General features: G+C 64.1%; 58 protein-coding genes (2 of these 58 cut by a window edge). 31 read left to right on the top strand and 27 right to left on the bottom strand.

Translation table 11 applies throughout. The features are described from left to right. Together O7A70_RS23045 and O7A70_RS23040 are read left to right on the top strand one after the other, a co-directional pair. Positions 1–329, top strand: partial view of a succinate dehydrogenase iron-sulfur subunit gene (locus O7A70_RS23045; protein ID WP_027145528.1) — the end only. Its footprint begins 451 nt before the window's first position; the window shows 329 of its 780 coding nt (coding positions 452–780); the start codon falls outside the window, past its left edge; the stop codon is at positions 327–329. Positions 330–391: 62 nt separating this feature from the next. Beyond that, on the top strand, positions 392–1,021 hold the full coding sequence (locus O7A70_RS23040; RefSeq protein ID WP_337142477.1) for a YceH family protein: 630 nt from the start codon (positions 392–394) through the stop codon (positions 1,019–1,021). A gap of 157 nt (positions 1,022–1,178) precedes the next feature. On the opposite strand, the gene O7A70_RS23035 is transcribed toward O7A70_RS23040, so the two are convergent. Then, a complete protein-coding gene (locus tag O7A70_RS23035; RefSeq protein WP_027145525.1) occupies positions 1,179–1,604 on the bottom strand; it encodes an OsmC family protein in 426 nt (141 codons plus the stop codon). Positions 1,605–1,819: 215 nt separating this feature from the next. Between O7A70_RS23035 and O7A70_RS23030 the strand changes: the two genes are divergently transcribed. From O7A70_RS23030 to O7A70_RS23020, 3 genes are all read left to right on the top strand, one after another. Beyond that, complete coding sequence (locus O7A70_RS23030; RefSeq protein ID WP_337142476.1) at positions 1,820–2,029, top strand: hypothetical protein; 210 nt, start codon at positions 1,820–1,822, stop codon at positions 2,027–2,029. Between the two features lie 11 nt (positions 2,030–2,040). After that, entirely contained in the window at positions 2,041–2,397 is a 357-nt protein-coding gene (locus tag O7A70_RS23025; protein WP_027145523.1) for a YciI family protein, read from the top strand. Positions 2,398–2,539: 142 nt separating this feature from the next. Then, positions 2,540–3,067, top strand: a complete 528-nt coding sequence (locus O7A70_RS23020; RefSeq protein WP_337142475.1) for a hypothetical protein — start codon at positions 2,540–2,542, stop codon at positions 3,065–3,067. Positions 3,068–3,081: 14 nt separating this feature from the next. On the opposite strand, the gene O7A70_RS23015 is transcribed toward O7A70_RS23020, so the two are convergent. Then, the gene (locus O7A70_RS23015; protein WP_337142474.1) at positions 3,082–4,341 is read right to left on the bottom strand and encodes a ubiquinone biosynthesis hydroxylase; all 1,260 of its coding nucleotides are present in this window, start codon (positions 4,339–4,341) and stop codon (positions 3,082–3,084) included. Positions 4,342–4,441: 100 nt separating this feature from the next. Between O7A70_RS23015 and tesB the strand changes: the two genes are divergently transcribed. The 7 genes from tesB (at position 4,442) to O7A70_RS22980 (ending at position 12,486) form a co-directional block, all read left to right on the top strand. Then, positions 4,442–5,302, top strand: a complete 861-nt coding sequence (tesB, locus tag O7A70_RS23010; protein ID WP_337142473.1) for an acyl-CoA thioesterase II — start codon at positions 4,442–4,444, stop codon at positions 5,300–5,302. Positions 5,303–5,601: 299 nt separating this feature from the next. Further along, entirely contained in the window at positions 5,602–5,940 is a 339-nt protein-coding gene (locus O7A70_RS23005) for a P-II family nitrogen regulator (RefSeq protein WP_127280023.1), read from the top strand. 31 nt (positions 5,941–5,971) lie between these two features. Further along, positions 5,972–7,327 carry an ammonium transporter gene (locus tag O7A70_RS23000; RefSeq protein ID WP_337142472.1) on the top strand — a complete coding sequence of 452 codons (1,356 nt, stop codon included), beginning with the start codon at positions 5,972–5,974 and terminating at the stop codon, positions 7,325–7,327. 328 nt (positions 7,328–7,655) lie between these two features. Then, complete coding sequence (locus O7A70_RS22995) at positions 7,656–7,934, top strand: hypothetical protein (RefSeq protein WP_337142471.1); 279 nt, start codon at positions 7,656–7,658, stop codon at positions 7,932–7,934. Positions 7,935–8,140: 206 nt separating this feature from the next. Then, on the top strand, positions 8,141–10,798 hold the full coding sequence (locus tag O7A70_RS22990; protein WP_337142470.1) for a DNA translocase FtsK: 2,658 nt from the start codon (positions 8,141–8,143) through the stop codon (positions 10,796–10,798). A 127-nt stretch (positions 10,799–10,925) separates the two neighbouring features. Then, the gene (locus O7A70_RS22985; RefSeq protein ID WP_337142502.1) at positions 10,926–11,606 is read left to right on the top strand and encodes an outer membrane lipoprotein carrier protein LolA; all 681 of its coding nucleotides are present in this window, start codon (positions 10,926–10,928) and stop codon (positions 11,604–11,606) included. Between the two features lie 73 nt (positions 11,607–11,679). Continuing rightward, a complete protein-coding gene (locus O7A70_RS22980) occupies positions 11,680–12,486 on the top strand; it encodes an exodeoxyribonuclease III (RefSeq protein WP_337142469.1) in 807 nt (268 codons plus the stop codon). A 71-nt stretch (positions 12,487–12,557) separates the two neighbouring features. Here the strand turns inward: O7A70_RS22980 and O7A70_RS22975 are convergent, their stop codons facing one another. Together O7A70_RS22975 and O7A70_RS22970 are read right to left on the bottom strand one after the other, a co-directional pair. Continuing rightward, positions 12,558–13,013 (bottom strand): Crp/Fnr family transcriptional regulator, encoded by a 456-nt coding sequence (locus tag O7A70_RS22975; protein WP_337107601.1) that lies wholly within the window; start codon positions 13,011–13,013, stop codon positions 12,558–12,560. A 117-nt stretch (positions 13,014–13,130) separates the two neighbouring features. Then, positions 13,131–13,814, bottom strand: coding sequence for a response regulator transcription factor (locus O7A70_RS22970; RefSeq protein WP_027145512.1), 684 nt, complete (start codon positions 13,812–13,814; stop codon positions 13,131–13,133). A gap of 84 nt (positions 13,815–13,898) precedes the next feature. Here O7A70_RS22970 and O7A70_RS22965 point away from each other — a divergent pair, with 84 nt between their 5' ends. After that, entirely contained in the window at positions 13,899–14,495 is a 597-nt protein-coding gene (locus tag O7A70_RS22965; protein ID WP_140718558.1) for a L,D-transpeptidase family protein, read from the top strand. A 93-nt stretch (positions 14,496–14,588) separates the two neighbouring features. Here the strand turns inward: O7A70_RS22965 and O7A70_RS22960 are convergent, their stop codons facing one another. Continuing rightward, entirely contained in the window at positions 14,589–14,831 is a 243-nt protein-coding gene (locus O7A70_RS22960) for a hypothetical protein (protein WP_140510211.1), read from the bottom strand. A gap of 165 nt (positions 14,832–14,996) precedes the next feature. On the opposite strand from O7A70_RS22960, the gene gcvA reads away from it, so the two are divergent. Beyond that, a complete protein-coding gene (gcvA, locus tag O7A70_RS22955) occupies positions 14,997–15,929 on the top strand; it encodes a transcriptional regulator GcvA (RefSeq protein ID WP_337142468.1) in 933 nt (310 codons plus the stop codon). A gap of 88 nt (positions 15,930–16,017) precedes the next feature. Here the strand turns inward: gcvA and O7A70_RS22950 are convergent, their stop codons facing one another. The 7 genes from O7A70_RS22950 to tsaD are packed head-to-tail and all read right to left on the bottom strand — an operon-like array spanning position 16,018 to position 20,795. Beyond that, positions 16,018–16,767, bottom strand: a complete 750-nt coding sequence (locus O7A70_RS22950; RefSeq protein ID WP_337142467.1) for a glycosyltransferase family 25 protein — start codon at positions 16,765–16,767, stop codon at positions 16,018–16,020. Positions 16,768–16,776: 9 nt separating this feature from the next. Then, complete coding sequence (locus O7A70_RS22945) at positions 16,777–17,193, bottom strand: DUF1761 domain-containing protein (RefSeq protein ID WP_140510216.1); 417 nt, start codon at positions 17,191–17,193, stop codon at positions 16,777–16,779. 22 nt (positions 17,194–17,215) lie between these two features. Beyond that, positions 17,216–17,941, bottom strand: coding sequence for a class I SAM-dependent methyltransferase (locus O7A70_RS22940; RefSeq protein ID WP_337142466.1), 726 nt, complete (start codon positions 17,939–17,941; stop codon positions 17,216–17,218). Then, positions 17,896–18,321, bottom strand: coding sequence for an EVE domain-containing protein (locus O7A70_RS22935; protein WP_337107595.1), 426 nt, complete (start codon positions 18,319–18,321; stop codon positions 17,896–17,898). The genes O7A70_RS22940 and O7A70_RS22935 overlap by 46 nt, the downstream gene beginning before the upstream one ends. A gap of 41 nt (positions 18,322–18,362) precedes the next feature. Further along, on the bottom strand, positions 18,363–18,659 hold the full coding sequence (locus O7A70_RS22930; RefSeq protein ID WP_337142465.1) for a YciI-like protein: 297 nt from the start codon (positions 18,657–18,659) through the stop codon (positions 18,363–18,365). A 31-nt stretch (positions 18,660–18,690) separates the two neighbouring features. After that, entirely contained in the window at positions 18,691–19,713 is a 1,023-nt protein-coding gene (locus O7A70_RS22925) for an NAD(P)H-dependent glycerol-3-phosphate dehydrogenase (protein ID WP_337142464.1), read from the bottom strand. Then, entirely contained in the window at positions 19,710–20,795 is a 1,086-nt protein-coding gene (tsaD, locus tag O7A70_RS22920; protein ID WP_181166722.1) for a tRNA (adenosine(37)-N6)-threonylcarbamoyltransferase complex transferase subunit TsaD, read from the bottom strand. Before tsaD ends, O7A70_RS22925 begins: the two co-directional genes overlap by 4 nt. A gap of 103 nt (positions 20,796–20,898) precedes the next feature. Between tsaD and hemC the strand changes: the two genes are divergently transcribed. The 6 genes from hemC to O7A70_RS22890 all read left to right on the top strand — a co-directional run bounded on the left by hemC (position 20,899) and on the right by O7A70_RS22890 (position 26,997). Next, positions 20,899–21,837 carry a hydroxymethylbilane synthase gene (hemC, locus tag O7A70_RS22915; RefSeq protein WP_337142463.1) on the top strand — a complete coding sequence of 313 codons (939 nt, stop codon included), beginning with the start codon at positions 20,899–20,901 and terminating at the stop codon, positions 21,835–21,837. 2 nt (positions 21,838–21,839) lie between these two features. Then, the gene (locus tag O7A70_RS22910; protein WP_337142462.1) at positions 21,840–22,556 is read left to right on the top strand and encodes a uroporphyrinogen-III synthase; all 717 of its coding nucleotides are present in this window, start codon (positions 21,840–21,842) and stop codon (positions 22,554–22,556) included. Positions 22,557–22,666: 110 nt separating this feature from the next. Next, positions 22,667–24,142: a COG4223 family protein gene (locus tag O7A70_RS22905; RefSeq protein WP_337142461.1), complete on the top strand. Its 1,476-nt coding sequence runs from the start codon at positions 22,667–22,669 to the stop codon at positions 24,140–24,142. Positions 24,143–24,152: 10 nt separating this feature from the next. Continuing rightward, on the top strand, positions 24,153–25,745 hold the full coding sequence (locus O7A70_RS22900; RefSeq protein WP_337142460.1) for a heme biosynthesis protein HemY: 1,593 nt from the start codon (positions 24,153–24,155) through the stop codon (positions 25,743–25,745). A 37-nt stretch (positions 25,746–25,782) separates the two neighbouring features. Next, positions 25,783–26,262, top strand: coding sequence for a tellurite resistance TerB family protein (locus O7A70_RS22895; RefSeq protein WP_140510233.1), 480 nt, complete (start codon positions 25,783–25,785; stop codon positions 26,260–26,262). An 18-nt stretch (positions 26,263–26,280) separates the two neighbouring features. After that, the gene (locus O7A70_RS22890; protein ID WP_337142459.1) at positions 26,281–26,997 is read left to right on the top strand and encodes a glutamine amidotransferase; all 717 of its coding nucleotides are present in this window, start codon (positions 26,281–26,283) and stop codon (positions 26,995–26,997) included. A 170-nt stretch (positions 26,998–27,167) separates the two neighbouring features. Here O7A70_RS22890 and O7A70_RS22885 read toward each other — a convergent pair whose 3' ends face one another. The 8 genes from O7A70_RS22885 to O7A70_RS22850 form a co-directional block, all read right to left on the bottom strand. Further along, on the bottom strand, positions 27,168–27,398 hold the full coding sequence (locus O7A70_RS22885; protein WP_140510236.1) for a hypothetical protein: 231 nt from the start codon (positions 27,396–27,398) through the stop codon (positions 27,168–27,170). A gap of 72 nt (positions 27,399–27,470) precedes the next feature. Further along, positions 27,471–28,709: an MFS transporter gene (locus O7A70_RS22880; protein WP_337142458.1), complete on the bottom strand. Its 1,239-nt coding sequence runs from the start codon at positions 28,707–28,709 to the stop codon at positions 27,471–27,473. 160 nt (positions 28,710–28,869) lie between these two features. Continuing rightward, positions 28,870–29,970, bottom strand: coding sequence for an aminotransferase class I/II-fold pyridoxal phosphate-dependent enzyme (locus O7A70_RS22875; RefSeq protein WP_337142457.1), 1,101 nt, complete (start codon positions 29,968–29,970; stop codon positions 28,870–28,872). A 205-nt stretch (positions 29,971–30,175) separates the two neighbouring features. After that, positions 30,176–30,640 (bottom strand): MucR family transcriptional regulator, encoded by a 465-nt coding sequence (locus tag O7A70_RS22870; RefSeq protein ID WP_027144591.1) that lies wholly within the window; start codon positions 30,638–30,640, stop codon positions 30,176–30,178. Positions 30,641–30,848: 208 nt separating this feature from the next. Next, a complete protein-coding gene (locus O7A70_RS22865) occupies positions 30,849–31,553 on the bottom strand; it encodes an ROK family protein (RefSeq protein ID WP_337142456.1) in 705 nt (234 codons plus the stop codon). A 14-nt stretch (positions 31,554–31,567) separates the two neighbouring features. Continuing rightward, a complete protein-coding gene (gene zwf / locus O7A70_RS22860) occupies positions 31,568–32,944 on the bottom strand; it encodes a glucose-6-phosphate dehydrogenase (protein ID WP_337142455.1) in 1,377 nt (458 codons plus the stop codon). 22 nt (positions 32,945–32,966) lie between these two features. Next, positions 32,967–33,983 (bottom strand): phosphogluconate dehydrogenase (NAD(+)-dependent, decarboxylating), encoded by a 1,017-nt coding sequence (gnd, locus tag O7A70_RS22855; RefSeq protein ID WP_337142454.1) that lies wholly within the window; start codon positions 33,981–33,983, stop codon positions 32,967–32,969. A gap of 48 nt (positions 33,984–34,031) precedes the next feature. Further along, positions 34,032–36,452 carry a glucan 1,4-alpha-glucosidase gene (locus tag O7A70_RS22850; protein ID WP_337142453.1) on the bottom strand — a complete coding sequence of 807 codons (2,421 nt, stop codon included), beginning with the start codon at positions 36,450–36,452 and terminating at the stop codon, positions 34,032–34,034. Between the two features lie 208 nt (positions 36,453–36,660). Between O7A70_RS22850 and O7A70_RS22845 the strand changes: the two genes are divergently transcribed. The 5 genes from O7A70_RS22845 (at position 36,661) to O7A70_RS22825 (ending at position 43,376) form a co-directional block, all read left to right on the top strand. Next, positions 36,661–37,674, top strand: a complete 1,014-nt coding sequence (locus O7A70_RS22845; protein ID WP_027144586.1) for an ABC transporter substrate-binding protein — start codon at positions 36,661–36,663, stop codon at positions 37,672–37,674. A gap of 49 nt (positions 37,675–37,723) precedes the next feature. Then, complete coding sequence (locus tag O7A70_RS22840; RefSeq protein WP_337142452.1) at positions 37,724–39,241, top strand: sugar ABC transporter ATP-binding protein; 1,518 nt, start codon at positions 37,724–37,726, stop codon at positions 39,239–39,241. Positions 39,242–39,257: 16 nt separating this feature from the next. Next, positions 39,258–40,223 carry an ABC transporter permease gene (locus O7A70_RS22835; RefSeq protein ID WP_337142501.1) on the top strand — a complete coding sequence of 322 codons (966 nt, stop codon included), beginning with the start codon at positions 39,258–39,260 and terminating at the stop codon, positions 40,221–40,223. 3 nt (positions 40,224–40,226) lie between these two features. Continuing rightward, entirely contained in the window at positions 40,227–41,174 is a 948-nt protein-coding gene (locus tag O7A70_RS22830; protein ID WP_337142451.1) for an ABC transporter permease, read from the top strand. Between the two features lie 120 nt (positions 41,175–41,294). Continuing rightward, complete coding sequence (locus tag O7A70_RS22825; RefSeq protein ID WP_337142450.1) at positions 41,295–43,376, top strand: 3-hydroxyacyl-CoA dehydrogenase NAD-binding domain-containing protein; 2,082 nt, start codon at positions 41,295–41,297, stop codon at positions 43,374–43,376. Positions 43,377–43,393: 17 nt separating this feature from the next. Here O7A70_RS22825 and O7A70_RS22820 read toward each other — a convergent pair whose 3' ends face one another. Next, positions 43,394–44,206: a response regulator transcription factor gene (locus tag O7A70_RS22820; protein WP_337142449.1), complete on the bottom strand. Its 813-nt coding sequence runs from the start codon at positions 44,204–44,206 to the stop codon at positions 43,394–43,396. Positions 44,207–44,325: 119 nt separating this feature from the next. Between O7A70_RS22820 and O7A70_RS22815 the strand changes: the two genes are divergently transcribed. The 6 genes from O7A70_RS22815 (at position 44,326) to O7A70_RS22790 (ending at position 50,226) form a co-directional block, all read left to right on the top strand. Then, positions 44,326–45,462, top strand: a complete 1,137-nt coding sequence (locus tag O7A70_RS22815; RefSeq protein WP_337142448.1) for an ABC transporter ATP-binding protein — start codon at positions 44,326–44,328, stop codon at positions 45,460–45,462. Then, entirely contained in the window at positions 45,443–46,606 is a 1,164-nt protein-coding gene (locus O7A70_RS22810) for an ABC transporter substrate-binding protein (RefSeq protein WP_337142447.1), read from the top strand. The genes O7A70_RS22815 and O7A70_RS22810 overlap by 20 nt, the downstream gene beginning before the upstream one ends. Before the next feature lie 63 nt (positions 46,607–46,669). Beyond that, a complete protein-coding gene (locus tag O7A70_RS22805; RefSeq protein WP_337142446.1) occupies positions 46,670–47,533 on the top strand; it encodes an ABC transporter permease in 864 nt (287 codons plus the stop codon). Then, positions 47,533–48,345: an ABC transporter permease gene (locus tag O7A70_RS22800; protein ID WP_015315090.1), complete on the top strand. Its 813-nt coding sequence runs from the start codon at positions 47,533–47,535 to the stop codon at positions 48,343–48,345. The genes O7A70_RS22805 and O7A70_RS22800 overlap by 1 nt, the downstream gene beginning before the upstream one ends. A 10-nt stretch (positions 48,346–48,355) precedes the next feature. Continuing rightward, positions 48,356–49,117 carry an SDR family NAD(P)-dependent oxidoreductase gene (locus O7A70_RS22795; protein ID WP_337142445.1) on the top strand — a complete coding sequence of 254 codons (762 nt, stop codon included), beginning with the start codon at positions 48,356–48,358 and terminating at the stop codon, positions 49,115–49,117. 287 nt (positions 49,118–49,404) lie between these two features. Continuing rightward, on the top strand, positions 49,405–50,226 hold the full coding sequence (locus O7A70_RS22790; RefSeq protein WP_337142444.1) for a hypothetical protein: 822 nt from the start codon (positions 49,405–49,407) through the stop codon (positions 50,224–50,226). A 147-nt stretch (positions 50,227–50,373) separates the two neighbouring features. Here O7A70_RS22790 and O7A70_RS22785 read toward each other — a convergent pair whose 3' ends face one another. From O7A70_RS22785 to O7A70_RS22760, 6 genes are all read right to left on the bottom strand, one after another. Next, positions 50,374–51,882, bottom strand: coding sequence for an aldehyde dehydrogenase family protein (locus O7A70_RS22785; RefSeq protein WP_337142443.1), 1,509 nt, complete (start codon positions 51,880–51,882; stop codon positions 50,374–50,376). 93 nt (positions 51,883–51,975) lie between these two features. Beyond that, positions 51,976–52,320, bottom strand: coding sequence for a cupin domain-containing protein (locus O7A70_RS22780; protein WP_095774732.1), 345 nt, complete (start codon positions 52,318–52,320; stop codon positions 51,976–51,978). Positions 52,321–52,342: 22 nt separating this feature from the next. Next, on the bottom strand, positions 52,343–52,684 hold the full coding sequence (locus O7A70_RS22775; RefSeq protein ID WP_337142442.1) for a cupin domain-containing protein: 342 nt from the start codon (positions 52,682–52,684) through the stop codon (positions 52,343–52,345). Between the two features lie 100 nt (positions 52,685–52,784). After that, positions 52,785–53,135: a cupin domain-containing protein gene (locus tag O7A70_RS22770; RefSeq protein WP_337142441.1), complete on the bottom strand. Its 351-nt coding sequence runs from the start codon at positions 53,133–53,135 to the stop codon at positions 52,785–52,787. Positions 53,136–53,370: 235 nt separating this feature from the next. Further along, the gene (locus O7A70_RS22765) at positions 53,371–54,645 is read right to left on the bottom strand and encodes a glycosyltransferase (protein ID WP_337142440.1); all 1,275 of its coding nucleotides are present in this window, start codon (positions 54,643–54,645) and stop codon (positions 53,371–53,373) included. Positions 54,646–54,661: 16 nt separating this feature from the next. Then, positions 54,662–55,575 carry the 3' portion of an ABC transporter ATP-binding protein gene (locus O7A70_RS22760; RefSeq protein ID WP_337142439.1) on the bottom strand. Its footprint extends 160 nt past the window's final position, so the window shows 914 of its 1,074 coding nt (coding positions 161–1,074); the start codon falls outside the window, past its right edge; its stop codon occupies positions 54,662–54,664.

The raw sequence follows: 55,575 nt of genomic DNA, 5'->3' as shown, positions 1-55,575 counted from the left end.
CCAAGGAATGGCTGCAGAGCCATGAGGACCGCGAGAAGCTCGACGGGCTTTACGAGTGCATCCTGTGCGCCTGCTGCTCCACCTCGTGCCCGAGCTACTGGTGGAACGGCGACCGTTATCTCGGCCCGGCGACGCTGCTGCAGGCCTATCGCTGGCTGATCGACAGCCGTGACGAGGCCAAGGGCGAACGGCTCGACAATCTCGAAGACCCGTTCCGGCTCTATCGCTGCCACACCATCATGAATTGCGCGCAGACCTGCCCCAAAGGACTGAATCCCGCGAAGGCGATCGCCGAGATCAAGAAGATGATGGTGGAGAGAAGGGTTTAGTCCGGCGGTAGGCCGCGATCCTTCGCGTTGTCCCTCCGGCTTTCGAAAGGATAGCGATCTCAATGAGCGATGACCTTCCCATTCTCTCTCCCGTCGAAACGCGTGTGCTTGGCTGCCTGATCGAGAAGAAGGAGCTGACGCCGGACGTCTATCCGCTGACGCTCAACGCGGCACTTGCCGCCGCTAACCAGAAGACGGCGCGCGAGCCTGTCATGGCCCTGGAACAGACAGAGGTGCACCGGGCCCTGAAGCTGCTTGAGCAGAAAGGACTCGTGCGGCAGATGTTCGGCTCGCGCGTGGAGCGTTATGAGCATCAGATGGCGCAGCGCTTCTCGCTGACCACGCCGCAAACCGCGCTGCTCGGCCTGCTCCTGCTGCGCGGACCGCAGACGGCGCATGAGCTGCTGGCGCGCGCTGAGCGCATGGCGCGGTTTGCGTCGATCGAAGACCTGCGTGCAGAACTCGATATGCTGATCGGCCGCCGACCGCCGCTGGTCCAGGAAATCCCGCGCGGGCCGGGCCAGCGCGAGGACCGCTACGTGCATCTCCTCGCTGGCCCGGTGGATGTTGCCGCTCTATCGGCGCACCGGAGTGCGCCGACTATCCCCGCCTCCGACCTGGAAGCGCGGTTGGAGGCGCTGGAGCAGGAAGTCGCAGCCCTTGGTGCCCGGCTTGACGCGCTGGGCGGTTGAGGCGCCAATCCGAGACGTCGGCGGGACAGCGCCCCCCTCTGTCCTGCCGGACATCTCCCCCACGAGGGGGGAGATTGGACGGCGCGACCGCTTTCGCCAATCTCCGATGCAGAAACGCCGGCCCTGGGCCGGCGTTTCTCATTTCAGACCAGGCTCATCAGCCAAGCCTGGCGTCGAGCGAAACCTTGATCGCGCCGAGCGCCTGGGAAACCGGGCATTCGGCCTTGGCCTTTTCGGCCAATTCCTTGAATTTCGCGGCATCGATGCCGGGTACCTTGCCGACCAGCGTGATCGCGCTGCCGGTGATGCCTGTGCCTGGAACCAGCGTCACCACGGCCTTGGCGTCGAGTTCGGCCGCCGGCGTGCCGTTCTCGGCCAGGAAATGCGAGAGCTGCATGGCGTAGCAGCCGGCGTGCGCGGCGGCGATCAGTTCTTCCGGATTGGTGCCGGACTTGCCGCTTTCGTCCTCGAAGCGCGCCTTGAACGAATAGGGCGTGCCTTTCAGGGTTCCGCTCTGGGTGTCGAGCGTGCCCTTGCCCTCTTTCAGATTGCCTTTCCAGACGGCGTTTGCGGTGCGGTCCATGGAGTCCTCCTGGGTTGATTTGGGTAAGCCTGTCGATCAGCGTCCGGTCAACTATAGCGCGGGCAGACGCGAAGGCCACTGCGCTCTTTCGACGAGGTGCCGGCTGCGGTGTTTGCATTTTATTTCTGAAAAAATCTGCGTGCAAAAATGTCGAATTGCATCTGCCTCGGCCGTCCTGCGAGCGGCCACGGATTTCGTGGCGGATGGAGGTTCACATGAACAATCTATTTTCTGCTCACTGCACAGGCACCGGCCGCAAGGCAGGTGAACAAGAAATCGACTGGTTGCGGCAGCCGGCGTCCGGCTTTGGCCGGCTGCTTGTGGCGGTCGCCATCATCGGGGTCGGGGTATGCTTTCTCGATCATGCGGCGGACAAAGGCCCGGCTGACAACTTGATCGCCTCATCCTATGGTTCGTCACGATAAGGGAGATGGACATGCAGTACGTTTGCCTGGTCTACGGCGAAGAGAAAGATCTCCATGCCATGACGACAGAGCGGTTGGCCAAGCTCGACGCCGATTCGATGGCCCATGACCGGTCATTGGACCAACGCGGTATGCTGATTATCGCGCAGGCGCTGCAATCGGTGAAAACCTCGAAAACCGTCCGCAGACGCAAGGGCAAGAGACTTGTCACCGACGGCCCGTTCGCGGAAACCAAGGAGCAGTTGCTCGGGTTCGTCATGATCGAAGCGAAGGATCTCGACGAGGCGTTGGACATCGCCGGCGAGATTCCGCTGGGCGAAATCGGTTCCATCGAGGTGCGCGCGATCTACAACGTGCCGGGGTCATAATTCCCTGTCATGCGTTGCGGTCACTTGGAAACCGAGGACGTTCGGTCGAGCGAACGTCCTCGTTTTGCCGGCCTCAACTCTTGCGTGTTGAAGCGAGCCACGAGTTCTCCTATCGTCGCCCAGGACTTTGGGGGATTTGGACATGCCTTTCCTGATTGCTGTCCTTGGCGTGCTCGGAGCGGCGGCGTTGTGGTGGTACCGGATGAAGGCCATGAACGACGCCGCGCGCGAGGTCGCCGACGTCGTCGGGCGCGTGCAAGGCAACATCAGGCGCAAGAAGCTGCGCAAGCAGGCCGCACTCTCGCCGCTGACGGCGATCGACGATCCGGTGGTAGCCGCCGCGACGCTGATTGCATCCATCGTCTCCGAGAATGGCCCTATCCTGCCGCAGCGCGAGGCTGTCATACGGTCGGTGATTTCCGAGATCGCCGACAAGAAGAAGACGGATGAGGCGGTGATCTATGCCAAGTGGGCGGCCTCGCAGATCGACGATGCCACTGTCGTCATCGACAAGCTGGCGCCGTTCCTGCGCGAGCGTCTCGACGTCGCGGAACGAAACGATCTGCTGCAGATGGTGAACCGCGTCGCCCAGGGCGGCGAGCAGCGCCTGCAGATATCCGACCAGAGGATATTGCGCTTGCGCCAGAAGCTCGGCTTCGAGGTCAACTAGCCCGCGACAGGCGATCAGATCGCCTCGCCTTTCAATAGCCGCGGCGTGCCGGCCGAAAGCCCCGACGCCTGGCGGATGAAGAACTCCTTCAGCCGTGGCATGCGTTCGACGAGGCCGAGGCCGATGTCGCGAACGGTGCGCAGCGGGGTGATGTCGTTGGAAAACAGGCGGTTCAGCACATCGGTCGTGATGCCCATCTGCACCGTGTCGAAGCGGCGCCATTGCTGGTAGCGTTCCAGCACGTCGAGCGCGCCGATGTCCTGGCCGAGCCGGTCGGCTTCGACGATCACCTCGGCAAATGCGGCCACATCCTTGAAGCCGAGATTGAGGCCCTGGCCGGCGATCGGATGGATGCCATGGGCGGCATCGCCGGCAAGCGCGATGCGCGGCGCGACGAAGGCGCGCGCGATGGTCAGCCCAAGCGGCCAGGCGCGCGGCTTGTCGGCGACGCGGATTTCTCCAAGCTTGAGGCCGAAGCGCTGTTCGAGTTCATGTTCGAAGACGAGATCGTCGCCTTCCACGAGCGTTTTCGCATCTTCCGACCGTTCGACCCAGACGATCGACGAACGGTTGGTGCCATCCTCGTCGGGTTTCAGCGGCAGCGTGGCGAAGGGGCCGGCGGGAAGGAAATGTTCTTCGGCGCGGCCGTTGTGCGGGCGTTCATGCGCCACGGTGCAGACGATGCCGGACTGGCCGTATTCCCACTTGACCGTCTTGATGCCAGCCATATCGCGCAGTTTCGAATTGACACCGTCGGCGGCAACCAGCAGCCGCGCCGTCAACGTGGCGCCGTCGGCCAGATGCACCGTGATGCCGGCGCCATTGGTCTCAAACCCTTGCACCGCGACGCCTTCGATGATGTCGATACCGAGCCTTTCGGCCTTGGCCCGCAAGGCGCCGTTCAACGCCCTGTTGGCGACCATGTGCGCGAAGGGTTCGCCCGGCGCCACCTCGCCGCCGAAGGTCAGGAAGACCGGGCGCACCGGATCGGCGCTGCGTGAATCGGTGATGATCATCTCGGTGATCGCCTGCGCCCGCGGCGCGATCTCGGCCCAGACGCCGAGCTGGTCGAGCATGCGGCAGGCGGCCGCGGCGATGGCCGAGGCGCGGCCATCCCTTTGCCAGGAACCGGCGGGCGCCGCATCGACCAGCGCCACGGCAAGGCCCGGTCGGGCCTGCTTCAGCGAGACGGCGGCGGCCAGGCCGACATAGCCGGCACCGGCGACGAGGACATCGAGCCCGGATCTGGTCTTGGCGTCCGCCTTGCGTTCCATTGTCCTGGCTCCTTGCGCGCCGACCGGGGCCCTGCGCCCTTGACGGCTCGTTCTTCCTGTCGGAAACCGCCATAGCAATTTTGCGGCGAGGTCACAAAACATGACGGCGGCGATCGACGAGCTTCTGCACATTCTCGATCTCGAAAGGCTGGAACACAATCTGTATCGTGGTCGCAGCCCCCAGGTGGAATGGCAGCGCGTGTTCGGCGGCCAGACCATCGCACAGGCGCTGGTGGCGGCGCAGCGGACGGTCGAGCCGGACCGTTTCGTGCATTCGCTGCATGGCTATTTCATGCGGCCGGGCGACATCAAGGTGCCGATCATCTACGAGGTCGACCGCATCCGCGACGGCGGCTCCTTCACCACGCGGCGCGTGCTGGCGATCCAGCACGGACAGGCGATCTTTTCGCTGGAAGCTTCGTTCCAGGTCGACGAGAAGGGGCTCGAGCACCAGTTCGCGCTGCCCGACGACGTGCCGCCGCCGGAAGGTCTGAAGACGCAGCGCCAGCTGCTCGAAACGGCCGACCGGGTGCCGGAGGCGGTGCGACGCTTCTGGGCGCGCGAGCGGCCGCTGGAACTGCGACCCGTCAATCTCCAGCACTATGAAAGCCGCGACAAGCTGCCGCCCCGGCAGAATGTCTGGATCCGTCTTGCCGGCCCGGTTCCCGACGATCGCACACTGCAGTCGGTGCTGCTCGCCTATCTCTCCGACATGACGCTGCTCGACACCTCGACCTTCGCGCATGGGCGCGGCCTGTTCGATCCCGACATCCAGGCCGCCAGCCTCGACCATTCGATGTGGTTCCACCGGCCGCATTCGCTCGGCGGCTGGCTGCTCTATGCGCAGGACAGTCCCTCCAGCTCTGGATCGCGCGGTTTCAGCCGCGGCACGCTCTATGCCCGTGACGGCACGCTGATCGCCTCGATGGCCCAGGAGGGGTTGATCCGGCTCAAGCGTTGAGCATCGCGAGTCTTGTTTGAGCAAGATTCTTTCCGAAAGCCGGTTCCATAGTTTGTAGTCATGCCCAAAGCCGGCAAAGTAGGCAATTTTGCAAAAATGCCTATTTTTTAATCAGATGGTGCGCCGCACACGCAGGCACCTGCCGGCCCCGGCCGCTCCAATCCCTTTGTTTACAGTGGGTTAACACCCTGCTTCGGCAGTTGGCACGGAGCTTGAATCCTTGGGAGCACTCTCCGGCTCTTTGGGATCGGTGAAGGTGTGCAAACGCGGGGGACCGCAACAGCAAAGGGTGAAACCTTATGAAAATCGTGATGGCAATCATCAAGCCGTTCAAGCTGGACGAGGTACGCGAAGCGCTTACCGCCGTCGGCATCCAGGGCCTGACCGTCACCGAAGTCAAAGGCTACGGGCGTCAGAAGGGACATACCGAAATCTATCGCGGGGCGGAATACGCGGTCTCCTTCCTGCCGAAGATCAAGATCGAAGTCGCGGTCGCGGCAGACATGGTCGACAAGGCCGTCGAAGCCATCACCGCCGCGGCCAAGACCGGCCAGATCGGCGACGGCAAGATCTTCGTCTTCGGCATCGACCAGGCGGTGCGCATCCGTACCGGCGAAACAGACACCGACGCGCTCTGAGCGGCGAACACGTATTCCAATGGAGAGTTCAATGAATATTCCTTCCACCTTGAAGACGACGGGAAGGGCGGCCCTGCTGGGCTCGCTCGCTCTTGCAGCGTTGGGCAGCGTCGCCGCCTTCGCGCAGGAAGCCGCACCCGCTGCCGCGGCTGCCGCGCCGGCGGCCACTCCAGCCCCGGTGCTCGATACCGGCAACACCGCCTGGATGCTGACCTCGACGGCGCTGGTGCTGATGATGACCATCCCGGGCCTGGCGCTGTTTTACGGCGGCATGGTGCGCAAGAAGAACGTGCTCGCCACCATCATGCAGAGCTTCGCCATCACCTGCCTGGTGACGGTGCTGTGGTTCATGTTCGGCTATTCGCTGGCCTTTTCCGACGGCGGCGGCATGAATGCCTATCTCGGCGGCACCTCGAAATTCTTCCACCACGGCATCACCACGGCCAGCCTGTGGCTGCCGGGTGTGGCCAACATCCCTGAATTCGTCTTCTCGATGTTCCAGATGACCTTCGCCATCATCACGCCGGCGCTGATTGCCGGCGCCTTCGCCGAGCGCTTCAAGTTCTCGGCACTGCTGATCTTCATGGCGCTGTGGCTGCTGATCGTCTACGTGCCGATCGCGCATTGGGTCTGGGGCGGCGGCTTCCTCGGTACGGCTGGCGTTCTCGACTTCGCCGGCGGCACCGTCGTCCACATCAATGCCGGTGTCGCGGGCCTCGTCTGCGCGCTGGTGCTCGGCAAGCGCGAAGGCTATGGCACCACCAACATGGCGCCGCATAACCTCGTCTATTCGGTCATCGGCGCATCGCTGCTGTGGGTCGGCTGGTTCGGCTTCAACGCCGGTTCGGAACTGGCGGCCGACGGCCTTGCCGGTGCCGCCATGCTCAACACCCAGGTTGCCACCGCCGCTGCGGCATTGGCCTGGATGTTCGCCGAATGGATCATCGCCAAGAAGCCTTCCGTGCTCGGCATCATCTCGGGCGCCGTCGCCGGCCTCGTCGCGGTGACGCCGGCGTCCGGCTTCGTCAACCCGACCGGCGCCTTCATCGTCGGTATCGTGGCTGGCGTCGTCTGCTACCTCTCGGCGGTCAAGGTGAAGCACATGTTCGGCTATGACGACTCGCTCGATGCCTTCGGCGTGCATGGCGTCGGCGGCGTGGTCGGCGCCCTGCTGACCGGCGTGCTTGCCGACCCGGCGATAAACAGCCTCTCGTCGGGCGCTTCGCTCGGTAAGCAGATCTACGGTGTCGCCGTCACCATTGTTTGGACGGCGGTCGCCACCTTCGTCATCCTCTACGTCGTCAAGGCGCTGGTCGGCCTGCGTCCGTCGACCCAGGAAGAGGTCGAAGGCCTCGACATCTCCCAGCATGGCGAAGTGGTGCCATAAGGCATCCTTGCCAAGGGACCGGCGGAAACCTCCTCCCGCCGGTCCCTTATCTCCACGCAATTGCGGACGGAAAACCGCGAAAGCACTTTTCCTGGAATTGTTTTGAAAGCATCCCGTCGTGACGCTCCCACAAGGAGCTCACGCCTTGAGGCCCGGATCGCTCCGGGCCTCTTTTTTTGGCAATTCCTTCTGGTGAAGATCAACTTCGCGCAATCACGTTCGCGTGAAGCGGATTTTCGAGGAAACATCGACCAGCCTGTCTCCGAACTGTGGAGGCGACCGTCGTTCTGACGCTCGCGTTTTTGAAACACAGGGAAGGAATTTTCTCATGAACCTCAAGAATATCTGCCTCGGGGCACTCGCGCTTTCCATGGTCAGCGGCTTTGCATTTGCCGGCGCACTGGACGAGCCGGACAACCTGGCGCCGTTCTTCACCGATTCCAGCATGAAAACCATGAAGCCGATGGCGGAATTCAAGACAGCTTTCATGGCCATGCCGAAGGAGAAGCAGGACGCCATGATGAAGGAATGCCAGGATGCTGCGATGAGCAAGCCGCACGCCGAGTTCTGCGCCAATGTGAAGATGCTCGGCGGCGCCAACAAGTAACACGCGGCCCGACCCGACGAATGGATGGCAGGCCAGGGCGCCCGCCATTTTCATGTGGTGCGGACACTGGAGGTATCGATGTCAAAAGGACGGTCGCCGCAGCCTTATAGTTAATGCGCCCTTAACCTTCCCACGCCTAGTCTGGCATCCGAATCTGCCGGAGTGCGTCATGCGCTCGGGCCAGGGAATCACTGACGGGGAAGAGCATGCGTTCAGGGGCTTCAGCACCGCTCGCGCTGACCGATACGGGGCACGGCATCCACGCATTCGCGCGGCGCCAGGTCGGCCGTCTGGTCGGCGCTGGCCTGTTCGCGTTCACCGCCTTCGCCGTCGCAAGCCTCGCGACCTGGAACGTCGCCGACCCGAGCTTCTCGCACGCCACCGCCAACATCGTCACCAACGCCATGGGTTATGCCGGCGCCGTCTTCTCCGACCTCGCCATGCAGTTCTTCGGCCTTGCCGCGGTCGCCGCGCTGGTTCCTGCCGTTATCTGGGGCTATCTCCTGTTTTCGGCGCGCGGCGTCGACAGGCTGCCCAAGCGCGGGCTGTTCTGGTTCGGTTTCGCGCTGCTCGCCGCCGCGATCGCGGGCTGTATCGTTCCGCCCAAGACCTGGCCGCTGCCCACCGGCCTCGGCGGCGTCTTCGGCGACATGGTGCTCAAGATTCCCGGCGTCCTCATCGGCGGATATCCGACCGGGCTGATCGCCAGCGTGCTCGCCATATTGCTGGCGGCACCCGCGCTCTGGCTGTTCGCCTATGGCGCGGCGCTGATCGGGCGCAAGAACGGCTTCGCCGTGATGGAAGAACCGGCCACCGCGGACCCGCGCGAGGACGAGCTTCTGTTCGACAATGACGAGGACGAGGGCGACGAAGGCATACTGGCGCTCGGCGCGATCACCCATTGGTGGCTTTCGTTCCGCGCCTGGATGCATCGTCGCGCTGTGCGCCGCAGGCAGGAGCGCGACGAGTTCGAACCGGAGATGGAGCCGCGCGCCAGCGCCTGGCGCCGTGCCGCCGAACGAGTCGAGTCGGCCGAATTCGCCGAATCCCGCATGAGCCAGGACGGCCGCGCCCGTGTCGAGCCGGAATTCTTCGCCGCCATGGTCAACGACCGCGGTGTTTCCGTCGATCCGGCCGACGACGATGTCTTCGGCCGCGACGACGAGGACATGGATTTTGACGACGAGCCCGTCGCCCAGCGGCGTGCCCCGACGGCCAAGGTCCAGCAGTTCCGTTCCGATGCCGCCACCCGGGTCGAGGCGCCCGCGGCGCGACCCGTGCCGGGCGCCCGCGTCCAGCGCGAGGCGCAGACCTCGCTGATCGGCTCGGACACGTTCGAAATGCCGTCGCTGCATTTCCTGTCCGAACCGAAGAATGTCGCGCGCGACCCAAGTCTTTCCAAGGACGCGCTGGAACAGAACGCGCGCCTGCTCGAAGGCGTGCTGGAGGATTTCGGCGTCAAGGGCGAAATCATTGCCGTTCGCCCGGGTCCGGTGGTCACCCTCTACGAGCTTGAACCGGCGCCGGGCATCAAATCGTCGCGGGTCATCGGCCTTTCCGACGACATCGCCCGCTCGATGAGCGCGATTGCCTGCCGCGTCGCCGTCGTACCGGGCCGCAACGCCATCGGCATCGAACTGCCAAACGCCAAGCGCGAGACCGTTTATCTCAGGGAGATCATGGCCAGCCGCGACTTCGAGACCACCAAGGCCAAGCTGGCGCTGGCGCTGGGCAAGACCATCAATGGCGAGGCCGTCATCGTCGACATCGCCAAGATGCCGCACGTGCTGGTCGCCGGCACCACCGGTTCGGGCAAGTCGGTCGCCATCAACACCATGATCCTGTCGCTGCTCTACCGGCTCACCCCGCAGGAATGCCGGCTGATCATGATCGATCCGAAAATGCTCGAACTCTCCGTCTATGACGGCATTCCGCATCTTTTGACGCCAGTCGTGACCGACCCGAAGAAGGCGGTGGTGGCGCTGAAATGGACCGTGCGCGAGATGGAGGACCGCTACCGAAAGATGTCCAAGGTCGGCGTGCGCAACATCGATGGTTTCAACGCGCGGGTGCAGCAGGCCGAGAAGAAGGGCGAAAAGATCTCGCGCACCGTGCAGACCGGCTTCGACCGCCAGACCGGCGAGGCGATCTACGAGACCGAGAATCTCGATCTCGAGCCGATGCCTTACATCGTCGTCATCATCGACGAAATGGCCGACCTGATGATGGTCGCCGGCAAGGACATCGAAGGCGCCGTCCAGCGCCTGGCGCAGATGGCGCGCGCCGCCGGCATCCATGTCATCATGGCGACGCAACGTCCTTCGGTCGACGTCATCACCGGCACGATCAAGGCCAATTTCCCGACCCGCATCTCCTTCCAGGTGACGTCGAAGATCGACAGCCGCACCATTTTGGGAGAGCAGGGCGCCGAGCAGCTGCTCGGCATGGGCGACATGCTCTACATGGCCGGCGGCGGCCGCATCCAGCGCGTGCACGGGCCGTTCGTCTCCGATGACGAGGTCGAGAAGATCGTCGGGCACCTGAAGCTGCAGGGCGTGCCGGAATATCTCGACGCCATCACCGAAGATGACGGCGAGGAGGACGACGAGCCGTCCGGCAAGGGTGGTTCCGGCGGCGGAGGCGGTGGCAATTTCGAGGATTCGGATGACCCCTACGATCAGGCGGTGTCGGTGGTGCTGCGCGACGGCAAGGCCTCGACCAGCTACATCCAGCGGCGTCTGGGCATCGGCTACAATCGTGCCGCGTCGATCATCGAGAAGATGGAAAAGGAAGGCATTGTCGGTCCGGCCAACCATGCCGGAAAACGCGAAATCCTGGTGCCGACCGAGGACGACAAATTCTGACGGTGGAGAGTTCGCGGCAACTTCGAACCTTCTGGCGCGTTCAACCGAGCGATCGCCTCGCCAAACTTCAGCCCAACTGGGGGTTCACGACAGCGACCAAATCAGGAATCAGACGAGAGTGACCGATATGAAAAACGATCTTTCAGCGCTGAGCGATCTTGCCCCGACACGCCGCCAGCTGCTTGGCCTCGGCCTGGTGTTCGCGGGTGCCGCAGCGCTCAACGTGGTGCCCGGATTCGAGCTGCTCGCCTCGGCGCAGGCGGCCGTGCCCGCGGCGGCGCAAAAGATCGCCGACCATTTCTCGGCGGTCAAATCGATGAGCGGCGAATTCGTCCAGTTCGGCCCCAAGGGCGAGCAGACCGGCGGCAAATTCTTCCTGGAACGGCCGGGCAAGATCCGCTTCAACTATGACGGGGCTTCGAATTTCCGGGTGATTTCCGACGGCAGATCGGTTGCCATCCTCAACAAGAGACTGAACACGTCGGATCTTTATCCGCTATCGAAGACGCCGCTGAAGCTGCTGCTCGACGACCGCATCGACCTCTCGGGCAACCGCGTCAAGAGCGTCAAGGAAGAAGACGACCTCACCACCATCCAGCTCTCCGACAAGTCGGTTTTCGGCAATGCGCGAATCACCATGATGTTCGATCCGAAAACCTATGATCTGCGGCAGTGGACGATTACCGACGCGCAGGGCAAGGACACGACGGTGATGATCTTCAACACCAAGGAAGGCGTCAGTTTCGCGCCCGACACCTTCGCCATCGACTATACGGCCAATCGCGAGCTGAACACCAAGACACGGTAGTCTTCGTCGCCTCGCTTGTTTTTCCGGCGTGTGGCTGGCAGTAGTTCGGCGATCTATCGCCGGACCTTGCCGCATGCCCTTTTCGATCGCCACCTGGAACATCAACTCCGTGCGCCTGCGCATGCCGATCATCGAACGCCTGCTCGATGAGTACGCGCCCGATGTGCTCTGCCTGCAGGAAACCAAGGTCCCGGACGAGCTCTTTCCCGAAAAGGCCTTTCGTAAGGTCGGCTATCCCTACATCGCCTTCCATGGCCAGAAGGGCTATCACGGCGTGGCGACGGTGGCGCGGCGGCCGATCGAGGTGGTCGAAAGGCGCCGCTTCTGCGATATCGAGGACAGCCGGCATCTGTCGGTGACCGTGCGGGCCGGCGGCAAGACGATCCTGGTGCACAATTTCTACGTTCCGGCGGGTGGCGACGAACCGGATCCCGAGATCAACAGGAAGTTCAGGCACAAGCTCGATTTCGTCGCCGAGATGAACGCCATCCGGGCCGAACACGGCGAGGTGTCGGCCTCGGTGCTGGTCGGAGACCTCAACATCGCGCCGCTGGAGCATGACGTCTGGTCGCACAAGCAATTGCTCAACGTGGTCAGCCACACGCCGGTCGAGACCGAAAACTTCGAGGCGATGCGGCTGGCCGGCGGCTGGGTCGACCTGATGCGGCTCAACGTGCCATCGGAACAGAAGCTCTACACCTGGTGGAGCTATCGGGCGCAGGATTGGGAGGCGTCCAATCGTGGCCGGCGGCTCGACCATGTCTGGTCGTCGCCAAACCTGGTGCCTGATTTTGCCGGCTACGAAATCCTGAGGGCGGCGCGCGGTTGGGACCGGCCGTCGGACCATGTGCCGGTGATTGCGCGGTTCAATCTGGATTAACGGAGTCGTCGATAAAAGGCGTTCGTCGCGATCCTTCGCGCCAAGCATCGAGTTCTCTCGCGGCAACGGCCTCAACCCGAAAAGCGCGGGGCCAGTTCCTCGATGCGGCGGATCATGTCGTGGAATTCCTCGGAGATGCGCTGGTGGAGTTTGACCGCCAATTCCGGATACTCCTCCAGGATGCGCCGGAACATCTTGCGGCTCAGCCTTATCACTTCCGAATCGATTTCGGCCGAGGCGCTGGTCAGCCGGTTGGTGTCGGCGATCAGCGCCAGTTCGCTGAGCATCGTGCCGGGGCCGACTTTGCCGATCGGGATGCGCTCGCCATTCTGCTCGCGATAGAGCACGATACGCCCGCTGACCACGACATAGGCCGAGTCGGCCACGTCGTCCTCGCGATAAAGCTTGTGGTCCGCCTGCACGAGAGTGGTCTCGGCTCCGAAGGCGAGCAGGCGCAGCTGTTCCTGCGTGAAGCCCTCGAAAAGCCTCACGGCGGACAGGATGCGGATGTCGTCATCCAGCGCCATCTAGCTTTGTCCCCGAACGGTCAGTCCAATCCCTCCTCTGCGGTACGGTCCCTGAATCCCCCTAGGATCGTACCCGAAAGCGGCCCCGTCCAGACCGCCAATTGGATAGTGAAATGTTTAAGGAACCAGCTTGTAGCCGCCGCTTTCTGTCACAAGAATTTCAGCATTGGAAGGATCGCGCTCGATCTTCTGGCGCAGACGGTAGACATGGGTTTCCAGCGTGTGCGTGGTGACGCCGGAATTGTATCCCCATACTTCCTCCAGTAGCACGTCACGCGTCACCACCTTCTGGTCGGCGCGATAGAGATATTTGATGATCGAGGCCTCCTTTTCCGTCAGCCGCACCTTGCCGCCGCGCGGGTCGATGAGCAGTTTCTGGCTGGGCTTGAAGGTATAGGGGCCGACCGAGAAGGTCGCGTCCTCGCTCTGCTCATGCTGGCGCAGCTGCGCCCGGATACGGGCAAGCAGCACCGCGAAGCGGAATGGCTTGGTCACATAGTCGTTGGCGCCGGCCTCGAGACCCAGAATTGTGTCCGAATCGGTGTCGTGGCCGGTCAGCATGATGATGGGCGCCTTGTAGCCGCCCTTGCGCAGGATCTTCACCGCCTCGCGGCCGTCCATGTCGGGCAAGCCGACATCCATGATGAGCAGATCGATCAGCCCGCCGCGCGCAGCGGTGACGCCTTTTGCCGCAGTGGATTCCTGCAGCACGTCGAATTCCTCGTAGAGGGACAATTGCTCGACCAGTGTGCCGCGCAGGTCGTCATCGTCATCGACGATCAGGATGGTACGTGAGGTCATGGATCAATCCGTTGTTTTGAAAAGTGAATTCAGTTGACCGCTGCGTATTTATGCGGAAGCTTGCCGGCACAATAGCCGATCACAGTGATTTGTTCCGTGGCACGATCATACAAGAAAAAACGCGATCGCAATGCAGCCGGCGCAATTTTGGCAAAACGGCTGCGCGTGATGACCGTGCGGGCGCGGCCCGGCCACCCAAGCCAGGGCCTGCTGCAGGCCGGCAAAACGGTGTTTGCGTGCGCGCTGGGGCGTGGCGGCATCTCGTCCGGCAAGCGGGAAGGCGACGGCGCAACGCCGCTCGCTTCGATGCGCATCCTGGCGGGCTATTTTCGGGGGGATCAGTTTGCCGCCGGCCGCAGGACGCGGCTGGCGATGGCGCCGATCGGGCCGGACCTCGGCTGGTGCGAGGTCCCGGACGACCGCAATTACAACAGGCCGGTCAAGATGCCCTATGGCGCCAGCCACGAACGCATGCGGCGCGACGACCGGCTCTATGACGCCTGCCTGGTGCTCGACTGGAACATCGCGCCGCGGCGCCGCGGGCGCGGCAGCGCCATCTTCTTCCACCTGGCGCGTCCCGGCTTCACGCCGACGGAAGGTTGCGTGGCGGTCACCGCGCGCACGATGGCGCGGCTTTTGCCGCTGCTGTCGGACCGGACGGTGGTGAGGGTGGTGAGATAGGGGAATAGGGGAATAGGGGAATGGGGGAATGGGGGAATAGGGAGTCTTCAGGGGCAGCAGACACGCCCAAGCCGCATCATCAATGCTACTCCCCTATCCCTTCCTGTTCCGCTGCCAGCCGATGTCTAGAAGGCCCAGCCGGCCGGTCTCGCGGTCCATGGCGCGGGTGATGTCCTTGCGGGCGGCGCCGATATCGCGCAACTGGCGATCGGATAGATCCTCGACGTTCTGGTGGCCAAGATTGACCGCGACCCTGGCCTGTCGCAGCCAATCGCGGACAGCCGACAGCCAGCCCGGCCGGGCGATGTATGCAGGGTGAAGAACGATGTGAGACATGATGGGATCCGTATTCTCCGGACATCAAATCCGGTTTGATGGTGTTTTGATGTTGCAATCATGCCTGATTGAAAAACAAACGGGAAACGAGTAGTTCTTTTCTCATCATCAAGTTTTATTTGAGGATTGAGGCTCCATGGACCGCTTCGATCGGGCCGCGCGCTGATGGCAGCCCTCTTGCCTGGAACACGGGCGCTCAGGACGCTGGAGGCGGCGGCCCGGCACCTCAATTTCACCCGAGCCGCCGACGAGCTCGGCCTGACGCCCGCCGCCGTCAGCCACCAGATCAAGGAAATCGAGGATCAGCTCGGCATCGTGCTGTTCGCCCGCACCAGCCGCACCATCCGTCTGACGGAAGCGGGCACGGTGCTGTACGAGGCGGCGACCGACACGCTCGACCTGCTTGGCCGGGCCGTGATGCGGGCGCGCAAATTGGCGCGCGGCACAGAATTCCTGAAGGTGACGCTGGACGCGCAGTTCGCGGCGAAATGGCTGATGCGGCGTGTCGAGAATTTCCGCAAGCAGCGGCCGGGCATCGAACTCAGGTTCGACATTGCCTATGGCTTGCGCGATTTCGATCTCGACGACGTCGATGTCGGCATCCGCTTCGGCGCCGGCAAATATCCAGGACTCTGCGCGCATCGCCTGTTCGACAACATCATCATTCCGGTGTGCAGTCCGGGCCTCCTGGCATCTGGGCCGCCCCTGCGCGAGCCGCGCGACCTGTTCAACCACACGCTTGCCCATATCGAATGGGCCCGCCAGGGCGTGACCTGGCCGAACTGGCGCATGTGGATGGCGGCGGCCGGCATCAACGATTTCGACGACAGCCGCACCGTCGTCTTCGGCACGTCCACGGATGCTGTCCAGGCAGCGCTCGACGGCAATGCCGTCGCGCTTGCCGATTTCGCCATGGTGGCGAACGACCTGTCCGAGGGCCGGCTTGTGCGGCCCTTCGAACTCAGCATCAGGGTTGCGCCGGAATTCGCCTATTTTCTGGTCTATCCACAGGCCATGGCAGACGATCCCCGTATCGTCGCGTTCCGCGAATGGATCCTCGAGGAAGTTGCCAGGACGCGGACGGCGGACAAGGTCTAATCTCTTGTCTTATGCATTCCCTAGGGAAAGCGCTACGCGCTTTTCCCGGGAAAACCACGACGCACTTTTTCCTGGAATTGCTCCGCGCTCAGGACCGGGCGTTGTGGCCGAAGATCATCCTTGTGTATTTCTTCCATTTCCATTTCAGCTTCTTGTACAGAAGCGGGTGCTTTTTGCCGGCGACGGAAGTCTGGAAAGCGCCGTTTTCGCTGCCTTGCTCGACAATTGGCCGCTCGAACCACAGCATCTCAATGCCCAGTTTTTCGTCCATCTGCTCGATCTGGTGGTCGATCACGGTGTATATTTTGTGCTGATCGATCCAGGCACAACGGGCTTCGGCGACCGGACGGGTGATGAGATAGGAATCCGCGCACCTGGCATGCAGCGCCGGGTAGAGCCTCTGACCCCTGCGCAATTTCCAGCTTGGCGTGTAGTAATTGCTGCCGTTGCCGAGATAGATGACGGCCTTGCGCGTGGGATTGCCGAGTTCGGCCAGCCCTTGCCGGAATTTGGCGACGAAGTCGCGCGCGAGGAAGACGTCATCCTCGAACACCAGGCAATAGGGCAGGTCGGTTTCGAGGAAGTCGCGCCAGATGCCGACATGCTTCAGCGCCAGAGAGACCTGCGCCGGGTGGACAAAATCGGGAGCGACCAATTCAGCACGAATCTCCGGGGTGATATCTGGCTTGTCCCAGTCCGTGTAAAAGTAGACGGGCACGCCGCGCCGCTCAAACTCGCGGACAATGTGGCGGCGGCGTTCGTCATAGCCATGCTTGACGTGGCAGATCCGGGTGAACACCAGGTCGCGGGGAAATCCGGATTCATCCGTCGTCGTCAAAGCGTTATCTCAACTCGCCGCGGCGCCGAACCAGCCGATCACCGCGCCGATGATCAGCAGCACGCCCAGCCAATGGCCGCCGTCGATGAGGGTCAGGTCCCAGCCGAAATTCTCGTAGCGATGGTTGACCGACAGCGTCGTGGCGACGAAACCCAGCCAAAGCACGAAGCCGAAGATCAGCCCGGCCAGCCAGGTCGGCTCACCACCCGTCATCGCGCCGACGACCAGGGCCATGATGTAGGCCATCAGCAGCTCGGCGATGAAGGAGATGACGAAGGGCAGCGGCGATTTCTTCATCGTCGCCGGATCGAGCTTGACAGCCTTCAGCCAGGGCTTGCTCAACGCCATGTACCACGCGGCGCCGAACAGCCATGCGACGACGGCGGCGGCGACCACCGCGATCCAGTTCACTGCTGAAAAATCCATGAGTTCCCCCTCCTGTGCGGCTTTATGGAAACGCCTGTTCGGCGATGGCGTCAAGCAGTCGCCACACGGTCGTGCGCTTGACTTCGGCATCCTCGAGCGCCCTTGTCACCGGCACCTGGTAGACGCCAAGCGGCTCAAGCCCCGATCGCGGCAGATAGGACCGGCCGGGATCGCCGATCAGGACCTCGGCGCCACGCCGTTTGAGCGCCGAAAACCACGGCATCAGCCGGTCGGCGAAGGGTTTGTCGTAGAAGACGTCGCCAGCCAGGATCACATCCCAATCCGCATCGGTGCCGATACAGTCCGTGCCGAGGAATTTGTTCATGACGCCGTTGGCGTCGCTGTTGAGCCGGATCGCGGTGGCGCAGAACGGGTCGATGTCGGCAGCGGTTATCTCGGCAGCCCCCGCCCTGGCGGCGGCGATGGCGACGAGCCCGGAGCCCGAGGCGAAGTCGAGCACGCGCTTGCCTAGCACCATATCAGGATTGTCGATGACATAGCGGGCGAGGCCCTGGCCGCCGGCCCAGGCGAAAGCCCAGAAGGGTGGCGGCAGGCCGATCTCGACCAGTTCGTCCTCGGTCCGCTGCCAAAGATCATGCGCTTCGTCGGCGAGGTGGAGAAGAATCTCCGGTACATGCGGCGGTGCCATCAGCGCCGTGTTGTCGAGGATGAACTGCCTGGCGCTGTCGGGGGTGAGTGCCGTCACGGCGCGGGCGTCAGGCCGCCCATGCGGCAGACTTCCTTCCATTCGGCCGGGGTCACCGGCTGCACGGAAAGCCGTCCGAGCCGCACCAGCGCCATCTCGGCCAGTTTTGGATTGGCCTTGACTTCTTCCAGCGTCGGCGGGTTCGGCATGTCCCTGACGGCGCGGATGTCGACACACTCCCAGCGCGGATCATCCGATGTGGTGTCGGGATGGGCCAGAGCGCAGACCTCGGCGATGCCGACCACGTTCAGCCCGTCATTGGAATGGTAGAAGAAGCCGAGATCGCCGATCTGCATGGCCTTCATGTTGTTGCGGGCGGCGTAGTTGCGCACGCCGTCCCATTGCGTGCCGGCCTTGCCCTTGGCCTTCAACGCCTCGAAGGAGAAAACCGAGGGTTCGGATTTGAACAGCCAGTAGTTCATTTTTTCTCCTCTCCTTGCGGCCCGGTCGCGGGCGACCGGATTTAACTAGCCGCCGGCTTGTTGAACGTCCAGTTCCACTGGCGGATTTCGACGCTTTCGAACAGGCCGGCCTTGGCATAGGGGTCAGCGGCCGACAAGGCTTGCGCACCAGCCAGATCGGGCGCCTCGACGACCACGAGGCTGCCGTCTGGCTTGCCGTCGGCGTCGAGGAACGGACCGGCAAAGGCCAGCTTCTTGTCGCTGTTCAGCCCTTCGAGGAAGGCGACGTGCTCGGGCCGCGTGTCGAGGCGCACCTGCAGGCTTCCGGGCGTGTCCTTGCAAATCAGAGCAAACAGCATGGTCTTTCTCCTGGGTGGTTGGATCAGGGGATCAATCGTTGGTTTCGGTCTTCAGCGGCCGGGTCATCAGGGCCGTCACGGCCTGGCCGATGGTGATCGTGCCATCCAGTATGGCGGCCACGGCGGCGATGATCGGCGCATCGATATTGCGCTCGGCGGCGATGCGGGCGGCGATCGCCGCGGTCGGCACGCCCTCGGCCAGCGGCAGTCCGGAAAGCGCCTTGCCTTGCCCGAGCGCCAGCCCGTAGGCGAAATTGCGCGATTGCGTCGACGAGCAGGTGAGTAGCAGGTCGCCAAGGCCGGAAAGCCCCATCAAGGTCTCGGGCCTGGCGCCGAAGGCGGCACCGATGCGGCGCAGCTCGACGAAGCCGCGCGTGACCATGGCGGCCTGGGCGCTGGCGCCGAGCCCGGCACCGGTGACGGCGCCGGCGGCGATGGCGAAGACGTTCTTCAAGGCGCCGCCGATTTCGACGCCGATCAGGTCGTCGCTCGAATAGCAGCGCAGGTTTTCAGCCGAGAAACGGGCGGCAAGGTCGGCCGCTAGCGCCTCGTCGCCGGCAGCCACAACCACCGCCGTCGGCAGACCGCGGGCGACGTCGCTGGCGAAGCTTGGCCCCGACAGGGCGGCGACCGCGTTTCGCGGCAGGATTTCCGCGGCGATTGCCGACAGCAAGGCGCCTGTGTCGCGCTCGATGCCCTTGGCGCAAAGCACGAGTGGAATGCCAGCCGGCATATGATCCTTCGCGGCCGCCAGCGTCGCCCGCAACGCTTGCGCAGGCGTCACCGCCAGCACGCAATCGGCCCCAGTGAGCGCTGCCTCGATGTCGCTCGTCGCGTCTACACCGGGCGCGATGGCAATGCCCGGGAGATAGCGCGGGTTCTCGCCACGACCGATCGAGGCCACGGTTTCAGGGTCACGCGCGAACAGCCGTACCGAGTGGCCGGCGCGCAGCATGGCCAGCGCCAGCGCCGTGCCCCAAGCGCCGCCGCCGAGCACGGCGACACGCCAGCCGCTTTTGCCGGGGCCCTCGCTCTTCATGGCTTGATCGGTCATGCCTTGGCTCCGCGCCGGCCGGAGCCGACCATTGGCGTCGAGACGCTATCCAGCGGCCAGCGCGAGCGCGGCACGAAATCGAAGCCGTTCTCCTGCGCCATGCCTTCGCGCAGGCGCTCGATGCCGGCCCAGGCGATCATCGCGGCATTGTCGGTGCACAATTTCAGCGGCGGCGCGACGAAGGTGAAACCATTCTCGGTACATAGCCGCTCCAGCGTCGCCTTGATGGCGCGGTTGGCGGCGACGCCGCCGGCGACGACCAGCGCCGGGTTTTTGGTGCCAGGGAATGTCTTGCGAAAGCGTGCCAGGGCGCGAGAAACGCGGTCGGCGAGCGCATCGGCGACCGCCGCCTGGAACGAGGCGCAGATGTCGGCGACATCCTGGTCGCTCAAGGGCTCGATCGCGGTTGCCGCCTGGCGCACGGCGGTCTTCAAACCGGAAAACGAGAAATCGGGCTGTGCCGAGCCTTTCATCGGCCGCGGAAACGCAAAGCGCGAGGCATTGCCCGACAGCGCCGCCTTCTCGACGTTAGGACCGCCGGGATAGGGCAGGCCGAGCATTTTGGCGGTCTTATCGAAGGCTTCGCCGAGCGCGTCGTCGATGGTGGTGGCCCAGCGCTGGTAGTCGCCGACGCCGCGCACGGCGAGGATCTGCGTGTGGCCGCCGGAGACCAGCAGCAAGAGATAGGGGAATTCCAGGCCGTCGGTCAGCCGCGCCGTCAAGGCGTGGCCTTCGAGGTGATTGACGGCGATCAGCGGCTTGCCGGCCGCCGCCGCGATAGCCTTGGCCGTCATCAGGCCGACGATCAGCCCGCCGACGAGGCCCGGTCCGGCGGTCGCGGCGATCGCATCGATATCGGCAAGCGCCACGCCCGAATCGGCGAGTGCCGCCTCGACGATGCCGTCCAGCGCCTCGACATGGGCGCGCGCGGCGATCTCCGGCACGACACCGCCGAAGGCGGCATGCTCCTCGATCTGGGAGAGCACGATATTGGACAGGATTTTCGGCGCGGCATCGCCCTCCAGCGCCACGACGCTGGCGGCGGTCTCGTCGCAACTCGTCTCAATGCCCAGAACGCGGATCAATTCGTCGCTATCCCAAGAGATTGTTTATGTGGCTATTCCCCATTAGGAAAAGGCCGGCAAGACCTCGATTTCGCTCGGGGGTTATCACGGACCGCGCGCCATGCAAACTTTGAAAATCGGAACACGGAAAATCGGAACACGCGGCAGCCCGCTGGCGCTCGCCCAGGCGCATGAGACACGTGTGCGGCTAATGAAAGCGCATGGCCTTCCCGAGCAGGCGTTTGAAGTGGTGCCCATCTCGACCAGCGGCGACCGTATTCAGGACCGGCCACTGTCGGAGGCCGGCGGCAAGGGCCTGTTCACCAAGGAAATCGAGGAAGCGCTGCTCGACGGTCGTATAGACATCGCCGTGCATTCGTCGAAGGACATGCCGACGATGCTTCCTGACGGACTGGAGCTCTCCACTTTCCTGCCGCGCGAAGACGCGCGCGACGCTTTCATAGGCAAGGCGGTCAAGCGGATCGCCGATCTGCCGCATGGCGCCAAGGTCGGATCGTCGTCGCTCCGTCGCCAGGCGCTGATCCGCCGGATGCGGCCGGATTTCGAGGTGGTGATGTTCCGCGGCAATGTGCAGACGAGGCTGCGCAAGCTGGATGAAGGCATCGCCGAGGGCACCATCCTCGCCTATGCCGGGCTGAAGCGGCTCGGGCTCGAAGGCGTGATCACCGACCTGATGTCGCTGGAGGATTTTCCGCCGGCGCCGGGACAAGGCGCGATCGGCATCGAAACACGCGTCGGCGACCGTGAAATCGAGAACATGCTTGCGGCGATCCATCACGCGCCGACCGGCCAGGCCTTGGCCTGCGAGCGCGCGTTTCTCGCCGCGCTCGACGGCTCGTGCCGCACACCGATCGCCGGCCATGCGACGGTATCAGGCGGGAAACTGTCCTTTGCCGGGCTGATCATCTCGCCCGACGGCACGGAGTGGCATGACGTCCGGCTGGAAGGCGAGGCCGCGGACGCGGCGGAAATTGGGGCTGATGCCGCACGGACAGTTCGCGCCAGGGCCGGCGAAAAGTTCTTCGACGGTTGGCTCTGAAAATGCTTCGCGTCCTGGTCACCAGACCGGAGCCGGGTGCGTCGCGCACGGCGCGAAAGCTGGAGGAGATGGGTTTTGAGCCTCTTCTGCTGCCATTGACGGAGACGATGGCACTGCCGGTCGATGCCAAGGCGGTTCCGAACGATGTGGCCGCCGTTGCCATCACCAGCGCCAATGCGGTGCGCCATGCCCCTGGAGATCTGATGGCGGTGCTGTCCAACCTGCCTTGCCGTGCTGTCGGCAAGAGGACAGCGGAGGCGGCGCGCGAAGCCGGCTTTCTCTCGGTCAGCGAGGGGCCTGGCGATGCCGAGGCGCTGGCCGCGGGCATGGGGATCGCGTTTTCCGGTAGAGCGATCGTCTATCTCTGCGGGCGCGTGCGGTTTCCCGCCTTCGAACAGAAGCTGAAAGCTGCTCACGTCCAGGTCCATGCCGTCGAGACTTATGACACGATTGCGGTGAGCTATTCGGACGAAGCGATTCTTCCGCTGATAGCAGGCCAATCCGTCGATGCGGTGCTGCTCTATTCGGCCAAGGCCGCTGCCGCGATGCAGGTCCTGGCCAGCCGGCCTGCCCTGCAAAAGGTCTTTGAAAAGACGCGGGTTTTTGTCCTTTCCGCGCGCATCGCCGCCGCCTTCGGCGACAGTGCCGGCAAAGCAATCCGCGTCGCCGCACGATCCGACGAGGAGGCGCTGCTGGCACTTTTGCGGGCACGGCCCTGACCCGCGTCATCACACCGCCCCTTTTCACCGCTTGGTGATGTGCTAGACCCTTTCTGAACCATCACGCGCCGCCGGGCGTTGAGACGAAGCGAATTTTGCGGAGCCCATGCATGGTCAAGACGCCGAAGATGCGACACTCGAAAGGCCGCCGCGATCCGGTGACCATCGACCTCGATCCGGGCGCCGTCTCGCGCATCGTCGACGGGGATGCCGCCAAGGATATCGCCCAGACGGACGAGGCGAAGGCCGAGGAAGCAGCGAATGCCTCGCAGCCAGAGCCCCCGGAAGAGCCGGTGCATGCCGATCAGGCGGATCTCGAACCCTGGGAGCATGGCGATGCCGCCGGGCAATCTGGCACGGATTCGCCACCGCATGCCGAGGCCAAGACCGCTGAGCCGGAAATGCCTTATCCCGGTTCGGATACTCCCGCCAACCGCGCCAAGGCTTCCGACTATAATTTTGAGGATGCAACCGCCAAAACCGCCGAGACCAAGGCGGCTTCCGGAAAAGCCGACGCAAGGAGCGAACCGATGAAAGTGCAGCCGAAGCGGGGCGGCCTCAACGGCATCGCCGCCGGCATCATCGGCGGTGTCATCGCGCTGGTCGGTGCCGGCGGGCTGCAATTTGCCGGCCTGCTCGGCGCGCCGGGATCCGCTCCCGGTGCCTCGCTCGCTGGTGTCAATGGCGAGATCGCCTCGCTGAAGAGCGAAATCGCGGACATGAGGGAAGCCGGCAACAACAATGGTGCGTCGGCCAGGGTGGATGGCCTGTCGTCGGGGCTCGACCAGGTCAAGAGCGATGTCGCGGCGCTGAAATCGGCGGTCGAACAGGGCGGCGCCGGCGACAATGCCGGGCTTGCAGCACTTGGCGACAAGGTCAAGCAGATCGAAACCACGGTGGCGGCCCTCGGCAAGGCCGGCAGCACGGCACCGGTCGATCTTGGTCCGCTCAACGAAAAAATGGCGGCTCTCGATGCGCTGGTGAAGTCGACGGGCGAGGCGGCGAAGGCGCAGGAAGGCCGGCTCGCCGCGCTCGAACAGTCGGTGTCGCAGCTTTCCGGCAAGGTCGATGCACAGGCATCGCAGCCGAAGGTCGCGCTCGCCATCGCGGCTTCGGCGCTGAAGGCCGCGCTCGATCGTGGCGCGCCGTTTTCGGCCGAACTCGATACGCTGGCCGCGATTTCGCCTGATGCGCCGCAGCTCGCGACATTGCGCCCCTATGCCGAAAAAGGCGTGCCGACCCGCACCGAGATCGCCTCGCAGATGGATGCGGCCGCCAATGCCATGGTCGCCGCCGCCACGCCGGTCGACCAGGATGCCGGCTTCCTGCAGAACCTGATGTCGAGCGCCGAATCGCTGGTCAAGGTCCGGCCGATCGGTGCCGTCGAAGGCGCCGGCGCACCGGAAACCGTGGCGCGCATGGAGGTTGCGGTCACTCAGGGCGACTATGCCAAGGCACTCAGCGAATATGACACGTTGCCGCAAGCCGTGAAGGCCGCGGGCGCCGACTTTGCCGGCAAACTGAAAGCCCGCATCGAGGTCGAAACCAAGGTCGACGCGCTGATCTCCGGCGCGATGAAGGCATGAGGGCAACACGATGATCCGCCTGCTCGCCTTCCTCGTCGTCGTCTTCGCGCTCGGGCTGGGCTTTGCCTGGCTGGCCGACCGCCCGGGCGACATGGTGGTCACCTTCAACGGCTATCAGTACCAGGTGAGCCTGATGGTGGCGGCGGTGGCCGTCGTTGCCGTCGTCGCGGCGGTGATGATCGTCTGGTGGCTCATCAAGTCGCTGTGGAACAGCCCCTACACGATCTCGCGCTATTTCCGCGTGCGCCGCCGTGACCGTGGCTATCAGGCGCTGTCGACCGGCATGATCGCCGCCGGCGCCGGCGACGGGGCGCTGGCCCGCAAGAAGACCAAGGAAGCAGCCAAGCTGATCCGCTCCGACCAGGAGCCGCTGATCCATCTGCTCGAGGCGCAGGCATCGCTGCTCGAAGGCGATCATGAAGGCGCGCGCCAAAAGTTCGAGAGCATGCTCGACGACCCCGAAATGCGGCTGCTTGGCCTGCGCGGGCTTTACCTGGAGGCTGAGCGGCTGGGCGACCGCAACGCAGCCCGGCACTATGCCGGCCGCGCCGCCGCCGTGGCGCCGCAACTGGCCTGGGCAGCCGAATCGACGTTGGAGGAGCTGACCGCGCGCGGCGACTGGGACGGGGCGCTGAAACTGGTCGATGCGCAGAAGTCGACGCGGCAAATCGAACGCGACGCCGCCAACCGCCGCCGCGCCGTGCTGTTGACCGCCAAGGCGCAGTCGCTCGCCGATAGCGATCCCGCGGCTGCCAGGACAGCGGCGATCGAGGCTAACAGACTGCAGCCGGATTTCGCCCCCGCCGCCGTTGCCGCCGCCGCGGCGCTGTTCAAGCAGAACGACGTACGCAAGGGCTCGAAGATCCTCGAAGCAGCATGGAAGGCCGAGCCGCATCCCGAAATCGCGGAGCTCTATACCCATGCAAGGCCGGGTGACGCCGTGGTTGATCGGCTCAACCGGGCAAAGAAGCTGCAGGAGATGAAGAAGAACCACGCCGAATCGTCGATGACGGTGGCGCGTGCCGCGCTCGACGCGCAGGATTTGTCGACCGCCAGGCGCGAGGCCGAAGCCGCGATCCGCATGGATCGCCGCGAGGGTGCCTATCTGCTCCTTGCCGATATCGAGGAGGCCGAGACCGGCGATCAGGGCAAGGTGCGGCAGCTTCTCTCCAAGGCGGTTCGGGCGCCGCGCGATCCGGCCTGGGTGGCCGATGGCGTCGTCTCCGAGCGCTGGGCGCCGGTATCGCCGGTTACCGGCCGTCTCGACGCCTTCGAATGGCGCGCGCCGATGGAGCGGCTTGGCCAACTGATCGACAGCCGCGATGAGCCGGATGCCCCGGTAGTGGCCATCGAGGCCCCGGCGAGGCCGGAAAAGCCGGTCGACGTGATCGATCATGCCGCCTCGGGCAACGAGGCGACGGGCAAGGACGCGGAAAGCCGCGAGGATCATGTCACCCCGGTCACGGCCGCCGCCTTTGCCGCGGTGCCGGCCGATGCCGAGGCCGTCGAGCCGGCGGAAGAACTGGCGCGCCTGCCGGACGATCCAGGCGTCGATCCGGACGACGAGGCGGAAAAGTCGCCACGCCGGTTCCGGCTGTTTTGATTTTGGGCCGGCCATCGGGCCATTTGGGAATGAATTGATGTTCGAGCGCGTTCTGTCGTTTCTCAGGGATTTGCCGGCTGGCTCCGCCAGCCATACCAGCACGGACGACCCGCGCGTCGCGGCTTCGGCGCTGCTCTACCATGTGATGAATGCCGACGGCGTTCGCCAGGATGTCGAGTGGGAGCGGTTCAAGGCGGTGCTGGCGCAGAGCTATTCGATCAACGGTGCCGAACTCGAAGCGCTGGCCGCCGCAGGCGAGCGCGCCGACAACGAGGCGATCGACCTCTACGCCTTCACCAGCGTGCTCAAGCGCCATCTCGACGCGGAGGGGCGCAAGGCCTTCATCGGCCTGATGTGGGAGATCGTCTATGCCGATGGCGAGCTGCATGAGCTCGAGGACAATACGGTGTGGCGGGTCGCCGAGCTGATCGGCGTCGAGCGCCATGACCGGATCGAGGCGCGCCGCAAGGCCGCGGCCGAGGTGCCGGGCGCCCGCGGGACGTCAAGCGACGAATAGACGGGATCTCGTCCAACGATGCCGCCCAGAACGAGCCCGAGGCCAAAAATCCTGATCATGCTGCATCAGGAGAATTCGAGCCCCGGGCGCGTCGGCCACATGCTGCTGGAAGAAGGCTTCGATCTCGATATCCGCCGCCCGCCGCTCGGCGACGCCTTGCCGGAAACACTGGATGGTCATGCCGGTGCGGTGGTGTTCGGCGGGCCGATGAGCGCCAATGACGAGGACGAGTTCGTCCGCCGCGAGACCAACTGGCTGCAAATCCCGCTCAGGGAAAACCGGCCGCTGCTCGGCATCTGCCTTGGCGCGCAGATGCTGGCCAATCATCTCGGCGGCAAGGTCGAGGGCCATGGTGAAGGGTTGGTCGAGATCGGCTGGTATCCGCTGAAGGCGACCGAAGCCGGCAAGAAACTTATGCACTGGCCCGAAATGGTCTACCAGTTCCATCGCGAGGGCTTTTCGCTGCCGAGCGACGCGATGCTGCTGGCCACGAACGATACCTATCCCAACCAGGCTTTCCGCTACGGCGACAATGCCTGGGGCATCCAGTTCCATGGCGAACTGACCCGGGTGATGATGCAGCGCTGGGTGGTGCGCGGCGCCCACCGCTTCGAGCTGCCCGGCGCCCAGCCCGGCCGCGACCATCTCGGCGGCCGGCTGATCTGGGACATGCATCTGAAGCGCTGGCTCGACGAGTTCTTGCGGATGATTTTTGGCGGACCGGTGGCGCGGTAGAGTCGAACCAGTGCTCTGAGCGGCCAAATCCGGCCGACTTCTGACCGGCGGCTTTCGGCGCGTGAAAATTAGAGCAATTCCAGGAAAAGTGCGTAGCGGTTTTCCGTCCGGAATTGCGTGAAAACAAAGAGTTAGAGCGGTTCGGCGATTCCAACAAACACTGAACCGCTCTAGTCCGAAAAGCTCACGCTCACGCCGCGCTGCCGAAAATAAGCCTGCATCAACTTACGGCCCGAGCGGTTGCTCTGCGCCAATTTGGCAGGATCGAACACCGCCTGTTTTATCCCCTCTCGTGCCAGCGCCGCCTTGAGCGTCGCGATATGTGCGTCGATGTCGGCATTGTCCGCCCGAAGCGACGCATAGATACTTTCGGTCGCCTCGGCCACAGTCGGTTCGCTCACAGGTGTCGTCCTTTGGTTGGTTGGGCGGGCGGCTTAGCATAGATTCGCTGCCCGCCGATACCGATGAAGCCTTCAGTTTCGTCCTTTGAGGTGCCGCACCTTGCGCAGCGCCGGGAACAGATAGGCCCACAAGCCGGCAACCGCGACGGCGCCGACGCCGCCGATGACGACCGCCGGAACCGTGCCGATCAGCGCCGCCATGGTGCCGGCACGGAACTCACCCAATTCGTTGGACGCCCCGACAAAGACCTGGTTGACGGCGTTGACGCGGCCGCGCACCTCGTCGGGCGTCCACAGCTGGATCAGCGTTTCCCTGATATAGACGCTGAACATGTCGGTGGCGCCGAGGAAGACGAGCGCCGCGATCGACAGCCAAGTGAGGGTCGAGAGGCCAAACAGCACGGTGAAAGCGCCGAACGCCGCGGCGGAGCCGAGCATGATGATGCCGGCGTGGTTGCGGAGCGGGTGGCCGGCGAGCCATACCGCGACGCAGATGGCGCCGACACTGGGCGCCGAGCGCAGCAGGCCGAGGCCCCAGGGGCCGAGTTGCAGAATGTCGCGCGCATAGACCGGCAGCAGTGCCGAGGCGCCGGACAAAAGCACTGCGAACAGATCGAGCGAGATGGCGCCGAGCACGATCTTCTCGCTCCAGATGTAGCGGAAGCCGGCAAATAGCGTCTCCATCGTCGGCTTGTCGGTGGCGCTTTGCTGGGCGGGTTTGGGAATGGTGAAGATCAGCAGGCCGGCCACCAGCATCAGCACAGAGGCGACGGCGTATGCGGCTTCGGCCGAGACGCCATAGAGCAGGCCGCCGGCGACTGGACCGACAATCGTGGCCGTCTGCCAGGCGGAGGAGTTCCAGGCAATCGCATTGCCGAAATCTTCCGGCGGCACCAGATTGGCGAACAGCGACGACGAGGCCGGTCCGTAAAAGGCGCGCGCCATGCCGAATAGCGCCAGAACGACGAAGATCGGCAGCGGGCTGACGAGGCCGCGCAGCGTGAAGTACAGGAGAACGAGCGCACAGGCTGCCTCGACCACCGTTGCCAGCGCCATGATCAGCCGGCGACCGAAGCGGTCGGCGACGACGCCAGTGACCAGCACCAGCAACAGCGAAGGCAGGAACTGGACAATGCCGACAATGCCGAGATCGAACGGATCGCGCGTCAGGTCATAGATCTGCCAGCCGACGGCGACGGAAACGATCATGGTCGCGAAGGTGGTGAGAAAGCGCGCCGTCCAATAGCTGAGGAAGGCTTTGTGCCGGAAAGCGGCGTAACGCTGCTCCGGTAAAGTTTGTTCTGGTATCATGAAGATGGGGCCCCGGTTGCTTTGGCATCGGCTGGCGGGGCACTTCCCGGATGGGCGCTGTTCCGGCCAATGGAACTTGGTAAAATTCGGCGCGGATATGCGTCAAAAACAGGCTTGGAGCAAGAGACTTTCGATCCGCGTCGTCGATCGCACGCGGAAGTTACTGCCGTAGCGCGGCCGAAATTGCGTTCAATCCGCCTCTCAATTCGGCCTCCGTCGGCCAGCCGAAGCCGACGCGGAAGAAGCGCTTTTCCATCTCGAACCAGTGGCCGGGCCCGACATAGGTGCCGTGGTCTTCCAACAGCCTGATATAGAACCGGTCGAGGTCGAAGCTGGACTCGACATTGAGGCGCGGGAAACCGACGACACCGCCCTCAGGCCGCACCCAGTCGACCAGCGGCTCGCGGTCGATCCAGGCCTGGACGATGTCGCGGCGTCTGGCCATTTCGGGAAGCAGCTTTGCCAGAAACGCGTCCCGGCGATCCAGCATGCCACGCGCAATGCCTTCGTCGATGACGCTGCCGCAGATGCCGATCTGCTCCTTGGCGGCGAGGAATTTTTCCTGGAGGGCTGCATGCCTGGTGATCAGCCAGCCGATGCGGATGCCGGGAATGCCGAAGGCTTTTGACAGCGACGAGACGCTGATGGCCTTTTTGCTCAGGGAGGCCGCCACTGGCAGGCGCTTGCCATAGGAAAGATCGCGGTAGGTTTCGTCGACCAGCAAATGGCAGCCACTGGCCTCGGCGAGCGCGACCAGCGCGTCGAGATCGGCGCGGCTCATCATGGTCCCGGTCGGGTTGTGCGGGCAAGTAACGCTGATCATCCTGGTGTTCGGCCGCATCGCTGCCTTGATGCGCTCGACGTCGATGGCAAAGCCTTCCTCGAATACCAGGTCGACGAAGCTGATGGCGCAGCCGATCGCCCTCGGGGTTTCGATGTTGGTGGCGTAGTTGGGCCTGATGACGACGAGGTGGTCGCTTACCGACAGCAGCGAGGTCGAGATGATGAACAGCGCGCCGGCGGCACCCGCTGTGACCAGCACATCGTCGGGCGCGATGCCGGCATCCTGCGCGGCGATCAGGTCGCGCAACACCTTGTCGCCGCGGTGCTCGCCGTAAAAGAGCGTCAGGTCGGGCAGCGAGAGGCCGATGTCGGAGAGCTTCTGGTCGGCAATCGAGCTTTCGGAGAGATTGTAGCGGATACGCTCATAGCCGTACTCCTCCGGAGCTTCTCTCTCGATCACCATCCTGGTGTAGTTCATCGCTTCCCCCCGGAGCGGTTCACCGTTTCACGGAAACGGCAAACAGCTCCATCCCCTTGTCTAGACGCAATTCCGGACGGAAAACCACACTTTTCCTGGAATTGCTCAAAGCTTGTCTGGTTCATCCAAGCCACAAAAGCATGAAGCCTGCCAAGGCGGAATCGCCGGCAGGCTTCAGACAAAACATTGGCTCAGATGAAACCGCTCAGGCCGAAACCTTGGCCTTCCTGCCCTTCGACTTGGCAGGCGCCGGCGCGACGGCCTTGCGGCCGAGCCCGATCGACTTCGCCAGTTCCGAGCGCGAAGCGGCGTAGTTGGGTGCGACCATCGGATAGTCCGACGGCAAGCCCCATTTGGCGCGGTAGGCGTCCGGCGTCAGGCCGAAATGCACGCCGATATGACGCTTCAGCGATTTGAACTTCTTGCCGTCCTCGAGGCAGATGATGAAATCCGGCGTCACCGACTTCTTCGGGTTGACGGCGGGGACCAGCGGTGCCGCCACCGGAGCGACCGGCTGGCCGAGCCCGCTGATCGAGGCGCTGACGCTGGCGATCAGCTCGGGAAGGCCGGACGCAGGCAGGCGATTCTTCTCGACATAGGCCGATACGATATGGGCTGTCAGTTCGAGAAGGTCGAGGGTCTTGCTGGCGTGGCTGTTTTCGTCGGTCAATCTATTTTCCTCCATCCATGGCGCATGACCTCGAAAATGGGGCCGTTTTCAAAAAGGATGATGCGCAAAATTAAAGTGCGTCGTCTTTGTGCGTCGCGCGCGACGCGATGTAGTGGGGCTGACTTCCTAGTCGGCAAATCTGCACAAAGCAATCTATCGGCGCGACATCACACGCCATTTTGAACAACTATACTAAACTGTAATAATATCAGACGATCAAGGCCTTGTCGCGCCACAGACGAAATCCGCCTTCGAAAGCGCGTGTGTTGTCACCGCGCCTGGAGTCGGGGGGCAATTCGTCGAGCTTGTCGACATTGCCGCCGCCGATGACGACATAGTCTGGCTGCAGGGCGGCGCGCAGCCGGTTGACGACGTCGAAGACATAGCCGCGCCACTTCTTCTTGCCGCGCTTTACCAGGCCGCGTTCGCCGACATAGTCCTCGAAACTCTGGCCTTTTTTGTAGGGGAGATGGGCGAGTTCCATCGGCTGGCCGACATTGTCGAGGACCATCGCCGCACCGAGGCCGGTTCCGAGGCCCAGGAACAGCATGCGCCCGCCCTCATAGCTGCCGAGGGCCTGCATCAGCGCGTCGTTGACCACCTTGACCGGCTTGCCGAACTCAGCGGCGAAATCGAAGCCGGCCCAGCCCTTGCCGAGATTCATGGGATCGAGCACCGGCTTGTTGTGGCGCACAGGGCCCGGATAGCCCATCGAGATGACGTCGTAGGACAGGCCCTCGGCGAGCTTCTTCACCTTGCCGATCATCTGCCGTGGCGTCAGGTCAGGCCCGGAATCCGCCCGGCGCTCGGTGCCACCGTCGCTGGTCAGGATCTTGACGTGCGACCCGCCAATATCGATCGAAAGGACGACCTGCCCGGTGTCCGACGCAGCCTTCTCAGCCACCTTGGCCATCCTGTCCTCTCCGTTCATGCCACCGGATCAATCCAGCCATTGGGCGGCCCGAAGCCGGCCATGGCGTCCGCCGGTCCCCACGTCTTCGGCTCGTAAAGATGCGGCGGCGTGGTGTCGCCGAGCACCGGACCGACGATGCGCCATGCCAGTTCGGCGGCGTCCTGGCGGGTGAAGAGCTGGCCATTGCCGTTCATGGCGTCGCCGATCAGCCGTTCATAGGGCGGCATGTCGCCCTTCGAATCGTCGAGCGCGGTCAGTTCCACCTGCTCGCCGGTCATGTCGTCGCCGGGCGCCTTGCGCTGGGCGCCGATGGCGATCGTCACCTGCGGGTCGATGCGAAAACGGACGTAATTCTGGTCGGTGGGCTTGATCGGATCGAAGACGTCGAGCGGCGGCCGCTTCAGCCGCACCACCACCTCGGTGACATGCACCGGCATGTTCTTGCCGGCGCGGATGAAGAACGGCACGTCCTGCCAGCGCCAGGTGTCGACGAAGAAGCGCACCGCCGCGAAGGTCTCGACCGGCGAGTTCGGCGCCACGCCGGGCTCGGCGAGATAGCCGGTGAACTGGCCGCGCACGACATCGTCTTTCGTCAATGTCCGGATGGCGCGCAGCACCTGCACCTTCTCGTCGATCAAATCGTCGGCTGAGCGGCCGACCGGCGGCTCCATGGCCAGGAGCAGCAGGATGTTGAGCAGATGGTTCTCGATGACGTCGCGGATAGCGCCGACATCGTCGTAGAAGCGGCCACGCCCTTCGACGCCGAAGTCCTCGGCCATGGTGATCTGCACGCTCTCGACGTAATTGCGGTTCCAGATCGGCTCGAGCAAGGCGTTGGCGAAGCGGAAATAGAGCAGGTTCTGGATCGCTTCCTTGCCGAGATAGTGGTCGATGCGGAAGATCGACTGTTCGTCGAACACGAGGTGCAGCACGCGGTTCAGCCAGCGCGCCGACTGCAGATCATGGCCGAAGGGCTTTTCCACCATCAGCCGCGCGCCATGCGCGGTGCCCGACTGCTCCAGGCCTTGCACGACAGTCTCGAACATGGACGGCGGCACCGCCATGTAGTGCAGCGGCCGCTGGGCGCTGCCGAGTGCCTTCTTCAGCTTCTCGAAGGTGGCCGGATCGCGATAGTCGCCGCTGACATAGCGCAGCAGCGACTCCAGCTTGGCGAACACCTTCTCGTCGATAGCACCGAGCGCGCTGACGATGCCGTCGCGAGCCCGGTCCTGCAATTGCCTCAAGTTCCAGGCATCGAAGGCGACGCCGATCACCGGTTCGGTAAGCGTGCCTTTGGCGACCATCTGGTAAAGCGCTGGAAATATCTTCTTGTGGGCGAGGTCGCCGGTCGCTCCGAAGAGCACCAGCGTGTCGGACCGTTCCTGGCTCATGTCTGCGTCTCCCCGGCCGCCGTCACTTGCCGTCCTTCAGTTTTTCGATGTGACCGCCGAAGGCATAACGCATGGCGGACAACAGTTTGTCGGCGAATTCGGATTCGCCTTGCGAGGAGAAGCGATCGAACAGGGCCGAGGACAGCACCGGCGCCGGCACGCCGGTGTCGATCGCCGCCTTCAGCGTCCAGCGTCCCTCGCCGGAATCCGAGACCCGGCCGCCGAATTGCGCCAGACCCGGATCGCTCTTCAGCGCGCCGGCGGTGAGATCGAGCAGCCAGGAGCCGATCACGCTGCCATGCCGCCAGACCTCAGCCACCTGCGGCAGGTCGACGTCGAACTGGTAGTATTGCGGGTTTTCGAGCGGGCTGGTCTCGGCGTCCGCCATACGCTGCCGCTTGCCGGCATTGGCCGATTTCAGGATGTTCATGCCTTCGGCATAGGCGGCCATGACGCCATATTCGATGCCGTTGTGCACCATCTTGACGAAGTGGCCGGCGCCGCTCGGTCCGCAATGCAGGTAGCCATAGGGCGCGGTGCCGGCGGTCTTGTCCGGGGTGGGCGCGCCGGCATCGGCGCCAGGCGCCAGCGTGGCAAAGACCGAATCGAGGTGCTGCACCGCCACGTCGGGGCCGCCGATCATCAGGCAGTAGCCGCGTTCCAGGCCCCAGACACCGCCGCTGGTGCCGACATCGACAAGGTGGATGCCCTTGGCGGCCAGTTTCGCGGCCTGATCGACCGCGTCGTGATAGTAGGAATTTCCGCCGTCGATGACGATGTCGCCAGGCTCCATCAGCGCCGCGACCTGATCGATGATCTTGCCGGTGATCGCCGCCGGCAGCATCAGCCAGACGCAGCGCGGCTTGGCGAGCTTGCCGACGAATTCCGCCATCGAGGCTGCTCCGGACGCGCCGTCGCTCACCAGCGCCGCGACGCTGGCCGGATTGATGTCGTAGACGACGCATTCGTGGCCGTCGCGCATCAAGCGCCGCACCATGTTGGCGCCCATCCGGCCCAGTCCCATCATTCCGATCTGCATGGTTTCGTCCTGTTTCCTAGAGATTTGCTGGGTTTGTCGAGGAAGGATCTACTGGCTGTCCTGAGCGCCTGACATGACGGAGAAGTCGACATTCTCCCAATCGCCGGTTCCGGGCCAGAAAAAAGTGAAGATCAGCGTGCTTCCGCTGGGGAGGCTGGCCGTGGGCAGATCGACAAGGTGAATGCCGAAAGCGTTCTCCCCGGTCTGGCTGTCGTGGGCGGTTGCCCAACTGTCGGTGCTCCAGTGGACAGTGGCTGCTGTCAGCAATTCGATACGCAGCGTCTTGCCGGCCGGCAGCGCGCGGATCTTGTTGTTGAAGCGCCATGTCCTGAATGGCGAAACGGTGTTGTCCTCGATGTAGCGCCTCACGCCTTGCGGCGGCATGTCGAAGACGGCGCCGTCGCGCAGCGAGCGCAACAGCTTGATATGTTCGGAATGCGCCCAGACCAGTGGCATGGCGCTGCCTGATGGCTTGCCATACAACAGTTCGCGCTCGGGAATATCGGCGCCGTCCCAGACCTGTTCGGGCAGCAGGCCGCCGGGTCCGGCCGACCGTTCCAGCGCATCGAGCAGGCGGGCCGCCTTGTCCTTGCGCCCAGCCGCCAGCTCGTAATGGGCGCGTTCGCCGGCGAGCAGCGGCCACGGCCGGCCCTGGCCGGTGCCGTCGAAGGGCGAGCCATCCTCGTGTTCACCATAGCCGTCGCTGTTGTAGCGGTACCAGAGCGGTCCTTGCGGCAGCTCGCAGCGCAACTGCGCGTCGATGGCCTTGACGGTGTCGACGATGCGCGGATCGTCGGCGGCCCTCAGGCCAAAGCGCACCAGGGCCAGTGCGTCCGGGCTGACGATTTCTTCGACCGGCCGTTCCGTGTCGCCGGGCGGCCGGTTCTTGATCGGGACATAGCCATCCTTCGGCGAGCCGGCATCGGCGCTGTCGGGCGGCGCGATGCGGACGTAGTAGCCGCCGACGCCCACGGCCCTGCAGATGGCGGTGCCGGTGACATAGGTCCAGCGCTCGACCTGGTCGTTCCAGCAGTCGGCGGTCTCGCGCAGATAGCTTGCCGCGTCCCGCTTGCCGCAGGCATCGAGCAGGTCGGCGCCGGCAAGCAGTGCCGCAATCTCGACGGCCAGCGTGAACGGGCTGTAGCCGGCGTCTTCTTCCCAGCGGTCCTCGCCGGTCACGGGACCATTGCGCACGACATAGGACGCCGCGCGCTCAATCATCGGCAGGAAGGCCCTGAGCCTGGCAGTCGGCAGGTGGCCAGCGCGATGCAGGGCATCGGCCAGCAGCATGGGGAAGGCGCATTCGTCCATCTGGATGCCGGGCCAATACGCGGAGCCGTCGAGCCAGGCGTTCTGCGGCCAATGGCCGTCCGGTTGTTGGATGGAGCGGAGGTATTCCAGGATCTGCAGTGCCGAAGCGGCATCGCCGGCGGCGAGATAGCCGCCCGCCGTTTCGACCAGGTCGCGCGGCCAGACCAGGTGATAGCCGCCGAGATCGTCGTCACCTTTGTCGAACCCCCACGGGATCGACAGGCTGGCCACCGCCGCGCCCGGCATGGCCGATGACCGGTGGGCGGCCAGCATCGCGGTGGAGACGCGGTAGCTGTTTACTCCGGGCACCCCGGGCGTCCGGTCGCGGTCCAGTGGCAGCAGCCCCGCCTGCCATTTGCGCCATTTTTCGACATAGGATTTCGCCGCCGGTTCAAAACCCCGTTTCAGGCTGGCGAAGGCGCTTTCGGCGGCTTCGTCTGGAGTCGCGCCAAAACCCAACGCCAACACGGCTTTTGTGTTGACGGCGGTGAAACCGATCTCGCCGGTCAGCGCTACATTGCCGTCCTCGGCGCGCCGCCAAGCCGGATCGAGCTTGCCGGCATGGTTCAATTGCTGCCAACCGTCGGAGAAGCCTACATAGCCGGCCGAACAATCCCGCCAGGGCAGCGACGAGGCCAGCGCCAGGCAGGTGCCGCGCCCCGAGGCAAACAGGACAGGCTTTCCCTGGTACTCGCCGACCCAGGCGGTGTTGCCCATGCCGGCATTGACCAGATGCGGCGCCAGAAGCGCGTAGACGCGGTAGTCGGCGACGGAGCCCTTCAGCGGGTTGAAGGTGATCTCCTGCAGCAAGGTCGGGCGCGCCGGATCGGCCAGAATGCGCTTCTCGATCTGGTAGGCGCCGTCATCGGCCGTGTTGGCCAGCCTGTAGGCGGGCACGCCGTCCTCGAACGGCTCGACGCCGTGCGCGGCATCCCGCTTCTCCTCGGAGAAATATCCATCCCTGCCGGTGACGATCAGGCCGAGGTCGCGCGTGCAGGCGCTGTCGACGCGCGGATAGTACACCTCGTTCAGGATGCCGTGGCTGATGGTGAACCAGACGCGACTGGACGGCGAAAGCGCCGATCCGACGCCGCTCTTGGCGCTAGAGGTCCAGCGCGCGGGAATTCCCGGTGCGCCCGGCGGCACAGTCGGCGTCATGCTTGTTCGCTCTCCTGGCCCGTATGCCTAGCCATCAACCGGAGCCATTTCAATCAGCGCACCGCAAGTTGATCGCCGGCGTACATCGGATTGCGGTTGACAGCCCGCCGGCCTTCTGCACTTTTGTCTGACAATAGATAAAAAACAGGATCGCACCGCGAAATCATCGACAACCAAACTGATCAGCAACTCTCGGGAGGAGTATCACATGAAGAAGCTATTGGTTCTCAGCACGCTTGCGGCGGTGCTCGCAGCCGGTACGGCTTTGGCCGACACCAGCGGCAAGAAGATCGCGTTCTCCAACAATTACGCCGGCAATTCGTGGCGGCAGGCGATGCTCGACAGCTACGGCATCGTCACCAAGAAGGCGGTCGACGACAAGATCGTCGGCGCGGCCGATGTCTTTACCACCGCCGACAAGGAGGTGCCGACCCAGGCCGCTCAGGTGCAGAACCTGATCCTGCAGGGCTACGATGCCATCGTCATCAACGCCGCCTCGCCGGATGCGCTCAACGGCGCCATCAAGCAGGCTTGCGATGCCGGCATCACCGTCGTTTCCTTCGACGGCACCGTGACCGAGCCTTGCGCCTACCGCGTCGTCGTCGACTTCAAGGACATGGGCAAGCAGGAAGTCGAGCATATGGCCAAGTTCCAGCCCAAGGGTGGCAATCTGCTTGAAATCCGGGGCCTGGCCGGCACTTCGATCGACGACGCCATCCATGCCGGTATCCTCGAGGGCGTTGCCGCCCATCCCGAGTTCAAGATCGTCGGCTCGGTCACCGGTGACTGGGACCAGACCACGGCGCAGAAGGCGGTGGCGACCATCCTGCCGTCGCTGCCCGACATCGTCGGCATCGTCGACCAGGGCGGCGACGGCTATGGCGCCGCGCAAGCCTTCGCCGCAGCCAACAAGCCGCGCCCGACCATCATCATGGGCAACCGGCAGGACGAATTGAAGTGGTGGAAGGAACAGAAGGACAAGGACGGCTACCAGACCTGGTCGGCCTCGATCGCGCCTGGCGTGTCGACGCTCGCCTTCTGGGTGGCACAGCAGGTGCTCGATGGCCGCAAGGACATCCCGCACGATCTGCTGGTGCCGTATCTCGCCTTCACCCAGGACGATTTCGAGGCGGCCCTGCCGAAGATCAAGGAGGGCGGTGTCGCCACCCACGAATACACGCAGGAAGATGCCATCGCGGCGATCAAAGCCAACATCAAGTGAAAGTCGCACACGCGTTGCCGCGCGCACCACTGAGCGGATATCGTTGAGCATGGCTGCAGGCAATACGGACATCAGACTGAGCGGCGCCGAAAGACAATTCGGCGCCGCCAATACTTTCATCGTAAGACTTGACGGTGCCGAAAAGCATTTCGGCGCCGTCAGGGCGCTGGGCGGGGTGGATTTCCATGTCGGACCCGGCGAATGCGTCGGCCTCGTCGGCCATAACGGCGCCGGCAAGTCGACGCTGATGCACATGGTGGCCGGCACCTCGACGCCCGACAGCGGGACGATCGGGGTGCATGGCGGCATCGAGGAGAACTACTCGGTGTCGCGAGCGCAGCAGCTCGGCATACGCTGCGTGTTCCAGGAGCTCTCGCTCTGTCCCAATCTCAGCGTCGCCGAAAACACGCGCATCAACCATGCTTCGCTCTCCGGCTTCGGCTGGCGGCGCAGGGCGGCCGAGCTGATCGCCGCCAAGCTCGATGAGATCTTCCCGGACCATGGCATCTCGGCCTGGGACATTGTCGGCGATCTCTCGATCGGCCGGCGCCAGATGGTCGAGGTGGCGCGCGCCTTCACGGTGACACAGGACCGGCTCGACCTGGTCATCCTCGACGAGCCGACCTCGTCGCTCGACGCGCACACGGCCGGCCAGCTGCTGGCTTTCGTGCGCCGCTTCGTCGCCGGCGGCAAAAGCTGCATCCTGATCTCGCACGTGCTGGGTGAAGTGTTGCGGAACGCCGACCGCATCGTCGTGATGCGCGACGGCAAGGTGGTGGCGTCGGACGTGGCTGGTGCCTTCGATCGCGACCGGCTGGTGACGGTGATGGGCGGAGCCGAGGCGCGCGAGAAGGTCGCCGCACAGGCGGCTGCCGCCAAGCCAGGCGCCAGTCCGCTGCGCGTCAGGGCGCGGCCCGCCGGGCAGACTGACGGTAAGGACCTTGTCGCCCGCGCGGGCGAGATCATCGGCCTTGCCGGGCTGGCCGGGCACGGACAGACCGACTTGCTGCTGCGGATCTTTAATGCCGCCGCACGCGCCAAGGCCGGCATCGAGGTCACGGCGCCGGTGGCGCTGGTGGCGGGCGACCGCCAGTCGGACGGTATTTTTCCGCAATGGTCGATTGCGCAGAATATCGGCATCCGCTCGCTGGCGCGTCTGCGCAACGGGTTGCTGATCTCGCCGCGGCGCGAGGCGGAGCTCGCCGATGCCTGGAAGAAGAAGATCGGCATCCGCACGCCTGACATGAACAACAACATCTTCTCGCTGTCGGGCGGCAACCAGCAGAAGGCCCTGTTTGCCCGCGCACTGGGCTCCGATGCCGAAATCGTGCTGATGGACGATCCGATGCGCGGCGTCGACATCGGCACGAAGCTGGAGGTCTACGACCTCGTGCGCGAAGAAGCGGGTCGCGGCCGCACCTTCCTCTGGTACACGACCGAAACCGAAGAGCTCGACAATTGCGACCACATCTATGTCTTCAAGAACGGCCGCATCGTCGCCAATCTGACGCGCGACGAGCTGACCGAAGAGAAGATCATCCAGTCCTCCTTCGGCGATGCGGCCTGAAATGACGGCGACGCCAATGGACAATGGCTTCAAGGGGTCGGCGGCACGCAATGCGGCGGCACGGGCGCGGCTGTTGCGTGGCCTGCTGCCGGCGCTGTCGCTGGCGCTGGTGTTGGCGGCAATCGCCTGGCTCAACCCGCGCGCCATCAGCTATTTCGGCTTCAGCCTGATGCTGAACCTGGCGATTCCGATCGCGCTGGCGACGATCGCGCAGATGTTCGTCATCGCCGGCAACGAGCTCGACCTCTCGATCGGCACTTTCGTCGGCTTTGTCGGCTGCGTCACCGCGACCTGGCTGAAGGACGCACCGCTCATCGGCGTCCTCATTCTCGTCGGATCGATCGGCATTTATGCGCTGCTCGGCGCGCTGATCCACATGCGCAACCTGCCCTCGATCGTGGTGACGCTCGGCATGAGTTTCGTCTGGCAGGGGCTGGCCATCCTCGTCCTGCCCAAACCCGGCGGCAAGGCGCCGGACTGGTTGCTGGCGATCATGGCGTTCAAGCCGCCTGCCATTCCATTTCCGATCATCGCCGCGCTGCTGATCGCCGCGGTCGTGCATTTTGGTTTGATGCGCACCTCCTACGGCGTGATCCTGCGCGGCTCCGGCGGCAATCCGGCGGCACTGCGACGCGCCGGCTGGTCGCTGCTCAAGACCAAGATCGTGCTGTTCGCGCTGGCCGGTCTTTTCGGCGTGCTGTCGGGCATGGCGCTGATCGGCATCACCACCTCGGCGGATGCCAATATCGGCAATGGCTACACGCTGCTGGCCATCGCCGGCGTCATCCTCGGCGGTGGCGAGTTCGTCGGCGGCCGGGTCTCGCCGATCGGTGCTGTCATCGGCGCGCTGACGCTGGCGCTGGCCGCCTCGCCGCTGCTCACCTTCATGCACATTCCGCCCGACTGGCAGGTGGCCGCCAACGGCGCCATCCTGATCATCGTGCTGGCGGCGCGGGTGCTGATCAGCCGCAGGGAAAGGTGAGCGATGGCTTCGCTGAAAAAGCTGCTCACAAAACCGTGGATCTGGTCGTTTGTCGGTGCGCTGCTGGTGTGGCTGGCGACGATCGCCTTCACCGGCGGCTATGGCGGCGGCGGCATGGTCACGGCCGCATTGTCGCTTGCCGTGTTCACCGTCATCGTCGGCGTCGGCCAGATGTTCGTCATCACGCTCGGGCCCGGCAATGTCGACCTGTCGCTGCCGGCCAATATCGGCTTGGCAAGCGCGGTTGCCATGAAGGTGATGGGCGGCAGCGATGCCATGATCGTGGTCGGACTGCTGGCGGCGCTCGCCTGTGGTGCCGCGATCGGCGTCATCAACTATCTGCTGATCTGGGCGCTGCGCATCCCGCCGATCATCGCGACGCTGTCGGCGAGCTTCATCATCCAGTCGGTCGACATCAGCTATGGGCGCGGGCTGCAGATCAAGCCGCCGCCCGGCTTCGCCGATTTCACCAACTGGCAGGTGCTGGGCATTCCCGTGCTGGCGATCCTCACCGTGCTGTTCACCATCGGTGCGGCCATCGCCTTGCAGCGCATGGTCTACGGCCGCTCGGTGCTGGCGATCGGACAGAACATCCGAGCCGCCTGGCTCGCCGGCGTCAATGTCGGGCGTATCCGCTTCCTCACCTACACGCTGTCAGGCGCGCTCGGCGGCATCGACGGCGCGCTGCTCGCCGGCTATTTCCGCGGCGCCAATGTCGATATCGGCAATGAATATTTGCTCGCCTCGATCGCCGTCGTCGTCATCGGCGGCACGTCGGTGGCCGGCGGCAAGGCCAATGTGCCCGGCGTCTGGGGCGCGGCGCTGTTCCTGGTGCTGCTGCTCACCATGCTCAACACATTCGGCGTCAGCGCCGGCGTGCGGTTGCTGCTGACCGGGCTGATCATCGTAGGGGTGATCACGGCGGCGGGTGGCGAGAAGGCAGTGCGCTGACTGCAACGTCTAGGACGCGACCTCAGCCTGTCGGGCCAACAATTGGACCAGCCGGTTCCCATTCGCGGCGTGGCCTAGTAAACCGGTCCCCGATCTCAGTCGGTCTCGGGAGGCCTCCGCTTGTCCAGTTCTGTCAGTGTCGCGAATGACGGTGGCGTTGCCATCCTCACCATCGACAATCCGCCAGTCAACGCGCTGAGTTTTTACGTCCGCGAGCCACTGATGCAGGCGCTGATCGCTTTGCAGGATGACACATCGGTCGTGGCGATCGTCATTGCCTGCGCCGGCCGGACCTTCGTTGCCGGCGCCGACATCACCGAATTCGGCAGGCCGGTGCAGCAGCCAGACCTGCGTGCCATCGTGGCGGCGCTTGAAGCCATCGCCAAGCCGACGGTGGCCGCCATTCACGGCACCGCGCTCGGCGGCGGGCTGGAACTGGTGCTAGGCTGCCATTTCCGCGTTGCCGATCAAGGCGCAAAACTCGGCTTGCCCGAAGTGAAGCTCGGCCTCTTGCCGGGCGGCGGCGGCACAGTGCGGCTGCCGCGTCTTGTTGGTGCCGTGAAGGCCCTGAGGATGATCGTTTCCGGCACGCCGATCGGTGCTGACGAGGCGCACGGGGCCGGCCTGGTCGACGCCGTCTTCGCGGGCGATCTGACCACCCATGCCGTGAACTTCGTCCGCGAAATGGCCCGCAAGGGGGGGCCCTTCACGCTGGTGCGTGATCGCGATGAGGGGCTTAGGGAAACCGATCTGGCGGCCTTCGATGCCGAGGCGGCGGATTTGGCTGGGAAGGCGCGGGGGCTCGAGGCGCCGATCGCCTGTGCGCAGGCCGTGCGCAATGCCGTCACGCTGCCCTTCGACGAGGCGCTGGCGGCGGAGCGGGCGCTGTTCGTCAAGCTCGTCGCCAGCGACCAGTCGCGCGCGCAGCGGCATCTGTTCTTCGCAGAACGCGAGGCGGCCAAGCTTCCCGGCAATGTCGTCAAGCGCAGGATCGCCCGCGTCGGCGTTATCGGCGCCGGCACGATGGGCGGCGGTATCGCCATGGCTTTCGCCAATGGCGGCTTTCCCGTCACCTTGCTGGAAACCAGCCAGGAAGCGTTGCAGCGGGGGCTGGCGACGATCGAGAAGAATTACGCCGTCTCGGTCGCGCGCCGCTCCTTGAGCGAAGACGCCAAGCGGCAGCGGCTCGGTCAGTTCAAAGGCTCGATCGACCATGCCGATCTCGCGGATTGCGACCTGATTATCGAGGCGGCGTTCGAGGACATGGCGGTCAAGAAAGAAATCTTCGGCAAGCTCGACGCAGTGGCGAAACCTGGCGCTATCCTTGCCACCAACACCTCCTATCTCGACATCGACGAGATCGCCGCCTCGACCTCGCGGCCGCAGGATGTGCTCGGCCTGCATTTCTTCTCGCCGGCCAACGTCATGAAGCTTCTGGAGATCGTGCGGGCGCAAAAGACGGCGCCCGATGCGCTGGCGACCGTGGTCGACATGGCAAGGCGGATCGGCAAGGTGGCTGTCGTCGTCGGCGTCTGCCACGGCTTCGTCGGCAACCGCATGCTGGCGGCGCGTGGCTCGGAATTGGAAGCGCTGCTGCTGGAGGGCGCGACTCCCAGCCGGATCGACAAGGCATTCATCGATTTCGGCTGGCCGATGGGGCCGTTCCAGATGGGCGACCTGGCCGGCCTCGACATCGGCTGGCGCAACCGCAAGGCGCGCCGCCTGACGGCCGTCATCGCCGATACACTGTGCGAACAGGGCCGTTTCGGTCAGAAGACCGGCCGTGGCTTCTATCTCTACGAGAACGGTTCGCGCACGCCGGCACCCGATCCCGAGGTCGAGGCGCTGATCCGTGACAAGGCCGCCGAGAAGGGCATCGCGCCGCGCACGATCAGCGCCGACGAGATCATCGAGCGCACGCTCTATCCCCTGGTCAACGAGGGGGCGAAGATACTGGAGGAAGGGATTGCTGCCCGCGCCTCCGACATCGACGTCGTCTGGGTCAATGGCTACGGCTTTCCCGTCGGCAAGGGCGGTCCGATGTTCTGGGCCGGCCTGGAAGGCGGGGCCAGGATCGTCGAGCGGCTCGAATATTGGCACGAGCGGACCGGCAAGGATGTTTTCAAGCCAGCGCCTTTGCTCAAGCGGATGGCAGAGACCGGCTCCTGGGAAGCCGGGTCAACAGCCGGGATCCGAGGGTAGTCAGCGGCCTGCGGGAATCATCGGATCCGCGCGTCGATGATCTCGACGAAGCGGGCGAAAAGGCCGGCCTGCGACTTGATCTTGAGCTTGCGGTAGATGTTGCGGCGATGGACCTTCACCGTTCCCGGCACGATGCGCATGGCCCTGGCGATCGATTCCGTTGAATGCCCCTGCAGCACAAGGTCGACGACGTGTTTTTCGCGCGGCGTCAGCGACAGGCTTTTCCAGATATGGGCGCGGTCGAACTCGTTGACCGCGGCGATTTCCTCGTCCTGCTTCGTCTCGGCCGGCTCGTCGGCGGGAAGGGCAGGCCAGCGCAATCGGATGAAGCTGATCACGGCCGGCGCCATGTCGCGCAGCAGCCTGGCATCGGCGGTGCCGAACGGGCCGGAAGTGCTGAGCCGCATCAGCGACAGCACCAGCGCGTCCTTGCCCGGCAGCGGCACGAAGAAGCCGACTTCCTCGGCCAGCCTGGTCTGGCTGTAGTAGGAGCGGAAATATTCGCTGGCGTAGAAACGATCAGGCGCGAGTTCCCGCATGCGCCAGAACCCTTCCTTGCGCTCGACCGCCGCGTGATGGAACGGGTCGAGCAGGTAGGGCCCTTCCTGATAGAGCGCGACGAAGACGTGGCTTTCGGCCGGTGTGAACGTCTCGAACAGCAGCGACGGGCGCGCGGCGCCGCGATAGCCGAAGATCACGCAGTGGTCGAAGCCGACATGCTGCCGCAGCCAGTCGACCATCGCTTGGCCGAAAAGATCGCCGCTCGTCTCCCGCGTCGCCGCGACAAGGGTGGCGAGCCGGCTGTATTCGTCGCTGCGGGATCCACTCAATCCATACCACCTCAAACGAGAAAATAGATCAGATATACCACCTGGGAGGTATATACTAGCTGCCATTGGCTCTGGTAGCGTCTTGAAATCACATCGTCCTGTCGCAGGAGCCCGCAGCCTTGTCCGCAGTGCCCGACATCGAATTTCGCGGCGTCACCAAGCGCTATGGCGCGGTGACCGCGGTCAGCGGCATCGACCTTGCCGTGCCACCCTCCGCCTTCGTTGCCCTGCTTGGACCGTCCGGGTGCGGCAAGACGACTTGCCTGCGCATGATCGGCGGCTTCGAGCAGCCGAGCGAAGGCCAGGTGTTTATCCGCGGCCAGGACATGGCCGGCACGCCGCCCTACCGGCGGCCGGTCAACATGGTGTTCCAGCAATATGCGCTGTTCCCGCATCTCGACGTGGAAGCCAACGTTTCCTATGGCCTGCGCCAGGCAAGACCACGGCTGTCGTCGCGCGAGCTCGGCCGGCGGGCCGGCGAAGCGCTCGAAATTGTACGGCTCGCCGGCTATGGCGGCCGCAAGATCCACGAATTGTCCGGCGGCCAGCAGCAGCGTGTCGCGCTGGCGCGCGCGCTGGTCAACAAGCCGGCGGTGTTGTTGCTCGATGAGCCGCTGGCGGCGCTCGACAAGAAGCTGCGCACCGACATGCAGATCGAGCTGCAGAACCTGCAGCGCGAGATCGGCATCACCTTCGTGCTGGTCACCCACGACCAGGAAGAAGCGCTGTCGATGAGCGATTTCGTCTGCGTCATGAATGGCGGGCGCATCGTCCAGCTCGGCCAGCCGAGCGAGATCTATGACGAGCCGGCCGACCTGTTCGTGGCCGATTTCGTCGGCAAGACCAATCTTCTTGCCGGCAAGGTTGCCGGTCATGCGGGTGACCTTGTCAGCGTGGCGCTGGCGGACGGCACCGTCATTGCGGCGCGCAAGCGCACTGCCCTGCAACAAGGCGAGGCCGTCTCGGTCAGCCTGCGTCCTGAATCACTCAGCCTTGGCGGGCCGACAAGCGGTCCGCTCAAGGGCGTTGTCCGCAACCGGATTTTCCTGGGCTCGACAGCGGAATACGCGATCGAGGTCCAGGGCATCGGCACTTTGCTCGCCAAGACTGATCACCTGATCGGCCAAGGCAATCTCTTCAAGCCGGGCGAACCCGTCGCCATCGGCTATGCCACCGGAACGCCGCTGGCGTTTCCGGAAACCAAGAACAACGGGACCAACCAGAGGGTAAACAAACATGTCGAAATCATATCGTGACGGACTGCCGATAAGCCCCGAGAATTTCGTCGACCAACTGATGCGCCTGAAGCGTGGCTCGATCGGCCGCCGCGACTTCCTCGGCCTCACCGGACTCGGCATCGCGACGGCGGTGATGGCGCGCGAGATCGGCATCATGCCGACGCCGGCCTTCGCCGCCGAAAGCCTTGGCGACCGCATGTCGATCGCCACCTGGCCGAACTACCATGACCCGCAGACCTTCGAGAACTTCAAGAAGGACACCGGCGTCGCCGTCGAGGTCAACGTGTTCGGCTCCAATGAGGAGATGCTGGCCAAGCTGCAGGCCGGGGCCTCGGGCTGGAGCCTGTTCGTGCCGACCAATTACACGATCTCGACCTACAAGAAGCTCGGCATCATCGAGCCGCTGGAGATGGCGAAGCTGCCGAATTTCGACGGCACCCAGGAAGATCCGCGCTTCACCTCCGAGGGTACCATCGATGGCACTATTTACGCCGTGCCGAAGAACTGGGGCACGACGGGTTTTGCCGTCAACACCAAGAAGCTCACCAAGCCGATGACGAGCTGGAAGGAATTCTGGGATACCGCCATGGCCGAGGGCGACAGCCGCACCATGGTGCATGACTACCAGCTCACGACTATCGGCAATGCGCTGAAATATTACGGCTATTCGTTCAATTCGCTGAAACAGGACGAGCTCGCCAAGGCGGAGGAGTTGCTGCTGAAGGTCAAGCCGCACCTGTTCGCCGTCTCGTCCGATTACCAGCCGGGCATGCGCGCGGGCGACGCCTGGATGACGATGTGCTGGACCAATGACGGCGCGCAGCTCCATCGCGACATTCCCGAGATCGCCTATGTGCTTGGCAAGGAAGGCGGCGAGATCTGGACCGATTTCTATGCCATCCCGAAGGACGCGCCGAACAAGCCCGCCGGCTATGCCTTGCTCAACTATCTGATGAACCCGCAGGTCGCGGTGAAGGAGCACCTGGCCAACGGCGCGCCTTCGACCGATGCGCGGGTCAACAAGCTGCTGCCCAAGGAGGTGCTCGACAATCCGATCCTCTATCCGGCGGCGGACCTGTTGACGCCGCTCGAATTCGGCGCGGCGGCGACGCTGACCGATCCCGGCCGCGCCGAACTGATGGCGCGCTTCAAATCGGCTTGAGACTGGCCTGGACGAAGACAATCGACCGGCGGGCCCATGTCCGCCGGTACCGGGGCGGTTTCAATGCACGGCAACAGATTTCGGCATAATTTCCTGACCGCCTTGCTGCTCGCGCCGGCGACGGTATGGCTGGTGGTGTTCCTGGTCCTGCCGTTCATCGCCATCGCCGTGTTCAGCGTCGGCGAGCGGGCGCCCGAGGGCGGCTATCAGGCGGCTTTCACGCTGGCGCAATACGCCAATCTTCCAGCGCGGGCGACCGCGTTCTGGAACACGATGGTGCTGGCGCCGGTGGGCGCGCTTGCCTGTCTGCTCGTTGCCTATCCGGTCGCCTATTATCTTGCCTTGCAGGCGCCGCAGCGCTGGCGGCTGATCCTGCTCGCGCTGGTCGTCATTCCATTCTGGACGAGCCTTTTGATGCGGACCTATGCCTGGATGTACATTCTGGGTGGACGCGGCTTACCGGCGCTGCTCGCCTTTGCAGCCATCGAGGATATCAGGCTGATCAACACGCCGGGCGCCGTCCTGCTCGGCATCGTCTACGGCTATTTGCCGCTGATGATCCTGCCGATCTATGTCAGCCTCGAGCGGCTCGACCGAAGGCTGCTGGAAGCCTCCGCCGATCTCGGCGCGACGCCATTATCGACCTTTCTGGGCGTGACCCTGAAACTGTCACTCCCGGGCGTGATGACCGGCTTCTCGCTGGTCATGATCCTGCTGCTTGGCGAATATTTGATCCCGACGCTGCTTGGCGGCGGCAAGGTGTTCTTCATCGGCAACGCGCTGGTCGATCTGTTCCTGCAGTCGCGCAACTGGCCATTCGGGTCGGCCATCGCGATCACGCTGGTGCTGGTTTCGGTGGTGGTGCTGATTGCCGCCAACCGCATCTCGACCCGGGTCTCGGGAGCCCGCAGGGTGGACCTGATCTGATGCGCGCCTTCGTCATTGCCGTCTTCGCCTTCCTCTATTTGCCGATCGTGCTGGTCGTGCTGTTCTCCTTCAATGCCGGCCATCATGCCAGCGAGTTCACCGGCTTCTCCGTGCAATGGTATGGCAAGGCGCTGTCCAACCCGTTCCTGGTCGAGGCGCTGAAGAACAGCCTGTTCATTGCCAGCACCAGCGCCCTGCTCGCGGCGGTGTTCGGCACCGCGGCAGCCCTCGGCCTGGCCCGTGTCGGTGCCAGAACCCGCGCCGTCTTCGACGGATTGCTCGGCGCGGCGATCGTCGTTCCCGGCGTCGTCATCGGCATCTCGACGCTGGTCGCGCTTGTCCAGCTGTTCGCGGTCGTCAATCCGTTCCTCGCCTCAGTCTGGCCCGGTGACCAGCCGCCGCGCCTGTCGCTCGGCTACGGCTCGATCATCGCCGCGCATGGCCTGTTCTCGATGGCGCTGGTTACGATGATCGTCGGCACGCGGCTGGGCAGCCTCGACCGCAATCTGGTCGAAGCCTCGAGCGACCTCTACGCCACGCCGCTGACGACGTTCCGCTCGATCGTCCTGCCGCAGATCATGCCGGCGGTGGTCGCCGGTTTCCTGCTCGCCTTCACCTTCTCCTTCGACGATTTCATCGTCGCCTTCTTCGTCGCCGGCGCGCAGACGACGCTGCCGATCTATGTCTTCGCCTCCATCCGGCGCGGCGTGACGCCGGAGATCAACGCCATCGCGACCATCGTGCTCGTCGCTTCCGTCCTGCTCGTGGTGCTTGCCCAATGGCAGCTGCGCCAGCGCAAGCCATCAAACTGAAAGCCGCTCCATGATCCTCAAAGACCGCATTGCCGTGGTGACCGGCGCCGGCTCCGGCATCGGACGTGCCGGCGCCATGATCATGGGCAGGGAAGGCGCTATGGTCGTCATCGCCGACAGGGATGCGGCCAATGGCGAGGCAACGGCCTCAGGCATTCGGGCAATGGGTGGCCGGGCCGAGGCCATCGCCACCGATGTCGGCGAGGACGCGGCTGTTGAGCAACTCATAACCGGCACGCTAGAAAAGCATGGGCGCATCGACATCCTGCACAATCATGCCGGCATCCAGGTCGGCGGCACGCTGACCGAGGTCGAGACCGACGGCATGGATGCCTCCTGGCGGGTCAATGTGCGGGCGCAATTCCTGGCGGCCCGGATCGTCATGCCGTCGATGGTCGCGCAAGGGGGAGGCGTCATCCTCAACACGGCTTCGAATTCGGGCGTCTTCTACGACCGCGAGATGATCGCCTATGCGACCTCGAAACATGCCGTGGTGGCGATGACCAGGCAGATGTCGCTCGACTATGCCCGGCACAATGTGCGCGTCAACGCGCTCTGCCCGGGCTGGGTCGATACGCCCTTCAACGAGCCATTCATCGCCCAGATGGGCGGACGCGAGGCGATCGAAACGTATGTCCGCACCAAAATCCCGATGGGGCGCTGGGCGAGCGCCGAGGAGATCGCCGAGGCGATCCTGTTTCTCGTCTCGGACCGATCGTCCTTCATGACCGGCCAGGCGCTGGTGATCGACGGCGGCGAAAGCATCGGCTGAGACCTCTGCTTTTACCTATCGACCTACCTGTTTCAGCCCCTTTTTTTTCTGCGGTTTCGCGTGGCGCCGGACGGCACAAGACCAAGGTCTGGCTGGCATGGGACTTCAGTGCTATTGCAAGTCAAAGGCAGTGAATTCCGTTGCTTTTCAGTAATTTACGTTTCCGGCGTAGCGCCCGCTCTCGGATTGCGACCGCATTTGTTTAAAGTTTACCGGGTACAATTAGCGATTTCTCATACGCAGATGGTTCAGCGGTGGGCGAGAACGCGATTCCCGAGGAGATTACCATGACAAACCGGAAAACTCTGTTCGCGGCGCTGGCCGCATTGGCGCTTCTGGCGTCTCCGGCGCTCGCCGGCAATGGGCATGGCAACGGCGGCGGCAATGCTGGAGGCAATGGCGGCGGCAACGGCAATTCCGGGGGCAACGGCAACAGCGGCACCCACGGGAATGGTGGCGGCAACAGCGGCGCTTCGCACGGCAAGTCGTCATCGGCACCGGGACGGGCAGCCAAGACGGAAACGGACATCACGGCCAGCACCACGGTCGATACAGAAGTCTCGTCCGTACCGAAGGACAAGAACATCCACGCCAAACTCGGCCGGCTGAACTCGCTGCAGCGCAACATCAACGCCTATATGAACTCCAAGAGCAAGAAGTTCGGTGCCATTCAGGCATTCGTGACACAATCGGCGAAAGCCAAGAATGCGCAGGCCGCGGCTGCGGCGGCCGCCACCACGGCTGCCGCCGCCCAGGCCCAGCTGGATGCGCTGAATTCGCAGCTGAGCGCACTGACGTCGCTGTCGCAGGCCGAGATCGACGCCATGACACCCGAACAGCAGGCGGCCCTGCCTGGGCAGATATCGGCCTTGCAGGCCGATGTCACAGCTCAGCAGGCTGTGGTCGCCGCCGATAATGCGGCTGCCGACGAAGCCGCGGCCGCGGCAACCGCGGCAGCGGTCGGCACCGATGACGCATCGCTCGACGCGGCGCTGACGGACATGGCCAACAAGCCTGTCGACGCCGAGGTCACAGCCTGGGCCCAAGGCGTCCTTGCCGGCAAGATCGACCAGACGGCGGCCAAGCTTCAAGCGGGAACGACGCCGTAGCGGATCGTCACTGAAACGGCGGTAGCCAGTCAAAGAAGATGCCGCTGGGCTTCGCCCGGCGGCATTGTTTTCCTGCTCGCGCGCGCTGGTCGAAGCGATCGAGGCACAAGGGCACAACAGGCGCGTGGTATTGCCGCGCGCCATTCTTCATACGTGTTTGCGGCCGCCGGTCTCGCGGAACCAGCTGTCGGGATAGGGATACCACCAGTCCTGGATGGCCGCCCTGTGGTCGATGATGACCATCTTGGAACGGCGGAAGGCATCGAGGCCCTGACGGCCGAGTTCGCGGCCGAGGCCGGAAGCCTTCCAGCCGCCGAAGGGCAGGGCGTCATTGTCGATCAAGGGGTTGTTGACCCAAACCATGCCGGCCTCGAGCCGTTCGGCCGCCTCATGCGCTTCGGCGAGATCCGTGGTGAACACCGAAGCGCCAAGCCCGAACGGGCTGTCATTGGCGAGCCGGATAGCCTCGTCGAAATCCTTCACCCGGCAGATCGCGGCGACCGGGCCGAAACACTCTTCGCGCACGATCGCCATATCCGGCGTGACGCCGGTCAGGATGGTCGGTTCGTAGAACCAGCCGGTATTGTGCGCCGGCGGAATGCGGCCGCCGGTGACGGCCTTGGCGCCGTTGCGAACAGCATCGTCGACCAGCCGCATGACCTTCGCCCGGGCCGCCTCGCTGACCAGCGGGCCGATCTCGGTCTTGTCCATGCCGTTGCCGATGCGCAGCGCGCGCGTCTTTTCGGCAAACAATTCGAGGAAGCGGTCATGCACGGCATCGACGACGAAGAAACGCTCCGCCGAGGTGCAGACCTGGCCGGTGAGATGGAAGGCGGCGGTGACGCTGCCGGCGGCTGCCACCTCAAGCGGTGCGTGTCGGCTGATGATCAGCGGATCGCTGCCGCCGGCCTCGATGACGCAGGGCTTCATGCGTTCGGCGCAAGCCACCGCAACCGCCTTGCCGGCGGCGACCGAGCCGGTGAAGGCAACCGCGTGCGTGCGGTCAGACGCAATCAACGCCTGCGCGGTGGCCGCTCCGCCGGGCAGGCAGGAGACCAAGCCTTCCGGCAGCGCGCGGAAGACGGTCATGTATTCCAGCGTCGATAGCGTCGTCGCTTCCGCGGGCTTGATGATGCAGGCATTGCCGGCGGCAAGCGAGGCGGCCACGGTCCAGCACATCAGCAGGATCGGAAAATTGTAGGGCATGATGTGGACGGAGACGCCATAGGGCTCATAGCGCGCGTACTGGAACGAGCCGGCCTGCGTCGTGCCGGCAATCTTGCCGGCATCGTCGCGCGCCATCTCGGCATAGTAGCGGAAAATCGGCGCGCAATTGGCGATCTCGCCAATGGCTTCGGGATAGGGCTTGCCCATTTCGCGCACCATCAGTTCGGCGCAGCGCGTGAAATCCGCCGCCTCGATGGCGTTGGCGACGGCGTGCAGATGCTTTGCCCGGCTCTTGGCGTCGAGCTTTTCCCAGGCAAGCTGCGCCTTGGTCGCGGCGGTGAGCACGGCGTCGATCTCGCCGTCGCTGGCCGAAGCGACGGCGCCGACGGTTTCCAGCGTCGCCGGATCAACCACCGGTTTGATCGTACCGGTCATCGGCCGGTAGTCCGGATTGATGAAGAAAGTCGGCCGGTCGGGTGAAAAATGCATGGTCGCTCCCCTGTGGTCAGAGCCTTCTTGAGAATTCGTCCTGCCGAGTCAGGTGGCGTCGGCTGGCCGGCAGGGTAGAATTATCGGGAAGGCTCAGCGGATCATGTAGACCTTCTTGATGGTCTCATGGACCGTGCAGACGCCTTTCCAGTCCTGTGGGAAGAAGGCCGCCGTGTCCGGCTCGATCTCGATGACCTCACCGGACTCGTGCACATAGGTGCAGCGGCCTTCGAGGAAGTGGCAGAACTCGTCGCGGGTAACGTGGCAGTGCCACTTGCCTGGCGTGCAGACCCAGAGGCCGCATTCGGAACGGCCTTCCGGCCCCTTGTGGAGCAGCTTGCCCGACGTGTGGGATTGCCCCTCGATCATTGTCGGGATGATGCCCCAGTCGACGAGGTCCGTGACGGCAAGCGGCGATTGCATGATCGGCGTGGTCATATCGAATTCCCTGGTAAAGTGCTCACCGGCACATGAAGGCCTTGGTCAGCGTTTGCGTGATGATGGAGATGCCGGTCCAGCCGGCGGGAAAGAAGACGAGCGTGCCGGCTCCAACCGGGATGTCTTCGCCGTCGTCCCCGACATAGCTGCCGTGTCCCGAAAGGAAATAGCAGAACTCGTCGGCGGCAAAGCTGACCTTGCGGGTGCCCGGCGTGCAAGACCACAGGCCGCACTCGCTCGATCCGTCCGGATTTTTCGAGAGGATCTTGCCTGAGGCCCGCGGCGCGCCGGCGAGCGTATTGGCGCCCGCGCCCCAATCCTCCAGCTCCACGGTCGAGGCCTCAGGCCAATGCGGTGTCGACATATCTTGCTCCTATGCGGCTGATAGTTGCTTGAGCATGATCTCGGACAAAGGAGAACTGTTTGTCCGAGAGGACCGGTTTCCACTTTTCGGGATCATGCTCTCAGGCCAGCATGTAGACGTTGCGCATGGTCTCATGCACGGTGCATTCGCCCGTCCAGCCGGCGGAGAACATGACCACGCTTCCAGATGACACTTCTATCACCTCGCCGACATCCGACCGGTAGGTCGCGCGGCCGGAAACGAAGTGGCACAGTTCGTCGCGCGGGATCGAGAGCCGCCAGCGGCCTGGCGTGCAGACCCAGATGCCGGATTCCGGCTGATTGTTCGGCCCTTTGTGCACGAGCTTGCCGGTGGAGTGGGAGACGCCCGACAGGGCGTCGGGCTGGACGCCCCAGTCGACGAGGTCGGTGCGGGTCGAGGCCTGGTGGAGGTGCGGTGCGGAGGAAGTCATGAGCGGGCTCCATAGTTATGACGCCCAACTTCGATTCGTTGACGCTCTACGAGGCCCCCCTCTGTCCTGCCGGACACCTCCCCCTCAAGGAGGGAGATTGGCAGCTTAGCGGCCGGTTCTCCCTTGGCGATCTTGGTGATTGGCGAAAGTCGGGACGCTATCCGATCTCCACCCTTGAGGGGGAGATGTCCGGCAGGACAGAGGGGGGCGCCTGGGCTCGGCATTGCAATTCCATTCACAGCAGCCTCTCCAGCAAACCCGCAGCCTTCTCCGGCCCGTTGTGCGCCTGCATCTGTGCCGATGTCTTCGCCAGCTTCGCCTTTATTTTCGGATCGGTCAGGCAGGCTTCGATCTTCGCGATCAACTCTGCATCGGTCCAATCATAGCGCGGCATGCCGAAGCCGTGGCCGGTTTCCTCGACGCGGGTGGCGTTGTCGTGGCCGTCCCAGACATAGGGCATGATGATGGCGGGCTTGCCGAAATAGAGGCACTCGGTGAACGAGTTGTTGCCGCCATGGTGGATGACGACATCGACCTGCGGGATGACCGAAGGCTGCGGGAACCAGCCGTCGACGATGACGTTGCCGGGCATGTCGGTGTACAGGTCCTTGTAGCCGCCGACATTGACCAGGGCGCGATAGGGGGTCTTGCCCAGTGTCGCGATGATACGCTTCAAAAGGTCGACATCGCCGGCCCCCAGGCTGCCGAAGGAGACGTAGAGCAGCGGGCCGTCACTGTTCTTAGCGAAGGTCGGGACGGTGTAGGGCTTTTCCTGCCGCACGCAGCCTTCGAGGTACTGGAATTTCGCCGGATCGAGCGGATGGCGGCGCTTGAACTTTGCCGCCTCGGGATAGAGCAGCAGGTTCAGATAGGGCGAAGCCTCGAAGAACTGGCCGATCGGATAGGGCGCCTCGTTGTTGGCGGTGAGGAACGCGTTGAAGTCATCATGGATCGGCTTGATCACCGCATTGAAATGGTCGCGGTAGCGTTGGTGCCCGGCGTGGTCGTTCTCGCCGCAACCGGAAAGATGCGGCGGGATGCCTTCGTCCTCGATCTCGTTTTCCGAGCAGGAGATGACGCGCACCCAGGGCTTGCCGTATTGCTTGATCGCCGGGAACAGGATGACGTTGTCGACGCAGATCACATCAGGCTTGATGGCGGTGAGCACGCGCGGCAGATCCTTCTGGGCCCACTTGGCGCTGTCGACGATCGCCGTCCAGCAATCCTTGACGTAATTGTCGACCTGGTCGTAGGGCGATTTGCGGAAGTTCGGGATGTGGCCGTTGATGAAGTCCTCCCAGAACTTGGCCATCTGCTCGGGCGGCATCGGTTCGGAAAGGTTCACCGGATGCGCCTCGAAGCCATAGCCCTTGTAGACATCAACGAAGCCCGGGTCGGACAGGAACACCGCTTTGTGTCCGCGCATTTCCACTGCTTGCGCGATGCCGACGGAATTGAGCGCCGGGCCGTAGGCGGCTTCGGGGAAAAACGCGATCGTCTTCTGCGCCATCAGGCTACTCCTCCAATCATTCCGCGAAAATCCTGACATCGGCGGCGTCCCAGCCGAGTTCGACCTGGTCGCCCGATGCGACCGGCCGCCGGTCGGCGGCGTCGGCGGTGACACGCACCAGGAACGGCTTCGGCGACAGCGGCGTTCGGACATGCAGCTGCAGGTCGAGCCCCTGATAGGCCAGCGCCTCGACCATTCCGGTGGTGCGATTGGCGGTTTGCGCCTGCGGGAACAGCCGCACGCGTTCAGGCCGCACCGACGCCACGGCAGCCGCTCCGGACGAAAGCGCGGCGGGAACCTTGCCGGCGATGCGCGCGCCATTCACGGCCACGACGCCATCGGCTGACGCCTTGCCCGGAACAAAGTTCATCACTCCGATGAAGTCGGCGACAAAACGGTCGGCCGGCTGTTCGTAGACTGCGTGCGGCGTGTCGCATTGCAAGAGCTTGCCATCCCTGAGCACCGCCATGCGGTCGGCCATGACAAGCGATTCCTCCTGGTCATGAGTGACGATGACGAAGGTGATGCCGACCTCGTGCTGCAGGCGTTTCAGTTCCAGCTGCATGGCGCCGCGCAGCTTCTTGTCGAGCGCGCCGAGCGGCTCGTCGAGCAGCAGCAGGCGCGGGCGCTTGACCAGCGCCCGGGCGAGCGCCACGCGCTGCTTCTGGCCTCCAGACAATTGCTCCGGCTTGCGATCGGCGAAAGGGACGAGCTCGGTGGTCGCCAGGATGGCATCGACGCGCGAGCGGATTTCCGTAGCCGGCAAACGCTCCATCTCCAACCCATAAGAGACATTGGCCCGCACGCTCATATGCGGGAACAGCGCGTAGGACTGGAACATCAAATTGACCGGTCGCCTGTTGGGCGGCGTCGTGGCGATGTCCTTGCCGTCGAGCAGGATCCGCCCGTCGCTCGGCGTTTCGAAACCGG

Origin of the sequence: Mesorhizobium sp. Cs1299R1N1 (genome assembly GCF_037179655.1) — a bacterium.
In the GTDB taxonomy this organism is placed as follows: domain Bacteria; phylum Pseudomonadota; class Alphaproteobacteria; order Rhizobiales; family Rhizobiaceae; genus Mesorhizobium; species Mesorhizobium salmacidum.
Note: the sequence above shows the minus strand (reverse complement) of the source record. Positions and strands in the feature narration are given on the sequence as shown.

Coding starts and splice junctions, on each gene's coding strand:
- O7A70_RS23040 (WP_337142477.1), top strand. CDS start 392: ATGAGCGATGACCTTCCCATTCTCTCTCCCGTCGAAACGCGTGTGCTT.
- O7A70_RS23035 (WP_027145525.1), bottom strand. CDS start 1,604: ATGGACCGCACCGCAAACGCCGTCTGGAAAGGCAATCTGAAAGAGGGC.
- O7A70_RS23030 (WP_337142476.1), top strand. CDS start 1,820: ATGAACAATCTATTTTCTGCTCACTGCACAGGCACCGGCCGCAAGGCA.
- O7A70_RS23025 (WP_027145523.1), top strand. CDS start 2,041: ATGCAGTACGTTTGCCTGGTCTACGGCGAAGAGAAAGATCTCCATGCC.
- O7A70_RS23020 (WP_337142475.1), top strand. CDS start 2,540: ATGCCTTTCCTGATTGCTGTCCTTGGCGTGCTCGGAGCGGCGGCGTTG.
- O7A70_RS23015 (WP_337142474.1), bottom strand. CDS start 4,341: ATGGAACGCAAGGCGGACGCCAAGACCAGATCCGGGCTCGATGTCCTC.
- tesB (WP_337142473.1), top strand. CDS start 4,442: ATGACGGCGGCGATCGACGAGCTTCTGCACATTCTCGATCTCGAAAGG.
- O7A70_RS23005 (WP_127280023.1), top strand. CDS start 5,602: ATGAAAATCGTGATGGCAATCATCAAGCCGTTCAAGCTGGACGAGGTA.
- O7A70_RS23000 (WP_337142472.1), top strand. CDS start 5,972: ATGAATATTCCTTCCACCTTGAAGACGACGGGAAGGGCGGCCCTGCTG.
- O7A70_RS22995 (WP_337142471.1), top strand. CDS start 7,656: ATGAACCTCAAGAATATCTGCCTCGGGGCACTCGCGCTTTCCATGGTC.
- O7A70_RS22990 (WP_337142470.1), top strand. CDS start 8,141: ATGCGTTCAGGGGCTTCAGCACCGCTCGCGCTGACCGATACGGGGCAC.
- O7A70_RS22985 (WP_337142502.1), top strand. CDS start 10,926: ATGAAAAACGATCTTTCAGCGCTGAGCGATCTTGCCCCGACACGCCGC.
- O7A70_RS22980 (WP_337142469.1), top strand. CDS start 11,680: ATGCCCTTTTCGATCGCCACCTGGAACATCAACTCCGTGCGCCTGCGC.
- O7A70_RS22975 (WP_337107601.1), bottom strand. CDS start 13,013: ATGGCGCTGGATGACGACATCCGCATCCTGTCCGCCGTGAGGCTTTTC.
- O7A70_RS22970 (WP_027145512.1), bottom strand. CDS start 13,814: ATGACCTCACGTACCATCCTGATCGTCGATGACGATGACGACCTGCGC.
- O7A70_RS22960 (WP_140510211.1), bottom strand. CDS start 14,831: ATGTCTCACATCGTTCTTCACCCTGCATACATCGCCCGGCCGGGCTGG.
- gcvA (WP_337142468.1), top strand. CDS start 14,997: ATGGCAGCCCTCTTGCCTGGAACACGGGCGCTCAGGACGCTGGAGGCG.
- O7A70_RS22945 (WP_140510216.1), bottom strand. CDS start 17,193: ATGGATTTTTCAGCAGTGAACTGGATCGCGGTGGTCGCCGCCGCCGTC.
- O7A70_RS22940 (WP_337142466.1), bottom strand. CDS start 17,941: ATGGAAGGAAGTCTGCCGCATGGGCGGCCTGACGCCCGCGCCGTGACG.
- O7A70_RS22935 (WP_337107595.1), bottom strand. CDS start 18,321: ATGAACTACTGGCTGTTCAAATCCGAACCCTCGGTTTTCTCCTTCGAG.
- O7A70_RS22930 (WP_337142465.1), bottom strand. CDS start 18,659: ATGCTGTTTGCTCTGATTTGCAAGGACACGCCCGGAAGCCTGCAGGTG.
- O7A70_RS22925 (WP_337142464.1), bottom strand. CDS start 19,713: ATGACCGATCAAGCCATGAAGAGCGAGGGCCCCGGCAAAAGCGGCTGG.
- hemC (WP_337142463.1), top strand. CDS start 20,899: ATGCAAACTTTGAAAATCGGAACACGGAAAATCGGAACACGCGGCAGC.
- O7A70_RS22910 (WP_337142462.1), top strand. CDS start 21,840: ATGCTTCGCGTCCTGGTCACCAGACCGGAGCCGGGTGCGTCGCGCACG.
- O7A70_RS22905 (WP_337142461.1), top strand. CDS start 22,667: ATGGTCAAGACGCCGAAGATGCGACACTCGAAAGGCCGCCGCGATCCG.
- O7A70_RS22900 (WP_337142460.1), top strand. CDS start 24,153: ATGATCCGCCTGCTCGCCTTCCTCGTCGTCGTCTTCGCGCTCGGGCTG.
- O7A70_RS22895 (WP_140510233.1), top strand. CDS start 25,783: ATGTTCGAGCGCGTTCTGTCGTTTCTCAGGGATTTGCCGGCTGGCTCC.
- O7A70_RS22890 (WP_337142459.1), top strand. CDS start 26,281: ATGCCGCCCAGAACGAGCCCGAGGCCAAAAATCCTGATCATGCTGCAT.
- O7A70_RS22880 (WP_337142458.1), bottom strand. CDS start 28,709: ATGATACCAGAACAAACTTTACCGGAGCAGCGTTACGCCGCTTTCCGG.
- O7A70_RS22875 (WP_337142457.1), bottom strand. CDS start 29,970: ATGAACTACACCAGGATGGTGATCGAGAGAGAAGCTCCGGAGGAGTAC.
- O7A70_RS22865 (WP_337142456.1), bottom strand. CDS start 31,553: ATGGCCAAGGTGGCTGAGAAGGCTGCGTCGGACACCGGGCAGGTCGTC.
- zwf (WP_337142455.1), bottom strand. CDS start 32,944: ATGAGCCAGGAACGGTCCGACACGCTGGTGCTCTTCGGAGCGACCGGC.
- gnd (WP_337142454.1), bottom strand. CDS start 33,983: ATGCAGATCGGAATGATGGGACTGGGCCGGATGGGCGCCAACATGGTG.
- O7A70_RS22850 (WP_337142453.1), bottom strand. CDS start 36,452: ATGACGCCGACTGTGCCGCCGGGCGCACCGGGAATTCCCGCGCGCTGG.
- O7A70_RS22845 (WP_027144586.1), top strand. CDS start 36,661: ATGAAGAAGCTATTGGTTCTCAGCACGCTTGCGGCGGTGCTCGCAGCC.
- O7A70_RS22840 (WP_337142452.1), top strand. CDS start 37,724: ATGGCTGCAGGCAATACGGACATCAGACTGAGCGGCGCCGAAAGACAA.
- O7A70_RS22835 (WP_337142501.1), top strand. CDS start 39,258: ATGGACAATGGCTTCAAGGGGTCGGCGGCACGCAATGCGGCGGCACGG.
- O7A70_RS22830 (WP_337142451.1), top strand. CDS start 40,227: ATGGCTTCGCTGAAAAAGCTGCTCACAAAACCGTGGATCTGGTCGTTT.
- O7A70_RS22810 (WP_337142447.1), top strand. CDS start 45,443: ATGTCGAAATCATATCGTGACGGACTGCCGATAAGCCCCGAGAATTTC.
- O7A70_RS22805 (WP_337142446.1), top strand. CDS start 46,670: ATGCACGGCAACAGATTTCGGCATAATTTCCTGACCGCCTTGCTGCTC.
- O7A70_RS22800 (WP_015315090.1), top strand. CDS start 47,533: ATGCGCGCCTTCGTCATTGCCGTCTTCGCCTTCCTCTATTTGCCGATC.
- O7A70_RS22795 (WP_337142445.1), top strand. CDS start 48,356: ATGATCCTCAAAGACCGCATTGCCGTGGTGACCGGCGCCGGCTCCGGC.
- O7A70_RS22790 (WP_337142444.1), top strand. CDS start 49,405: ATGACAAACCGGAAAACTCTGTTCGCGGCGCTGGCCGCATTGGCGCTT.
- O7A70_RS22785 (WP_337142443.1), bottom strand. CDS start 51,882: ATGCATTTTTCACCCGACCGGCCGACTTTCTTCATCAATCCGGACTAC.
- O7A70_RS22780 (WP_095774732.1), bottom strand. CDS start 52,320: ATGACCACGCCGATCATGCAATCGCCGCTTGCCGTCACGGACCTCGTC.
- O7A70_RS22775 (WP_337142442.1), bottom strand. CDS start 52,684: ATGTCGACACCGCATTGGCCTGAGGCCTCGACCGTGGAGCTGGAGGAT.
- O7A70_RS22770 (WP_337142441.1), bottom strand. CDS start 53,135: ATGACTTCCTCCGCACCGCACCTCCACCAGGCCTCGACCCGCACCGAC.
- O7A70_RS22765 (WP_337142440.1), bottom strand. CDS start 54,645: ATGGCGCAGAAGACGATCGCGTTTTTCCCCGAAGCCGCCTACGGCCCG.